Annotated in this window: 65 protein-coding genes (2 of these 65 running past the window's edge); 26 read left to right on the top strand and 39 right to left on the bottom strand. The window is 41.0% G+C overall.

Annotated elements, in window-relative coordinates:
• The 22 genes from BN3282_RS12165 to rsfS form a co-directional block, all read left to right on the top strand.
• Positions 1–976, top strand: partial view of an RluA family pseudouridine synthase gene (locus tag BN3282_RS12165; protein WP_059069550.1) — the 3' portion only. It extends 47 nt beyond the left edge of the window; 976 of the gene's 1,023 nt are visible here — the last part of the coding sequence; the start codon falls outside the window, past its left edge; it ends in the stop codon at positions 974–976.
• Positions 948–1,481 carry a Holliday junction resolvase RecU gene (locus BN3282_RS12160; RefSeq protein ID WP_059069548.1) on the top strand — a complete coding sequence of 178 codons (534 nt, stop codon included), beginning with the start codon at positions 948–950 and terminating at the stop codon, positions 1,479–1,481. The genes BN3282_RS12165 and BN3282_RS12160 overlap by 29 nt, the downstream gene beginning before the upstream one ends.
• A gap of 73 nt (positions 1,482–1,554) precedes the next feature.
• Positions 1,555–2,808 carry an ATP phosphoribosyltransferase regulatory subunit gene (gene hisZ / locus BN3282_RS12155; RefSeq protein ID WP_059069546.1) on the top strand — a complete coding sequence of 418 codons (1,254 nt, stop codon included), beginning with the start codon at positions 1,555–1,557 and terminating at the stop codon, positions 2,806–2,808.
• Between the two features lie 12 nt (positions 2,809–2,820).
• A complete protein-coding gene (hisG, locus tag BN3282_RS12150) occupies positions 2,821–3,483 on the top strand; it encodes an ATP phosphoribosyltransferase (protein ID WP_059069544.1) in 663 nt (220 codons plus the stop codon).
• Positions 3,473–4,777 (top strand): histidinol dehydrogenase, encoded by a 1,305-nt coding sequence (gene hisD, locus BN3282_RS12145; protein WP_059069542.1) that lies wholly within the window; start codon positions 3,473–3,475, stop codon positions 4,775–4,777. Before hisG ends, hisD begins: the two co-directional genes overlap by 11 nt.
• A complete protein-coding gene (gene hisB, locus BN3282_RS12140; RefSeq protein WP_059069540.1) occupies positions 4,774–5,361 on the top strand; it encodes an imidazoleglycerol-phosphate dehydratase HisB in 588 nt (195 codons plus the stop codon). Before hisD ends, hisB begins: the two co-directional genes overlap by 4 nt.
• A gap of 14 nt (positions 5,362–5,375) precedes the next feature.
• Entirely contained in the window at positions 5,376–6,659 is a 1,284-nt protein-coding gene (gene hisIE, locus BN3282_RS12135; RefSeq protein WP_059069538.1) for a bifunctional phosphoribosyl-AMP cyclohydrolase/phosphoribosyl-ATP diphosphatase HisIE, read from the top strand.
• A 137-nt stretch (positions 6,660–6,796) separates the two neighbouring features.
• Positions 6,797–7,111: a hypothetical protein gene (locus tag BN3282_RS12130; protein WP_059069536.1), complete on the top strand. Its 315-nt coding sequence runs from the start codon at positions 6,797–6,799 to the stop codon at positions 7,109–7,111.
• 216 nt (positions 7,112–7,327) lie between these two features.
• Positions 7,328–9,193 (top strand): TIGR03960 family B12-binding radical SAM protein, encoded by a 1,866-nt coding sequence (locus BN3282_RS12125; RefSeq protein ID WP_059069533.1) that lies wholly within the window; start codon positions 7,328–7,330, stop codon positions 9,191–9,193.
• Positions 9,177–9,896 carry a TIGR03936 family radical SAM-associated protein gene (locus BN3282_RS12120; RefSeq protein ID WP_059069531.1) on the top strand — a complete coding sequence of 240 codons (720 nt, stop codon included), beginning with the start codon at positions 9,177–9,179 and terminating at the stop codon, positions 9,894–9,896. Before BN3282_RS12125 ends, BN3282_RS12120 begins: the two co-directional genes overlap by 17 nt.
• Before the next feature lie 15 nt (positions 9,897–9,911).
• On the top strand, positions 9,912–11,141 hold the full coding sequence (locus BN3282_RS12115) for a ribonuclease E/G (RefSeq protein ID WP_059069529.1): 1,230 nt from the start codon (positions 9,912–9,914) through the stop codon (positions 11,139–11,141).
• Positions 11,142–11,224: 83 nt separating this feature from the next.
• Positions 11,225–11,704: a Cys-tRNA(Pro) deacylase gene (ybaK, locus tag BN3282_RS12110; protein WP_059069527.1), complete on the top strand. Its 480-nt coding sequence runs from the start codon at positions 11,225–11,227 to the stop codon at positions 11,702–11,704.
• A 108-nt stretch (positions 11,705–11,812) separates the two neighbouring features.
• Positions 11,813–13,132, top strand: a complete 1,320-nt coding sequence (locus tag BN3282_RS12105) for an aspartate kinase (RefSeq protein WP_059069525.1) — start codon at positions 11,813–11,815, stop codon at positions 13,130–13,132.
• A gap of 35 nt (positions 13,133–13,167) precedes the next feature.
• A complete protein-coding gene (locus tag BN3282_RS12100; RefSeq protein WP_059069523.1) occupies positions 13,168–13,581 on the top strand; it encodes a CBS domain-containing protein in 414 nt (137 codons plus the stop codon).
• Between the two features lie 174 nt (positions 13,582–13,755).
• A complete protein-coding gene (gene rplU / locus BN3282_RS12095) occupies positions 13,756–14,064 on the top strand; it encodes a 50S ribosomal protein L21 (RefSeq protein ID WP_059069521.1) in 309 nt (102 codons plus the stop codon).
• Between the two features lie 12 nt (positions 14,065–14,076).
• Positions 14,077–14,409, top strand: coding sequence for a ribosomal-processing cysteine protease Prp (locus BN3282_RS12090; RefSeq protein ID WP_059069519.1), 333 nt, complete (start codon positions 14,077–14,079; stop codon positions 14,407–14,409).
• A 5-nt stretch (positions 14,410–14,414) separates the two neighbouring features.
• Positions 14,415–14,699, top strand: coding sequence for a 50S ribosomal protein L27 (rpmA, locus tag BN3282_RS12085; RefSeq protein ID WP_059069518.1), 285 nt, complete (start codon positions 14,415–14,417; stop codon positions 14,697–14,699).
• Between the two features lie 99 nt (positions 14,700–14,798).
• Entirely contained in the window at positions 14,799–16,082 is a 1,284-nt protein-coding gene (gene obgE, locus BN3282_RS12080) for a GTPase ObgE (RefSeq protein ID WP_059069516.1), read from the top strand.
• 18 nt (positions 16,083–16,100) lie between these two features.
• Complete coding sequence (gene yhbY, locus BN3282_RS12075) at positions 16,101–16,391, top strand: ribosome assembly RNA-binding protein YhbY (protein ID WP_059069514.1); 291 nt, start codon at positions 16,101–16,103, stop codon at positions 16,389–16,391.
• A 24-nt stretch (positions 16,392–16,415) separates the two neighbouring features.
• On the top strand, positions 16,416–17,039 hold the full coding sequence (nadD, locus tag BN3282_RS12070) for a nicotinate-nucleotide adenylyltransferase (RefSeq protein WP_059069512.1): 624 nt from the start codon (positions 16,416–16,418) through the stop codon (positions 17,037–17,039).
• 13 nt (positions 17,040–17,052) lie between these two features.
• Positions 17,053–17,634 carry a bis(5'-nucleosyl)-tetraphosphatase (symmetrical) YqeK gene (yqeK, locus tag BN3282_RS12065; RefSeq protein WP_059069510.1) on the top strand — a complete coding sequence of 194 codons (582 nt, stop codon included), beginning with the start codon at positions 17,053–17,055 and terminating at the stop codon, positions 17,632–17,634.
• A gap of 27 nt (positions 17,635–17,661) precedes the next feature.
• The gene (gene rsfS / locus BN3282_RS12060; protein WP_059069509.1) at positions 17,662–18,012 is read left to right on the top strand and encodes a ribosome silencing factor; all 351 of its coding nucleotides are present in this window, start codon (positions 17,662–17,664) and stop codon (positions 18,010–18,012) included.
• Positions 18,013–18,058: 46 nt separating this feature from the next.
• Here the strand turns inward: rsfS and lexA are convergent, their stop codons facing one another.
• Complete coding sequence (gene lexA / locus BN3282_RS12055; protein WP_059069507.1) at positions 18,059–18,673, bottom strand: transcriptional repressor LexA; 615 nt, start codon at positions 18,671–18,673, stop codon at positions 18,059–18,061.
• Positions 18,674–18,872: 199 nt separating this feature from the next.
• On the opposite strand from lexA, the gene BN3282_RS12050 reads away from it, so the two are divergent.
• From BN3282_RS12050 to BN3282_RS12040, 3 genes are all read left to right on the top strand, one after another.
• Positions 18,873–19,190 carry a LysM peptidoglycan-binding domain-containing protein gene (locus tag BN3282_RS12050; RefSeq protein WP_059069505.1) on the top strand — a complete coding sequence of 106 codons (318 nt, stop codon included), beginning with the start codon at positions 18,873–18,875 and terminating at the stop codon, positions 19,188–19,190.
• Between the two features lie 249 nt (positions 19,191–19,439).
• Positions 19,440–20,516, top strand: coding sequence for a tyrosine-type recombinase/integrase (locus tag BN3282_RS12045; RefSeq protein ID WP_059069503.1), 1,077 nt, complete (start codon positions 19,440–19,442; stop codon positions 20,514–20,516).
• A gap of 91 nt (positions 20,517–20,607) precedes the next feature.
• Positions 20,608–21,351 carry a tRNA 2-thiocytidine biosynthesis TtcA family protein gene (locus BN3282_RS12040; protein ID WP_059069501.1) on the top strand — a complete coding sequence of 248 codons (744 nt, stop codon included), beginning with the start codon at positions 20,608–20,610 and terminating at the stop codon, positions 21,349–21,351.
• 89 nt (positions 21,352–21,440) lie between these two features.
• Here BN3282_RS12040 and BN3282_RS12035 read toward each other — a convergent pair whose 3' ends face one another.
• The 7 genes from BN3282_RS12035 to BN3282_RS12005 all read right to left on the bottom strand — a co-directional run bounded on the left by BN3282_RS12035 (position 21,441) and on the right by BN3282_RS12005 (position 27,236).
• The gene (locus BN3282_RS12035) at positions 21,441–22,088 is read right to left on the bottom strand and encodes a cytidylate kinase-like family protein (protein ID WP_059069499.1); all 648 of its coding nucleotides are present in this window, start codon (positions 22,086–22,088) and stop codon (positions 21,441–21,443) included.
• A 117-nt stretch (positions 22,089–22,205) separates the two neighbouring features.
• On the bottom strand, positions 22,206–23,120 hold the full coding sequence (locus BN3282_RS12030) for an RluA family pseudouridine synthase (RefSeq protein WP_059069497.1): 915 nt from the start codon (positions 23,118–23,120) through the stop codon (positions 22,206–22,208).
• A 3-nt stretch (positions 23,121–23,123) separates the two neighbouring features.
• On the bottom strand, positions 23,124–23,666 hold the full coding sequence (gene lspA / locus BN3282_RS12025; RefSeq protein WP_082667584.1) for a signal peptidase II: 543 nt from the start codon (positions 23,664–23,666) through the stop codon (positions 23,124–23,126).
• A 29-nt stretch (positions 23,667–23,695) separates the two neighbouring features.
• Entirely contained in the window at positions 23,696–24,493 is a 798-nt protein-coding gene (locus tag BN3282_RS12020) for a YlmH/Sll1252 family protein (protein WP_059069496.1), read from the bottom strand.
• A 27-nt stretch (positions 24,494–24,520) separates the two neighbouring features.
• Positions 24,521–25,066, bottom strand: a complete 546-nt coding sequence (locus BN3282_RS12015) for a cell division protein SepF (protein ID WP_059069494.1) — start codon at positions 25,064–25,066, stop codon at positions 24,521–24,523.
• A 70-nt stretch (positions 25,067–25,136) separates the two neighbouring features.
• Positions 25,137–25,832, bottom strand: a complete 696-nt coding sequence (locus BN3282_RS12010) for a YggS family pyridoxal phosphate-dependent enzyme (RefSeq protein ID WP_059069492.1) — start codon at positions 25,830–25,832, stop codon at positions 25,137–25,139.
• Positions 25,833–25,850: 18 nt separating this feature from the next.
• Entirely contained in the window at positions 25,851–27,236 is a 1,386-nt protein-coding gene (locus BN3282_RS12005; protein ID WP_059069490.1) for a biotin/lipoyl attachment domain-containing protein, read from the bottom strand.
• Between the two features lie 150 nt (positions 27,237–27,386).
• Between BN3282_RS12005 and BN3282_RS12000 the strand changes: the two genes are divergently transcribed.
• Positions 27,387–27,593 carry a DUF378 domain-containing protein gene (locus BN3282_RS12000; protein ID WP_059069488.1) on the top strand — a complete coding sequence of 69 codons (207 nt, stop codon included), beginning with the start codon at positions 27,387–27,389 and terminating at the stop codon, positions 27,591–27,593.
• 121 nt (positions 27,594–27,714) lie between these two features.
• On the opposite strand, the gene BN3282_RS11995 is transcribed toward BN3282_RS12000, so the two are convergent.
• The 31 genes from BN3282_RS11995 to rlmH all read right to left on the bottom strand — a co-directional run.
• Positions 27,715–28,692, bottom strand: a complete 978-nt coding sequence (locus tag BN3282_RS11995) for a D-alanyl-D-alanine carboxypeptidase family protein (protein WP_242866634.1) — start codon at positions 28,690–28,692, stop codon at positions 27,715–27,717.
• Between the two features lie 52 nt (positions 28,693–28,744).
• The gene (locus tag BN3282_RS11990) at positions 28,745–29,140 is read right to left on the bottom strand and encodes a methylglyoxal synthase (RefSeq protein ID WP_059070455.1); all 396 of its coding nucleotides are present in this window, start codon (positions 29,138–29,140) and stop codon (positions 28,745–28,747) included.
• A gap of 16 nt (positions 29,141–29,156) precedes the next feature.
• Complete coding sequence (locus BN3282_RS11985; protein WP_059069484.1) at positions 29,157–30,293, bottom strand: FtsW/RodA/SpoVE family cell cycle protein; 1,137 nt, start codon at positions 30,291–30,293, stop codon at positions 29,157–29,159.
• Entirely contained in the window at positions 30,290–30,502 is a 213-nt protein-coding gene (locus tag BN3282_RS11980; RefSeq protein ID WP_059069483.1) for a cell division topological specificity factor MinE, read from the bottom strand. Before BN3282_RS11980 ends, BN3282_RS11985 begins: the two co-directional genes overlap by 4 nt.
• Before the next feature lie 10 nt (positions 30,503–30,512).
• Positions 30,513–31,304 (bottom strand): septum site-determining protein MinD, encoded by a 792-nt coding sequence (minD, locus tag BN3282_RS11975; RefSeq protein WP_059069481.1) that lies wholly within the window; start codon positions 31,302–31,304, stop codon positions 30,513–30,515.
• 34 nt (positions 31,305–31,338) lie between these two features.
• The gene (locus BN3282_RS11970; RefSeq protein WP_059070453.1) at positions 31,339–31,983 is read right to left on the bottom strand and encodes a septum site-determining protein MinC; all 645 of its coding nucleotides are present in this window, start codon (positions 31,981–31,983) and stop codon (positions 31,339–31,341) included.
• 20 nt (positions 31,984–32,003) lie between these two features.
• On the bottom strand, positions 32,004–34,835 hold the full coding sequence (locus BN3282_RS11965; RefSeq protein ID WP_059070451.1) for a penicillin-binding transpeptidase domain-containing protein: 2,832 nt from the start codon (positions 34,833–34,835) through the stop codon (positions 32,004–32,006).
• Positions 34,836–34,872: 37 nt separating this feature from the next.
• On the bottom strand, positions 34,873–35,406 hold the full coding sequence (gene mreD, locus BN3282_RS11960; protein WP_059069479.1) for a rod shape-determining protein MreD: 534 nt from the start codon (positions 35,404–35,406) through the stop codon (positions 34,873–34,875).
• A gap of 14 nt (positions 35,407–35,420) precedes the next feature.
• Positions 35,421–36,284, bottom strand: coding sequence for a rod shape-determining protein MreC (mreC, locus tag BN3282_RS11955; protein ID WP_059069477.1), 864 nt, complete (start codon positions 36,282–36,284; stop codon positions 35,421–35,423).
• A gap of 1 nt (position 36,285) precedes the next feature.
• Positions 36,286–37,305, bottom strand: coding sequence for a rod shape-determining protein (locus tag BN3282_RS11950; RefSeq protein WP_059069475.1), 1,020 nt, complete (start codon positions 37,303–37,305; stop codon positions 36,286–36,288).
• A 22-nt stretch (positions 37,306–37,327) separates the two neighbouring features.
• Positions 37,328–38,023, bottom strand: coding sequence for a RadC family protein (radC, locus tag BN3282_RS11945; protein WP_059069473.1), 696 nt, complete (start codon positions 38,021–38,023; stop codon positions 37,328–37,330).
• Positions 38,024–38,128: 105 nt separating this feature from the next.
• Positions 38,129–39,706 (bottom strand): NAD(P)/FAD-dependent oxidoreductase, encoded by a 1,578-nt coding sequence (locus BN3282_RS11940; protein WP_059069471.1) that lies wholly within the window; start codon positions 39,704–39,706, stop codon positions 38,129–38,131.
• The gene (locus tag BN3282_RS11935; protein ID WP_059069469.1) at positions 39,699–40,919 is read right to left on the bottom strand and encodes a BaiN/RdsA family NAD(P)/FAD-dependent oxidoreductase; all 1,221 of its coding nucleotides are present in this window, start codon (positions 40,917–40,919) and stop codon (positions 39,699–39,701) included. The genes BN3282_RS11940 and BN3282_RS11935 overlap by 8 nt, the downstream gene beginning before the upstream one ends.
• Positions 40,916–42,211, bottom strand: coding sequence for a methionine gamma-lyase family protein (locus BN3282_RS11930; protein ID WP_059069467.1), 1,296 nt, complete (start codon positions 42,209–42,211; stop codon positions 40,916–40,918). Before BN3282_RS11930 ends, BN3282_RS11935 begins: the two co-directional genes overlap by 4 nt.
• Positions 42,212–42,217: 6 nt before the next feature.
• Positions 42,218–43,183 carry a tRNA (adenosine(37)-N6)-dimethylallyltransferase MiaA gene (gene miaA, locus BN3282_RS11925; protein WP_059069465.1) on the bottom strand — a complete coding sequence of 322 codons (966 nt, stop codon included), beginning with the start codon at positions 43,181–43,183 and terminating at the stop codon, positions 42,218–42,220.
• Between the two features lie 12 nt (positions 43,184–43,195).
• A complete protein-coding gene (gene mutL, locus BN3282_RS11920; protein WP_059069463.1) occupies positions 43,196–45,193 on the bottom strand; it encodes a DNA mismatch repair endonuclease MutL in 1,998 nt (665 codons plus the stop codon).
• Between the two features lie 30 nt (positions 45,194–45,223).
• Positions 45,224–47,875, bottom strand: a complete 2,652-nt coding sequence (gene mutS, locus BN3282_RS11915) for a DNA mismatch repair protein MutS (protein WP_330382207.1) — start codon at positions 47,873–47,875, stop codon at positions 45,224–45,226.
• A 148-nt stretch (positions 47,876–48,023) separates the two neighbouring features.
• A complete protein-coding gene (locus tag BN3282_RS11910) occupies positions 48,024–48,440 on the bottom strand; it encodes a putative ABC transporter permease (protein WP_059069462.1) in 417 nt (138 codons plus the stop codon).
• Between the two features lie 77 nt (positions 48,441–48,517).
• Positions 48,518–49,963, bottom strand: coding sequence for a tRNA (N6-isopentenyl adenosine(37)-C2)-methylthiotransferase MiaB (gene miaB, locus BN3282_RS11905; protein ID WP_059069460.1), 1,446 nt, complete (start codon positions 49,961–49,963; stop codon positions 48,518–48,520).
• An 18-nt stretch (positions 49,964–49,981) separates the two neighbouring features.
• Entirely contained in the window at positions 49,982–50,164 is a 183-nt protein-coding gene (locus tag BN3282_RS11900) for a DUF4250 domain-containing protein (protein ID WP_059069458.1), read from the bottom strand.
• Positions 50,134–50,724, bottom strand: coding sequence for a 5-formyltetrahydrofolate cyclo-ligase (locus tag BN3282_RS11895; protein WP_082667539.1), 591 nt, complete (start codon positions 50,722–50,724; stop codon positions 50,134–50,136). The genes BN3282_RS11900 and BN3282_RS11895 overlap by 31 nt, the downstream gene beginning before the upstream one ends.
• Positions 50,693–50,914: a DUF896 domain-containing protein gene (locus BN3282_RS11890; RefSeq protein ID WP_059069454.1), complete on the bottom strand. Its 222-nt coding sequence runs from the start codon at positions 50,912–50,914 to the stop codon at positions 50,693–50,695. The genes BN3282_RS11895 and BN3282_RS11890 overlap by 32 nt, the downstream gene beginning before the upstream one ends.
• A gap of 74 nt (positions 50,915–50,988) precedes the next feature.
• On the bottom strand, positions 50,989–51,348 hold the full coding sequence (locus tag BN3282_RS11885) for a hypothetical protein (protein WP_059069451.1): 360 nt from the start codon (positions 51,346–51,348) through the stop codon (positions 50,989–50,991).
• Between the two features lie 48 nt (positions 51,349–51,396).
• Positions 51,397–53,070 (bottom strand): putative polysaccharide biosynthesis protein, encoded by a 1,674-nt coding sequence (locus tag BN3282_RS11880; protein WP_059069450.1) that lies wholly within the window; start codon positions 53,068–53,070, stop codon positions 51,397–51,399.
• A 16-nt stretch (positions 53,071–53,086) separates the two neighbouring features.
• Positions 53,087–53,584, bottom strand: a complete 498-nt coding sequence (gene ybeY / locus BN3282_RS11875) for an rRNA maturation RNase YbeY (protein ID WP_059069448.1) — start codon at positions 53,582–53,584, stop codon at positions 53,087–53,089.
• Positions 53,581–54,573, bottom strand: coding sequence for a PhoH family protein (locus BN3282_RS11870; protein ID WP_059069446.1), 993 nt, complete (start codon positions 54,571–54,573; stop codon positions 53,581–53,583). Before BN3282_RS11870 ends, ybeY begins: the two co-directional genes overlap by 4 nt.
• Positions 54,536–55,801 carry a sporulation protein YqfD gene (locus BN3282_RS11865; RefSeq protein ID WP_118977230.1) on the bottom strand — a complete coding sequence of 422 codons (1,266 nt, stop codon included), beginning with the start codon at positions 55,799–55,801 and terminating at the stop codon, positions 54,536–54,538. The genes BN3282_RS11870 and BN3282_RS11865 overlap by 38 nt, the downstream gene beginning before the upstream one ends.
• Positions 55,798–56,112 (bottom strand): YabP/YqfC family sporulation protein, encoded by a 315-nt coding sequence (locus tag BN3282_RS11860; RefSeq protein ID WP_059069444.1) that lies wholly within the window; start codon positions 56,110–56,112, stop codon positions 55,798–55,800. Before BN3282_RS11860 ends, BN3282_RS11865 begins: the two co-directional genes overlap by 4 nt.
• A gap of 72 nt (positions 56,113–56,184) precedes the next feature.
• The gene (locus BN3282_RS11855) at positions 56,185–56,661 is read right to left on the bottom strand and encodes an NADH-quinone oxidoreductase subunit NuoE family protein (RefSeq protein WP_162858244.1); all 477 of its coding nucleotides are present in this window, start codon (positions 56,659–56,661) and stop codon (positions 56,185–56,187) included.
• A 34-nt stretch (positions 56,662–56,695) separates the two neighbouring features.
• Positions 56,696–57,400 carry a 3'-5' exonuclease gene (locus tag BN3282_RS11850; protein WP_059069441.1) on the bottom strand — a complete coding sequence of 235 codons (705 nt, stop codon included), beginning with the start codon at positions 57,398–57,400 and terminating at the stop codon, positions 56,696–56,698.
• Positions 57,401–57,517: 117 nt separating this feature from the next.
• Positions 57,518–57,671: the 3' end of a 23S rRNA (pseudouridine(1915)-N(3))-methyltransferase RlmH gene (gene rlmH, locus BN3282_RS11845; protein ID WP_059069439.1), read on the bottom strand. Its footprint extends 326 nt past the window's final position; the window shows 154 of its 480 coding nt (coding positions 327–480); its start codon lies beyond the right edge, outside the window; the stop codon is at positions 57,518–57,520.

Genomic DNA, 57,671 nt, shown 5'->3' with positions numbered 1-57,671 from the left:
TAAACTACTTGGAAAGTATCTGAATACTGCTCCGAAGAGTTTCCTGTATAAAATGCTGCGCAAAAAGAACATCACACTGAACGGAAAAAAGGCCGCAGGAAACGAGAAGCTGTGTACGGGGGACAGAATAAAGTTTTTCCTGTCAGAGGAAACCCTTTCGAAATTTTCCAATACACAGATACAATATACGGAGGGGAAATTGAATATCTTATATGAAGACAAAGACGTGCTTTTTATTAATAAGCCAGTCGGCATGCTGTCCCAGAAGGCGAAACCACAGGATGAGTCTCTCGTGGAACATATAGTCACCTATCTGTTGAAGAGTGGACAGCTAAAAGAAGAAGAACTTCTTACTTTTCGCCCCTCCATCTGCAATCGTCTGGACAGAAATACAAGTGGGATCATAGCAGCAGGAAAGACACTTGCTGCTTTGCAGCAGTTAAATGCTGGATTTAAGAAGAGGACTATACAGAAGCAGTATCTTTGTCTTGTAAAGGGACAGATCACTGCATCTGCGCATATACGAGGAGTACTTGTAAAGGACAGGACACATAATAAAGTAACAATCCTGCCTTTTAAAATAGACGAAGCACAGACGGATGTGTACAGAAAAGAAGAAGCTTATATTGAGACAGAATACCAGCCTATTGCTACAGCAGATGATTCTACACTTTTAAAGGTGCATCTGATCACTGGAAAAACTCACCAGATACGTGCGCATCTTGCGAGTATTGGACATCCGTTGATCGGCGATTATAAATACGGAGAATACAGGCTCAATGAACAGTATAAAAAAGAGTTTGGCTGTCAGTCACAGTTACTTCATGCTTATCAGCTTATCATGCCGGAATGTAAAGGAGAACTGCGGCATTTATCGGGAATGAAAATTACAGCGCCTCTTCCCTCTCTTTTTGAGAAGGTGCTGCGTGCAAAAGGAGTGAACACAGATGGCGACATGGAATTCAAGAGGCCTTAGAGGTTCTGCGCTGGAAGACTTTGTCAATAGGACGAATGACCGATATGGGGAACTGGGACTAGCTCTGATACAGAAGATCCCTACGCCGATCACGCCTGTGAAGATAGATAAAGAGCAACGTCATATCACATTGGCATATTTTGATAAGATCAGTACGGTAGACTACATCGGTGCTGTGCAGGGTCTTCCTGTCTGTTTTGATGCAAAAGAATGTCATGCAGATACGTTCCCGCTTCAGAATATACATGAGCATCAGGTTTCTTTTATGGAGAAATTTGAAAGACAAGGCGGCATCTCTTTTCTTCTTCTCTATTTCAGTCATAGAAATGAACTATACTATATGCAGTTCAAAGAGATTTTGAAGTTTTGGAAGCGGGCAAAAGAAGGCGGTCGGAAAAGTTTTCGATATGAAGAATTAGATCCATCCTTTTTTATGGCGTTTAAAAATGGGTATTTCGTACCTTATCTGGATTATATCCAAAAAGATTTGGACAGCAGGGATTGACAGACAGAAAGAAAATTCGTATAATGACAGAAGCAATTTAATGTATTAGCACAGTAAAGTGAGGAGGCGGAACATGGAAGAAAAACTCCATACACCGGAAGGCGTCCGGGATATTTATAATAAAGAATGTAGGATAAAGCTTGCCTTGCAGGAAAAATTACAGGATACACTACACTTATACGGATATCAGGATATACAGACGCCGACATTTGAATATTTCGATGTATTTCGAAAAGAAATCGGTACGATTTCCGTGCAGGAACTTTATAAATTTTTTGATCGGGACGGCAATATCCTGGCGCTTCGTCCGGACATCACACCTTCTGTAGCACGCGTTGCGGCAACGTTGTTTGAGCCGGAGGACTTTCCGATCCGCCTGTGCTACACAGGAAATACATTTATCAATCATTCCAGCTACCAGGGAAGATTAAAGGAAAATACACAACTTGGAGCGGAATTGATCGGATTAGATTCAACTGCCGCAGATGCAGAGATGATCGCTATGGTGATCGATGGCCTGGAAAAGGTTGGTTTAAAAGAATTTCAAGTCAGCGTAGGGCATGTGGATTTTATCCAGAGTCTAATGGAAGCGACAGGTCTTACAAAAGAAAAGAAAGAAGAACTCCATTCCCTGATCGTAAACAGGAACTATTTCGGAGTGGAAGAAGTTTTGGATACATCGCATGTGAAAGGGAGCGTAAAAGAAGCATTCCGCATTCTGCCGGAACTGACAGGAGGACCGGAAATCATGGAGAAAGCGGCAAAGATCGCGCCTTCTGTCAACGCGCGACGGGCAATTGTAAGACTTCTCAAAATCTATAAGCTGCTTGTACTGTACGGAGTCGAAAAGCATATTACCTTTGATCTGAGCATGAGCGGAAGCTATGGATATTATACAGGGATCATATTCCGCGCTTATACGTATGGAACAGGGGATGCTGTCGTAAGGGGAGGGCGCTATGATCATCTTTTAGAAAAATTTGGAAAGAATACACCTTCTATTGGTTTTGCTATTATCATCGATGAATTGATGAGTGCTTTGAACCGACAGAAAATCCCGGTTGAAACAGGACATGTAAATCTGATCGTTTACACGGAAAATACGGAAAAATGGGCGCTTTCTCTGGCTAAGAGTTTCCGCGCAAAAGGAAAATGTATCAGTATGTATAAAAGAGAAGGCGCAGAAGAAAAAGAACATTTTATCCGGTACGGCAGAAGAATGAATGCGGTCAGTATACTATATTTGAGAGAAGATTTAAAGATTGAGATGATCAATTTAAAAACCGGCGAAGAAAAGATAGCAGACGCAGCCAAAAAAGCAGACTAAAAGGAGCGAAAGATGAGATATTTGACATTTGCCCTTACGAAAGGGCGCCTGGCGAGCAAAACGCTGGAAATGCTGGAAAAGCTGGGAATCACTTGTGAAGAGATGAAAGATAAAAATTCCAGGAAGCTGATTTTTGTGAATGAAGAGTTAAAATTAAAATTTTTTCTGGCAAAAGGTCCGGATGTACCTACCTATGTAGAATATGGCGCGGCGGATATCGGAGTTGTGGGAAGAGATACGATCGTGGAGGAAGGAAGGAAAGTCCATGAGGTCTTGGATCTTGGTTTTGGAAAATGCCGTATGTGTGTATGCGGCCACGAAACGGCAAGAGAGCTTTTAAATCGGCATGAGCTGATCCGGGTCGCTACCAAGTATCCGAAAATTGCCAAAGAGTATTTTTACAATAAGAAACACCAGACGGTCGAGATCATCAAAATGCACGGTTCGATCGAGCTTGCGCCTATCGTAGGTTTATCAGAAGTTATTGTCGATATTGTAGAAACGGGATCTACTTTAAGGGAAAACGGACTTGTTGTATTAGAGGAGGTATGTCCTTTATCCGCCCGGATGATCGTGAATCCAGTCAGTATGAGGATGGAAAATGAAAGGATCAAAGAATTGATCCAGAATCTTAGAAAGTTGCTGCAAGAAGGGAATGAGAAAGATGCGCATTGAAAAATTAAATGAAGGTTCTAAGCAGAATCTTTTGGAAGCATTATTAAAAAGAAGCCCCAATAGTTATGGAATGTATGAGGCGAGTGTACAGGAAATCATTCGCGCGGTCAAGGATAAGAAAGACGAGGCGCTTTTTTCCTATACGGAAAGATTCGACGGTTTTTCTTTAAACAAGAACAATATTCTCGTGACAAAGGAAGAAATTGATCAGGCGTATCAGAAAGTAGACGGACAGTTGCTTGAGATCATCCGCAGAGCGATGAAAAACATCAGGGAGTATCATGCAAAACAGATGCAGTACAGCTGGTTTGACAGCAAACCGGATGGCACTATACTCGGTCAGAAGGTAACGGCGATCCAAAAAGCAGGCGTTTATGTTCCGGGGGGAAAGGCAGCTTATCCTTCTTCAGTGTTAATGAACATTCTTCCGGCAAAGGTAGCTGGGGTAGAAAAAATTATCATGGTAACGCCGCCGGATAAAGAAGGGAAGATCGCTCCGACTACCTTAGTAGCGGCAAATGAGGCAGGAGCAGATGAAATTTATAAAGTCGGAGGAGCACAGGCAATCGCAGCTCTTGCTTACGGTACACAGAGTGTGCCGAAAGTAGACAAGATCGTAGGGCCTGGGAATATCTATGTTGCTCTGGCTAAAAAAGCTGTCTACGGACATGTGAGTATCGATTCTATTGCAGGTCCCAGTGAAATTTTAGTACTGGCAGATGAGACAGCGAATCCACGATATGTGGCGGCAGATCTGCTCTCACAGGCAGAACATGACGAACTTGCTTCTGCTATTTTGGTGACTACAAGCCAGGAACTCGCAAAAGAGGTTTCCAGCCAGATAGATCAGTTTATCGCAGAACTATCCAGAGGAGAGATCATAGCAAAGTCTTTAGAAAATTATGGACATATATTGGTAGCGGATACACTGGAGGAGGCAATTGATGCGGCCAATGAAATCGCCTCTGAACATTTGGAGATCATGACTGCGAATCCGTTTGAGGTGATGACAAAGATCCGAAATGCGGGTGCGATTTTTATCGGAGAATATGCAAGCGAGCCGTTGGGAGACTATTTTGCGGGCCCTAATCATGTCCTGCCGACCAATGGAACGGCAAAATTTTTCTCCCCTCTTTCAGTAGATGATTTTTTGAAGAAGTCAAGTATCATCTCTTATTCAAAAGAGGCATTAAGAACCGTACATAAGGATATTGAACAGTTCGCGCAGGCAGAGAGACTGACGGCACACGCAAATTCAGTCAGAGTCCGTTTTGAAAAGGAGGACTGCCAATGAAACGTATCGGAAGATGTACACGGAAGACAAAGGAGACAGATATAACACTTAGTATTTGCCTGGATGGACAGGGTAATACGCGTATCAATACGGGAATCCCGTTCTTTGACCATATGCTGGACGGTTTTGCAAGACACGGTCTGTTTGATCTGGACGTATGCGCACAGGGAGATCTGGATGTAGACAGTCATCATACGATCGAAGATACAGGAATCGTACTTGGGCAGGCGATCGCAGAAGCGCTGGGCGATAAGACAGGTATCAAAAGGTATGGATTTTATATCCTCCCCATGGATGAAACACTTGCCTTAAGTGCGGTAGATCTGTCTGGCCGTCCGTATTTGAAGTATGATGCAAAATTTAATGTTCCGCTTCTTGGAACTATGGATACAGCGATGGTGCGGGAATTTTTCTATGCAGTATCCTACAGTGCGGCAATGAATCTGCACTTGAAAATCCTGGAGAAGGGAAATGATCATCATATGGCAGAAGCATTGTTCAAAGCATTCGGAAAAGCTTTGGATGCTGCTACAATGCCTGAACCCAGGATAAAAGAAGTCTGGTCTACAAAGGGCAGCTTATAAAGGAGAAATGAGAAATGAGCTATAAAAGATTGACTCCCTGCATATTTATAGATGGAGGGAAAGCAGTAACCTGGTTTGACAACAGAACAGTTGTGGCAGCTGATGTCGTTGCCCTGGCAAAGTATTACAGTGAGATGGGGGCAGATGAACTGATCATTTTTGATCTGTCAAATTCAGATGAAGAACATGACGAAGCGATCGATCTGATGAAGAAGATCCACCGTGTTATCAGTATTCCTATGATCGCAGGCGGAAATATCCGCAGGCAGGAGGATGTGAAAAAGATTCTCTATGCAGGCGCAAAACGGGCGATGCTTAATTTTTCAAAGCCGGTTTCTTTAGAGTTGATCGAGGATGTGGCAAAGCGATTTGGCAAAGAACGGATTGCAGTCTCTCTCAATGATTTTGATGCCTTGTTTAAACAGCAGCATCTGATTGAAGAATACAGTACAGAAATCGTATTCATGCATCGACTGGATCTGAATTCTGTTATGAATATAACAGAAATTCCATGTGTTGTAGTGACTGATACAATGGAACAGAGCGAAATCCTCAAGATTTTAAAATGTGATGGTGTAAAAGGCGTGTCGGGGATGTTTATCAGCCAGCGTGAAATGGATTTTAATGCATTCAAGGGAATCTGCGCAAAAGAAGGAATCAAGATGACATCTTTTGAAAGTTTGATGGATTTTTCTGAGTTTAAATTAAATTCCGACGGACTACTTCCTGTTGTTGTACAGGACTTTAAGACGAATGAAGTATTGATGATGGCATATATGGACGAAGAGGCCTTTGAAAATACTGTTAAAACTGGGAGGATGACTTATTACAGCAGAAGCAGGAAATCTCAGTGGGTAAAAGGGGAGACCTCCGGACATTTCCAGTATGTGCGGACTCTTACGATCGATTGTGACAAAGACACCCTTTTGGCGAAAGTGGAACAGATAGGCGCCGCATGTCACACAGGAAACCGTACTTGTTTCTACCAGCCGATTGTAGGAAATGATTATGATGCAAAAAATCCTCTGCAGATATTTGAAAATGTCTATCAAACAATCATGGACAGAAAGGAACATCCAAAAGAAGGTTCTTACACAAATTATCTGTTTGAAAAAGGGCTTGATAAAATATTAAAGAAAGTCGGAGAAGAAGCGACAGAGATCGTTATTGCTGCGAAAAATCCGAATCCTGAAGAAATCAAATATGAGATCTCAGATTTTCTGTACCATGTAATGGTCCTTATGGCAGAAAAAAATGTGACATGGGAAGATATTACGAAAGAACTGGCAGAAAGATAGACGAACATGATTGCTGTCGGCAGGAAACAGCTCTTATCAAGCAAATAGCGGGAAGTTCTAAAGATTTATAAACATACATAAATATTAGAAAGAACATCATTTGAAACAGGCAGTTATAGTCGAAAGGAGTACTGTTTATGAATGAATCTGAAAGACGGCGCCGAGAACTGCTGCGTCAGACCCGCAAGCTGTATGATGAGAATATATCTCTGCCGGCAGTTCATCCTCGATATGGGAATATTATCCATGAATTGTATGAAACGGACGAACAGGCAGAACCGAAGAACAGCTTTTTTTTTCGTGCCGCAATCGGGCTTCTCTGTTTTGTCTGTTATGTGTGTGTAGATGCAAATCAAATCAAAGTGGCAGAAGTAGGAAGTGAACAGATTGTAAACCAGATCGAGAAACAGATGGATGTAGAAGTACTGGAAGAAGTATGGAAACAATTATAAATATTTATCGGGGGCTCACAGCAGGTGCTGAATGTCTGACAGTGATTTATAGGTAAGTAGGTTTGAGCTTGAATAAAGCACGAAAGTAAAAACAGGTTTGGTTTTCTTTCGTGCTTTTTCTCGCCTCTTGAACTTCTTTTCTAAAATGTATATAATACAATAGATTAATTGTAATTTTCCGCTATTTCTTTTTATGCGGATTTTGAAAGGATAAGTATGAGAAAACTGGCTTTAAATGATGAAATATTATTAAATATCGAAAAACCGGCCCGCTATATTGGCGGAGAACTGAACGCTGTTATGAAAGAGGCGGAAAGTGTGGACATACACTTTGCGCTATGCTTCCCGGACGTGTATGAGGTTGGGATGTCCCATCTGGGGATACAGATTCTCTATGATATGTTTAATAAAAGAGAGGATGTATGGTGTGAGCGAGTGTATTCACCGTGGCTAGATCTGGATAAGATCCTGCGTGAACACGATATACCTCTTTTTGCTTTAGAATCGCAAAGCCCTGTTAAAAATTTTGATTTTTTAGGGATTACGCTTCAGTTTGAGATGTGCTATACAAATATTTTGCAGATTCTCGATCTGAGTAAGATCCCACTTCATGCTGACAATCGTACAGAAAGCGATCCGATCGTGATAGGCGGAGGTCCATGTGCCTATAATCCAGAGCCTTTGGCAGAATTTTTTGATCTGTTTTATATTGGAGAAGGGGAAACCGTATATGATGCATTGTTTGATACATATAAAAAATGCAGAAAGGAAGGAAAAAGCAGACAAGAATTTTTAGAATATGCCGCGCAGATCGAAGGAATTTATGTGCCGCAGTTTTATGAAGCCACCTATAAAGAAGACGGAACGCTTGCTTCTTTTGCGCCTGTCAATGCACATGCTCCGGCTGTCGTAAAAAAGCAGGTTCTCATGGATATGACAGGCGCTCCTTATCCGGAAGCACCGGTTGTTCCCTTTATCAAAGCAGTGCAGGACAGAGCAGTACTGGAAATTCAGAGAGGGTGTATACGTGGATGCAGATTCTGCCAAGCGGGTATGATATACCGTCCTACCAGAGAACGCGATATAGAATCTTTAAAAAAGCTGGCAAAAAAAATGTTGGAAAATACAGGGCATGAAGAAATTTCTTTGAGTTCCTTAAGCTCCAGTGACTATTCAAAATTGGAAGAACTAGTTACATTTCTGATAGATGAATTCCATGGAAGAGGAATTAATATCTCTTTGCCGTCGCTTAGGATCGACGCGTTTTCGTTGGATGTGATGGGAAAAGTGCAGGACATCCGTAAAAGCAGCCTCACATTTGCTCCGGAAGCCGGATCGCAAAGGATGCGTGACGTTATCAATAAAGGTCTGACGGAAGAAATGATATTAGAAGGCGCAGGGGAAGCATTTGAAGGCGGCTGGTCTAAAGTAAAATTATACTTTATGCTGGGGCTTCCGACAGAGACTGAGGAGGACATAAAGGAGATTGCCCGTCTATCTGATAAAGTGGCGCGCAGATATTATGAGATTCCAAAAGAAAAACGTAATGGAAAATGTCAGATCACAGCAAGTTCCTCCTTTTTTGTGCCAAAACCTTTTACTCCATTTCAGTGGGCTCCTATGCTGACAAGCAGGGAATATATGGATAGGGCAGCTATTGTAAATCAGGAATTTAAAGAACAGCTGAACCGGAAAAGTCTGCGATATAATTGGCATGACGCACAAGTAACCGTCTTAGAGGGGGTTATGGCACGCGGAGACAGGCGTATCGGAAAAGTGATAGAAGAGGCATATCGTCTGGGATGCCTGTACGATTCCTGGACAGAGTCTTTTCAAAATGATCTTTGGATGCAGGCTTTTGAAAATATGCATGTGGATATAGATTTCTATACACTCCGTGAAAGAGCGGAAGATGAATTGTTCCCTTGGGATTTTATTGATATCGGTGTGACGCGCAAATTCCTTAGAGCGGAATGGGAGCGGGCCATGAGATGTGAAGTCACTTTAAATTGTAAGTCTCGGTGTTCAGGATGCGGGGCATCTATTTTTGGAGGGGGTGTCTGCTATGAAAGTAAGAATTAAATTCAGAAAATATGGCGCTATGCGTTTTATCGGGCATCTGGATGTGATGCGTTTTTTTCAAAAAGTTATGAGAAGGGCGCAGATTCCAATCGCATTTACCGGAGGCTTTAGCCCGCACATGATCATGTCTTTTGCCAGCCCGCTGGGGATAGGACTTTCCAGCGATGGTGAATATTTTGATATAGAATTACAAGAACCGATTAATGGGGAAGAAGCAGTTCGACGTATGAATGCAGCGTGTGTAGAGGGAATCGAAGTTGTAAGTTTCAGACAGATCGCAGAAGAAAAGAAGATGACAGGAATGACGATACTCTCAGCGGCAGAGTATTTGACAACCGTTTCAAAAGGAACATTTCCGCCAGATTGGAAAGAACAGCTGAACCGGTTTTATGAACAGCCTCAGATACGAATTGTAAAACAGACAAAACGTAGTGAACAGAAAGTGGATATACGGCCTATGATCTACAAACTGTCTGTCAAAGGAGAGGCAATCTATATGCAAAACGCAGCCGGGAGTGCAGAGAATTTGAAACCTGGGCTTGTCATGGAAGCATTTTTACATTTTTTGCAGCTTCCCGCTGAAGAATTTCGCTTTTCCCATCATCGCCTGGAAATGTATGCAAATGTAGGAACAGAGGGACAGCGCAGGCTGGTGACACTGGAATCACTTGGGAAAGAAATCACGGATGTTTCTGCTCATTGATCGGGAGGCAAATTCATGTATAAAAAAAGAAAAGTACTACTGATTATAGAAGGAAAATATGTCTGGACATACTTTGTGGAAGATGGAGAAATTGCAGAGATCCATTGCTCTGCGCTTATAGAGGAAAAGCAGCAGACAGAACCTGCACTTGGAAATATCTACATAGGAAAAGTAAAAACTATCGTAGAAAACATAGGTGCTGCTTTTGTTGAAATTCAAAAAGGGGTGAACTGCTATTATGACATCAGTCAGGCTGAACACGCAATTTTTGCGCATAAACAAGGGAAAAAAACAATCAACATAGACGATGAACTTATTGTACAGATCAATAAAGAAGCGGTGAAGACAAAAGCGGCGACTGTTACGAGTAATTTGAGTTTGACAGGCAGATATGCCGTTCTGACACATGGTAATACGAGGATCGGTGTCTCAGGGAAACTGCCAAAAGATATAAAAGAGACATATAAGACACAGCTTTCCGCATTAAAAAATGATAGATTTGGATTGATCATCCGTACAAATGCTGTAACCGTACCATTTGAAACAGTTGCAGCAGAGATAGAAAGATTGCGGGAAGAATACAAAAAAATTTTGGATACGGCACAGACAAGGACTTGTTATTCTTGTCTTAGATCTGCTCCGCCTGCCTATATTACAGATTTAAAAAATGTATATACAGAAGGTCTGGAAGAAATCATCATTGATAACAAAGAATTGTATACAGATATACAAAAATATTTTCTTCAGGAACAGCCAGAGCTTCTTGCTTTGCTGAAGCTATATGACGATAAACAGCTTTCTCTTGCAAACTTATATAGTACGCAAAGTGTACTGGAAAAAGTGAGTAAAGAGCGTGTGTGGCTGAAGAATGGAGGATATCTGGTCATCCAGCCTACAGAAGCTTTGACAGTGATCGATGTAAACACAGGAAAATATACAGCTAAGAAGAAACGTAAGGATGCGGGGTTTCAAGTCAACATGGAAGCGGCAAAAGAGGCGGCTCGCCAAATCCGCCTGCGAAATCTTTCCGGAATTATCATCATAGATTTTATAAACATGGAAACGGAAGATGAAAAAAAGACTTTGGTTAAAGAACTGCGCTGTTATCTGGAAAAGGATCCGATACAGACCACGTTTGTAGATGTCACGCCACTTCAGCTGGTGGAGATCACACGAAAAAAAGTGCGTAAACCACTCCATGAATTGCTTTCTTCTATAGATTGTATACAATTATACAATAATTAATACGAGAATATTATGCCTTACCTGTGTAATAATATTGCGAAAATTAAACTGTATTTTTGTATACAATTTAAAATGGAGGAGAAATGAGTAAAAAAGAATTAAAAACAAATGCAATGCGTATTTTAGACAGAAAGAAGATACAATATACCTTCCAGACATATGCGTGTGATGTCTTTGTTGATGGAGTCACAGCAGCAGATACGGCAGGTCTTCCGCATGAACAGGTATATAAGACCCTTGTAACGGTTGGGAAAAGCGGCGAATACTATGTATTTGTTATTCCGGTCGCGGCAGAATTAGATCTGAAAAAAGCTGCCCGCAGTGTCAAAGAAAAATCTATAGAAATGCTTCCCGTAAAAGAATTAAATAAGATAACAGGATATATACGCGGGGGATGCACGGCAATCGGTATGAAAAAGAAATATACAACACTGATCGACCGTACCGCCTGTATTTTGGACTGCTTATATGTAAGCGGGGGCAAGCCGGGCATGCAGTTAAAATTGCGTCCGGATGATCTTAAGAATGTGACAGACGCCCAATATGCGGATGTCATAAAATAAAGATTTACAAGTTTTTAAAGAAGCGGTATAATATGGTACTAGAATGCGGAGAATACAGGATTTTCCCACTGAATTATAGAGAAAAACCGTTTGGAGGAAATTAAAAAAATGAAGAAAGTAGTAAAATTCGGAGGAAGCTCTCTTGCAAGCGCTGAACAATTTAAGAAAGTAGGAGAGATCATCCGCCAGGATCCGGCAAGACGGTATGTAGTTCCATCAGCTCCCGGAAAACGCTTTGCTGGAGATACAAAAGTCACTGATATGCTGTATAACTGTTATGAAGCAGCAGAAAAAGATGAGGAATTTATAAATTTACTCGAACAGATTCATGCACGCTATCAAGAGATTATAGATGGATTAAATCTAGATCTTTCATTAGATGAGGAATTCGGAATCATAGAGGAAAACTTTGAAAAGAAGGCGGGAAGAGATTATGCCGCCTCACGCGGAGAATATTTAAATGGGATCATTATGGCTGCTTATCTGGATTTTGATTTTATCGATGCAGCGGAAGTCATCCGTTTTAACGAAGATGGGACTTTTAATGACGAAAAGACAAACCGTTTATTGTCTGACCGTCTGTTAAATGTAGAAAATGCAGTTATTCCTGGTTTTTACGGTGCAAAAGAGGACAGTACGGTCGTGACGTTTTCCAGAGGCGGTTCTGACGTGAGCGGTTCGCTGGTGGCTTTGGCTGTGACAGCTGATCTATATGAAAACTGGACAGATGTATCCGGCTTTTTGATCGCAGATCCAAGGATTGTCAAAAATCCAAAATCCATTGAGACAATCACCTACAAAGAACTTAGGGAGCTTTCCTATATGGGCGCCAGTGTTTTGCACGAGGATGCGATTTTCCCTGTGAGAAAAGCGGGAATCCCGATTAATATCCGTAATACCAATGCACCCCAGGATAAGGGAACACTTATTGTAGAAGGAACTTGCAGACAACCTAAATATACGATTACAGGTATTGCAGGGACAGATGGGTTTGTTTCGATCACGATTGAAAAGGCAATGATGAATTCAGAAATCGGATTTTGCCGCAAGGTACTACAGGTATTCGAAGAAAATGAAATTTCAATCGAACACATGCCGTCAGGGATCGATACGATGACGATCTTTGTCCATAAAAATGAGTTTGAGGAGAAAGAACAGCAGATATTGGCCGGGATTCATAAAGCGGTAGATCCGGATCATATCGAATTGGAATCCGATCTTGCTCTGATTGCTGTCGTAGGACGAGGCATGAGATCGACCCGCGGGACAGCGGGCAGAATTTTCTCTGCCTTGGCTCACGCGCATATCAATGTAAAAATGATCGACCAAGGCTCCAGTGAGCTGAATATTATTGTCGGCGTCAGACATGATGAGTTTAAAAATGCGATCCGTGCATTGTATGAAATTTTTGTTCTGACACAGATTTAGGATACAGAATAGGAAAGAAAAAGGCGGAAAGACAAATGAACATTTTGTTCTTTTTAAAACCCAAAAGTGAAGTGGCATACATTTATGATCACAGTACGCTACGTCAGGCACTGGAAACAATGGAATATCATAAGTATGCCTCTATCCCTATGCTGAATAAAGCAGGCGAATACGTAGGCACGATCACAGAAGGGGATATCCTTTGGGGAATCAAGGACTATACAAATTTAAATCTGAAGGAAGCAGAATCTATTTTTATTCAGGACTTCCCGCGAAAAGCAGATTATGATGTCGTCTCTGCAGATTCCAATATGGAGGATCTTGTGAAAAGGGCGATGAATCAAAACTATGTGCCTGTTGTGGATGATCAGAAGAAGTTTATTGGCATCATTACGCGTAGGAGCATCATCGAATACTGCTATGAACGTCTAGGGGACTGCGACAAATAAATTTTTACATAGAATGAATTCATTGCTATATTTTCTAAAAAAGTTGTCAATATCTATTGACGAAACAAAAAGCGATATGCTATACTACAACAGTATGCCGCACAATGAGGTTTATAAAGTTCTGTTTTAGGACAGACACCGTAATTGGCGAGTAATGATAATAGGAGGTGCCATATGTACGCAATTATAGCAACAGGTGGTAAACAGTACAAAGTAGCTGAGGGCGATATCATTAAAGTAGAAAAACTTGGTGTAGAAGCTGGCGAAACTTATACATTCGATCAGGTACTTGCAGTAAACAATGACAAAATGGTTGTTGGAAATCCGACAGTTGCAGGTGCAACAGTAACAGCTTCTGTAGTTGGAAATGGAAAAGCAAAAAAAGTAGTTGTTTACAAGTATAAAAGAAAAACTGGATACCATAAGAAAAATGGTCATAGACAGCAGTATACGGCTGTTAAGATTGAAAAAATAAACGCTTAATCAGGTGTTTTGATGATCCAGATTACAGTATACAAAAATAAGAAGCATGAATATGTGGGGTTTGATACAGAAGGACACGCAGATTTTAGTGAAAGCGGACAGGATATTGTCTGTGCTGCAGTGTCAGCGCTAGTCATTAATCTGGTAAATTCAATTGAAAGGCTGACTTCTGACAGAACGTGTTTTGTGTCAGATGAAAAAGAAGGAAAAATTGAATTTCGTTTTTTAGATGTTCCCTCACATGACGCACAGCTTTTGCTGGACTCGATGATTCTCGGCATAGAAGAGATAGAGGACAGCGATGAGTATCATTCATATATTGACATAATTTTCAAGGAGGTGTAAATACTATGATGAAAATGAACCTTCAGTTTTTTGCTCATAAAAAAGGAGTTGGTTCTTCCAAGAACGGACGTGATTCCGAGTCAAAAAGATTAGGAGCGAAGAGAGCAGACGGACAGTTTGTAAAAGCTGGAAATATCCTTTACAGACAGCGCGGAACAAGAATCCACCCAGGTGTGAATGTGGGACGCGGCGGCGACGATACTTTATTTGCATTAGTAGACGGTGTCGTAAGATATGAAAGAAAAGGAAGAGATAAGAAACAGGTTTCTATCTATCCAGTGGCTGAATAATAGTATAGCAGTGAAGCCTCAGACTTTCGGTCTGGGGCTTTTGTGATATTTTTTAGACAGAGGAAACTAACGAAAAACAGCGATAAAAAAGGAGTATATATGTTTGCAGACAGAGCAAAAATATTTATCAGATCCGGAAACGGCGGCAATGGTCACTGCAGTTTCAGAAGAGAGTTATATGTTCCAAATGGAGGCCCAGACGGCGGTGACGGCGGTGACGGCGGTGATTTGATTTTTGAGATAGATAAAGGTCTGAACACATTGGTAGACTTTAGACATAAAAGGAAATATGCAGCTGGGGATGGAGAAGAAGGCGGAAAAAGAAAATGTCACGGAAAAAATGGAAAAGATCTGATCCTGTATGTTCCGGAAGGGACTGTTATCAAAGAGGCAAAGACTGGAAAAGTCATAGCCGATATGTCCGGCGATAATAAGAGACAGATCGTGTTGAAAGGCGGAAAAGGCGGATTGGGAAATCAACATTTTGCCACGGCAACCATGCAAGTTCCCAAATATGCCCAACCGGGGCAGCCTGCCATGGAATTGGAAGTTCTGTTAGAATTGAAAGTGATCGCCGATGTAGGATTGGTTGGCTTTCCCAATGTTGGAAAATCTACGCTGCTTTCTCGTGTTACAAATGCAGAACCTAAAATTGCCAACTATCATTTTACGACTTTGAATCCGAACTTAGGAGTCGTGGATCTAGAAGGAGCAAAAGGGTTTGTGATGGCGGATATTCCCGGACTGATAGAAGGAGCCTCAGAAGGAGTGGGATTAGGGCACCAATTCCTGCGTCATATCGAACGGACAAAATTAATCATACATGTTGTAGATGCTGCCGGTACTGAAGGGCGTGATCCAGTAGAAGATATTTATAAGATCAATGCAGAATTAAAAGCATATAATCCCGATATTGCAATGCGTCCGCAGGTGATTGCTGCAAATAAGACCGATTTGATCTATGATATTGAAGAAAGTCCGATTGAACGTCTGAAAAAACAATTTGAACCGAAGGGAATCCCGGTATTTCCTATCTCCGGAGTTTCTGGGCAGGGTATTTCAGATCTGCTCTACTATGTAAGTAAGCAGCTGGAATCTATGGACAGTACCCCCATTATATTTGCGCAAGAATATTTCCCAGAGGATGAACTGATTTATGAAGATCTCCCCTATACAGTAGAAAAGGAAGACGGCATGTATGTAGTGGAAGGGCCTAAGATTGAAAAAATGCTCGGATATACGAATTTAGATTCTGAAAAAGGCTTTGCATTTTTTCAAAAATTTTTAAAGGATACGGGCATTTTGGAAGAACTTGAACAGGCAGGTATACAAGAGGGCGACACGGTAAAAATGTATGGCCTGCAATTTGATTATTATAAGTAGAACACAGGAGAAGAAAAAATGACGACAAAACAAAGAGCCTATCTTAAAAGTCTTGCAATGACAATGGAGCCCGTGTTTCAGATTGGAAAGGCCAGTATGACCCCAGGGCTCACGCAGGCGGTTGCTGAGGCTTTGGAGGCAAGAGAACTGATAAAATTAAGTGTATTGCAAAATTGTGGGGATGACCCTAAAGAACTGGCACAGATACTGGCAGAGCGTACACATGCGCAGGTTGTACAGGTGATCGGAAAGAAAATCGTTCTGTATAAAGAAGGGAAAGAGAATAAGAAAAGAATCATTTTGCCATAAGCAAGAATAAGAAAAGGTGAAAATATGAAAATAGGAATAATGGGAGGAACCTTTGACCCTATCCATATAGGGCATCTTTTGCTTGGAGAATTTGCCTATGAAGATTTTGGATTAGATGAGATCTGGTTTATGCCAAATGGAAATCCACCTCATAAGGATACGACTGTGCACAAGGATAAAGCAGACGATGAAAAAGCCCTGCGGCAGCGAGTAGAAATGGTACGCCGTGCTATCTGCGGTGTACCGCATTTTAAATTATGTCTGCACGAAGCATCTGCCGTAAAACATTCTTATACGTATCAGACTATGCGGGAATTGAACATAGAATATCCGGAAGATAGCTTTTATTTTATTTTAGGGGCAGATTCTCTTTTTGCCATAGAACAATGGAGATATTTTAAAGAAATCTTTCCTACGTGTACGATCCTGGCAGCAATGCGCGATGATAAGGATGTAAAGGATATGGAACAGCAGATTGCGTATCTTTCTGAAAAGTATGGCGCAAGGATCGAGCTTTTGCGAGCTCCTCTTTTAGAAATTTCTTCTACGACGATACGTGAGAGAGCTGCAAAGAACTTAAGCATCCACTATATGGTGCCGGATCCTGTAGTAGAGTACATTGGTCAGAATCAGCTATACAGAGAATAAGGCAGGAAACAAAATGAAAGAGGAATATCAGACTATACAAAACCGTCTAAAAAATCAATTAAAGAAAGAACGTTATGAACATACGGTAGGAGTGATGTATACCGCCGCTTCTTTAGCCATGTGTCATGATGCAGATATACATCAGGCAATGCTTGCAGGACTTTTGCATGACTGTGCTAAATATGGCTCTTTAGACGAACAGATAAAGCGCTGCCATGAGAAACATATCGTGCTTTCCGAGGCAGAAATACAGATGCCTTCCTTGGCACATGCAAAACTAGGCGCCTATCTGGCAAAACATGAGTATGGGATAACAGATGGGGCAGTTTTATCTGCAATTCGTTATCATACAACCGGGCAGCCAGGCATGTCGCTTTTAGAAAAAATCATCTATATTGCAGATTATATTGAGCCAGGCAGAAAAGAAATACCGGGCTTGTCAAAAATTAGAAGAGCGGCATTTACCGATCTTGATAGGGCAGTAGCATTGGCGGCTAAAGGAACGATCAAATATTTGAAGATGGCAGGAAAACCTATCGATAAGCTGACGATAAAAACCTATGAATATTACAACGATGAAAAAATATTTACATAAAATAAATAGGAGGCAGAAGAACAAACTATGGAATATGGAAAAGAAATGGCGCGTCTTGCGTGGCAGGCGCTGGATGAAAAAAAAGGCGAAGATATACAGATCATCGATATTCGAGAAATCTCTATTATGGCAGACTATTTTTTGATCGCTACCGGAAGCAGTGACAATCAGGTACGTGCCCTTGTTGAAAATGTAGAGGAAACCCTTTACAAAGCAGGCTATTCGGTGAAACAGAGGGAAGGATATCAGGCAGGAAACTGGGTGCTGTTGGATTTCGGTGATATCATTGTTCATATTTTTGATAAAGAAAACCGTCTTTTCTATAATCTGGAAAGAATATGGCGTGACGGAAAAATAATAAACGCGGAAGAATTATAAAGCTCTTCCGCGTTTATTATTTTATAGCTGCTTATGCAGAATATATTTAGAAAAAACGGAATACACCGATTACTTTTCCTAATATCATTAATTCTTTGACAATAATAGGATCCATCGTATCATTTTCCGGTTGAAGACGAAATACGCCTTCTTCCTTATAAAATGTCTTTACAGTCGCACCATCCTCGATCAGTGCAACGACCATATCGCCGTTGGAAGCAGTATGTGCTTCTTCAACTAGAACCATATCACCATCTAAAATTCCGGCATTGATCATACTTTCCCCTTTTACTTTAAGCAGAAAAGTTTGCTTGTTCGGCATGATCTCCGCGGGAATCGGAAAATAATTTTCAATATTTTCCTGGGCAAGAATGGGCTCTCCCGCAGCAACCTGTCCTATAATAGGAACATTGACCAACTCACGACGGGTCAGATTGAAAGTGTCGTCTAAAATCTCAATGGCTCTTGGCTTTGTGGGATCACGTCGGATATATCCATTTTTCTCCAAAGTCTCCAGATGGGAGTGTACAGATGAGGTGGATTTCAGATGGACTGCCTCGCATATTTCCCGGACAGCAGGCGGAAAACCGCGCTCTAATATCTGCGCTTTGATATATTCTAAAATTTCTAACTGCTTTTTACTGATTTTCCCCTGTGACATGAAATTCCTCCTCATAAATCAATCTAATCTTTTTAATATAATAGCATAGCTTAAATAAAAAAGCAAACACTTGTTGCGAAAATATGTTCGATTTTTTTAAGAATATTATTGACAAACATCTGTTCGCATACTATAATAAAAATACACAACAGAACAGTTGTTCGCATATTTGATCATGTATTACGGGGGGATAAATTGTATGAACAGACAAGTAAGAAATTATGTATTAGTAGGAGTGATGCTGATTGTAGCAAGCTGTTTATTGTTCAATACCTTTTTTGTTTCTGCACACGGAAACCAGATAGAAGAACCTGTGGAATACACATATTATAAAAGTATTGTTATTGAACAAGGCGATACACTTTGGGATATCGCTGAGGAAAATATGACTTCAGACTGTCATTCTGTTGAAGAATATATAGATCTGTTAAAAGAATTGAATTCCTTAACTTCAGATGAAATTCATGCAGGTGAGAATTTGATGATCGCCTATAACGATACAACCTTTGTCCAATAGAGGTAATTTTATTTACGATATCAATATACATCCCTATGTATTGATATATAAAACTCACCCTGCGGCAGTCAGAAAGGATTCTGACTGCCGCATTTACGCAGATAGACCTTGAATTCCTATGTACTCGTGAAAAAGATGAGAATATAAATAATATATATCTATACGACAAATACTGATTTTTCAAATAGATATAGACATTAAAACCAATACATGGTATGATACATACTATATTAAAAGGAGGTTCATAATGTGGAAGAAAAAAATCTAAAAAAAAGAAAAACATATCATGAACAGAATTATATAGATAATACACTAAAACTGCGTGAAATATTAAAAACGCTTCCGCCTTTTGCAAAAGATTATTTTCGCGCAGTGGAACCGACAACATCGGCAAGAACGAGAATTTCGTATGCTTATGACATACGAGTATTTTTTCACTTCTTGATAGAAAATAATCCCCTCTATAAAAATTACACAGCAGATATGTTTATAGTACAGGATCTTGAAAAATTAAAACCGGTTGATATAGAGGAATATCAGGAATATTTAAAAGTATATCAAAATGACTCGGATAAACAGATCACGAATACAGAAAAGGGTCTTGCCCGGAAAATGTCTGCTTTGCGCAGTTTTTATGGATATTATTTCAAACACCAGATTATTTCGAATAATCCTACGCTGCTTGTGGATATGCCAAAGTTGCATGAAAAGGCGATCATCCGTTTGGATACGGATGAGGTTGCCTCACTGCTGGATTATATCGAGCATGGCGGGGATGAATTGACAGGACAAAAAAAGGTCTATTATGAAAAAAATAAAAATCGTGATTTGGCTATTATTACACTTCTGCTTGGCACAGGTATTCGTGTTTCAGAATGCGTAGGATTGGACCTGCAAGATGTAGATTTTAAAAACAATGGAATAAAAGTTACTCGAAAAGGCGGAAATGAAATGGTTGTTTATTTTGGTACAGAAGTCGAACAGGCATTAAAGATGTATCTTTATACAACAAGAAAAGCGGTCACGCCCCTCTCCGGCCACGAGAACGCTTTGTTCCTTTCTACACAAAGGCGCAGGATCGGTGTACAGGCAGTCGAAAATCTAGTGAAAAAATATGCCCGCCAAGTAACGCCGAACAAAAAGATTACGCCACATAAACTACGCAGTACGTATGGGACATCCCTTTATAAAGAGACCGGCGATATTTATCTTGTAGCAGATGTGCTTGGACACAAAGATGTCAATACAACGAAGAAACATTATGCCGCAATCGATGAGGAACGCAGAAAACAGGCGGCGGGCGCTGTAAAATTGCGGGAGCTCTAAGATATTTTTTCTTGTATTTCTTCTATATTCTCAGTATAATATAAAAATGACGGTACAAGACAGGATAAGGCAAAGAAAGGATAAAAGTACTATGCAGCTGCAGAGATTATTAAGTTTTACAAGAAAAGCGGTGGATGAATATGGTCTGATACAAGAAGGGGATCATATTGCTGTGGGTATCTCCGGGGGAAAGGACAGCCTGACACTTTTATACGCACTTCATGGACTGAAGCGATTTTATCCGAAAAAATTTGAATTAAGCGCGGTTTCAGTAGATCTGGGGTTTAAAGACTTTGATTTAAGTCCCGTTCGGGTACTCTGCAATGAGATGCAGATTCCGTATAAGATCGTCAGCTCTGATATTTATCATATACTGTTTGACATAAGAAAGGAATCTAACCCCTGCTCTCTCTGTGCCAAAATGAGGAAGGGAGCCTTAAATCAGGCTGTTAAAGAAATGGGATGCAATAAAGTTGCCTATGCACATCACAAGGATGATATAGTAGAAACAATGCTGCTCTCTCTCATATTTGAAGGCAGATTTTATTCCTTTTCACCCAAAACCTATCTGGATCGAATGGATCTGACAGTCATCCGTCCGATTTTGTTTGTGGAAGAAAAAGATGTCATCGGCTTTAAAAATAAATATCATCTTCCAGTAGTAAAAAGTAAATGTCCGGTGGATGGTTATACAAAAAGACAGTATGCCAAAGAGCTTTTACACAATCTTGAAAAGGAACATCCGGGTGCTAAAGAAAGAATGTTCCATGCAATTCTAAATGGAAATATAAAAGGCTGGCCTGAGCGTATACTTCTGAATCAAAGGAAGTCTTAAAGACGAAGTATTATATAGAAGGCATAGGAAACCGGCCGGTTTCCTATGCCTTCTACACTTATATATAAGAAAAAAGCAAATCTATTTTATCATACTTTACGTTCTGCTGTTGGGATTGACTCCTTCAACGCAATATATTGTTCGAGCACTTTTGCTGTTCCCTCTATTCCAAGTTCCGAACTGTTTAGGCAGAGCTCATAACTGTCTGCATTGGACCATTTTTTATTTGTGTAATAATTATAATAGCTTGCACGCTTTTTATCCGTCTTTATGATCATTTCTTTCGCTTTTGCATCTGTCAGATCATAGATACGTGCAATCCGCCGTATCCGCGCGTCCATATCGGCGTGGATAAATACGCTTACGACATTCTTATAAGATTCCAACGCATAATCCGCACATCTGCCTACCAGAATACATGGCCCCTCATCTGCGATCTTCTTGATTGCATCAAACTGTGCTAAAAAAACTTTGTGATTGATCGGCATGTCGGTGTACGTATTGCCGGAATAACCCATGGAATATGTATCCATCACAAGAGAATATAAAAAACTATTTGTAGGTCTTTCATCATGTGTCTCAAAAATTTCTTCGCAGATACCGCTCTCCTTTGCGGCACGTGCCAACATCTCTTTATCATAAAGTTTGATTCCGAAATAATCAGCAACTTTATAGCCAATCTCTCTTCCGGCACTTCCATATTCACGTCCTATGGTAATAATCGTGTTTGTCTTCATACCAGTCATCTCCTTTACCGAACAATGCCGTATTAGCCAGACGGCAAAACAACATGTTTCTATATGACTTATTATAACGAAAAATATCCTGTATGACAACGAAAACTTATATTGTTTTCATCTGCTGCGCAGACGTTCTAATACTACTGTAAAATATTCCGGAAGTGGCGCGTCAAATTCCATGTATTCACCAGTGGAAGGATGTATAATACCAAGCAGTCTTGCATGGAGTGTCTGTCCTTGTAAATGAAAAGGACATTTTGCAGGACCATAGACTGCGTCTCCTAAAATAGGATGTCCTATACTGGACATATGGACACGTATCTGATGTGTACGCCCTGTTTCCAGTTCACATTCAATATAAGTAAATTGTCCGAAACGTTCTAATACACGATAGTGTGTGACAGCTTCCCGACCATTTGAGGCGTGAGTACTCATTTTTTTTCTGTCTGTCGGATGCCTGCCGATCGGCGCTCGGACTGTGCCGGTGTCTTCTCTTATATTTCCGTGTACGACAGCAACATATTTTCTTGTGATCGTGTGTTCCTTCAATTGCTCCGCCAGTATTTGATGTGCCCTGTCATTCTTGCAGATCAAAAGCGAGCCAGTTGTATCCATATCAATGCGATGTACAATACCCGGACGGGCTACTCCGTTAATGCCGGACAAATGCTCTTTGCAGTGGTACAAAACAGCATTGACCAGAGTATGGCTGTAATGTCCCGGAGCAGGATGTACGACCATCTGTTTAGGTTTATTGATAACAAGAATATCTTCATCCTCATATAAGATGTCCAGTGGGATATTTTCCGGCAAAATCTCCGGACTTTCTATTTCAGGAAAATGTACTTCTATCTCATCCTGAAAACTCAATTTATAATTTGACTTTACACATTTTTTGTTTACTGTGATATTTCCGTTCTTTAATAATTTCTGTAAATAAGAACGAGAAATATCTGGAATTTGTTCAGAAAGAAATTTATCGATCCGTATTTTTTCGTCTGTATCTGATTTTAAAAAAAGATCTTTCATACTTTATTTAGTCCTATCACACTTTTTTCTCCGTATACAAAGGCTTAGATCATGCAGTTCTTCATCTTTGTAGAAAAACAGGATCAGTATAACAAAAAGGAGACCGGCTGCTACTACGTAGCAGTCAGCTACATTAAAAATAGGAAAATCGATCCATTCAAAATACAAAAAATCAATCACATAATTTAAACAGATTCTATCTATCATATTTCCAACAGCTCCTGCACAGAGAAAGACAAAACAGATACGCAAAGGAATATATCTTTGCCTGTGAGGAAGACGTACATACATAAAAGAGACCACGAGCACAATGCATACTGCGCCTGCGACGAAAAGCAGCTGTTTATCCTGAAAGATCCCGAACGCAGCGCCTCTGTTTTCCAGATAATGCAGTTGGAATACACCATCGATCAAAGTAAATGGTTCCTTATTTTTTAGATGTGTAACGGCAAGCTGTTTTGTATACTGATCCAAAAAGAGCAAAGCCGTGAACCCGACACATGCCAGTATGATACTTTTCAAGTCTGTAGTTTTTTCTTTTTCCATATTTGCCTCCATGGATCTCCTATATTTGGTTATATATATTTATGGATTACTACATAAATCCTATTTTTCCTAGTTTTAGAAAGTTCTCCTGCGTATAAAAATTTTCCCATCCCTCTGACTGAAACAATATCTCCTTCATTGAGCTGATATCCGTTGCTTGTGACGAGTCTTCCGTTTACAAACACTTTCGCATCCTCGATCAGTGTACGCAGACGTGTACGAGAGGAGGAAAACGCAAGAGATAACAGGCTGTCCAACCGTACAGAAGCTACCGTTCCCTTGATTTCATCATACTTAGGTACATAAGAAAATTCTTGTTCTGCTTTTTCCTGCACATGAACGGCAGTATGTTTGACTCTTGTTAATTCTTCTTCCAAAAATGTTTTCATGCTTTCGTGTATAAAGAGGACTGCGCTCCCATCCTCAATAAGGATATCGCCAATCTTAGAACGTTCGATGCCAAGATTCAAGATTGCCCCCAGATAATCTCTGTGCGTCAAAACTTCAGCATATTTCTGATGAAGCGGGGTTACTGAAAGAACATAAAAAGGAAACGGGAGTTGATTGCGTACTTCTGGATCCTTCCAACGCAAATAAAGAGCATCAGGGAGAAATGCCGCCATCTGACGCTCTGCTGCATCATAGCCGCCAAAGACAATATACTTTGTATATAATTCCTCCTTGGACAGGCTATGCAGTATATGTATTTCATTTAGATTTAAAAAATTTGAATACGTTATAAACTCTCTCTGATAAGCGAGTCTGGAAAGTTCAATAAGCCTTTTCTTTAAAAGCTGTTCTTCCTTATGCTGATTGTCGTTTTGCATCTTTTCTTCATTTACGCCTAATCTGTTTTAATATCTTCCTCTGACACTCGGTGTTTCCATGGAACCTCCAAGCAAATCCTGAAGATCTCCTGAAATATCTACATTCGTCGGTGTGACAAGAAATATGTAATTAGAAATTTTTTGAAGATTTCCGTTGATCGCAAAAGTAGCACCGGAAATGAAGTCGATAATCCTCTGTGCAATCTCCAGATCCATACCTTCCAGATTCAAAATCACTGTACGTCCAGAAAGAAGAGTCTCTGTGATCTCACGGGAATCATCTACAGAAGTTGGCTTTACAACACATACTTCCATATTACCGCTGTTGTTTTTTCTTGATGCCGGCTGACGCATCGGAGTCACCTTGTTTCCTGATGCCGGCTGGAATTTTTCTTCTTCCATATCAAAATCATCATATTGATCTTTGCTGTTTTTCTTTCCGAACAGAGAACGACGAGGCTGCTTTTCTTCGTAATCATCTTCATAGAATTCATCATCATCATAAAAATCATCGTCATCATAGTCGTCTTCGTTTAATTTCATGATGTCCAGAAATTTATCAAACACACCCATATTTACACTCCTATCTCATGTCGGTTTATTGACATACTTTTTTGTTTTATACTTTCATCCCAGTATTTTGTCATTTTATGTCATAATCCCTGGCACCAAAGATTCCTGTTCCGACACGGACCATCGTAGCGCCCTCTTCAATCGCAACTTCATAATCATTGGTCATCCCCATTGAAAGTATACTCACATTACTATTATCAACGTTTTTATGTCTAATGTCAACAGATAATTTCCTCAAAGCCGCGAAAATAGGACGATTTTTTTCTGGATTTTCTACAAATGGAGCAATCGTCATCAGACCTCGTACATTTATATGAGAATATTTAGAAATTTCATCCATGAATGGAATTACTTCACTCATCTTTAAGCCGAATTTACTTTCTTCCTCTGCCACATTTACCTCTACTAATATATTCGCCGTACAGTTTTTCTTTTCTGCTTCTTTTTCTATTGTCTCTGCAAGACGCAGAGAATCAACAGAATGTATCAATTCTACTTTATCTATGATATACTTCACTTTATTCGTCTGTAAATGTCCGATCATATGCCAGCGGATATCTGAAGGAAGCTGCACATATTTATCCGTCAGTTCCTGCACTTTATTTTCTCCGAAAACACGTACTCCCAGATTATAGACTTCCTTAAGCATCTGCACAGGTTTCGTCTTGCTCACAGCGATCAATGTAACATCTTCTCGTTTGCGTCCTGCCCGCCTGCATGCAGCCTGGATATTTGCCTCAACTTGTGCGAGATTTGTTTCTAACATAATTTTTTCCTGCCTTTCTTATTGAAATACTATTTCATCTTCTTTCATACTGTCTCCATTTTGTACAATATGATCGTAATTATTCAAGCCATAAGTATCACCTTCCCGGACAATATAATATTCATCACTCTCACACAGAATATCCACTTCTTTAAATACAGCATATCCTTGGTTGATATTATATACTCCTTTTAAAGGTTTTGTTTCTCTTAGTGTGTAAGTTTCAGCAGATTCTGGTTTGATAAAAGTAGTTCCTTTTGTAAAATCAGCGGTACTTACATATACTTCTCCCGATTCAGAAATGTCATAAATCTCAATCGGCGTAAATTGGGCAGAATTCCCCTCGGTCTGTACCAATACGCCTGGAGAAGAACTGTTCCCTCCGGTCGTGATATATTCCTTGGGAATTGTAAAAAATTCTTTTTCTACAACCGCTGTACGCGGAATCTTTAATCCTGTCTCATCCTCAAAGATCAGTTCCATATTCAGATAACGTTCTTGCGCATAACGTATCATGGAATTGTCAAAATCCAGACATCCATAGTATGCACCATCCTTCTCGATAATAGAAAAATCCGCCCACATTGTCTCACTGTCTTTATCAATACGGGTCTTCATGCTTGTTACATCCTGCAGAGACTTGGCAGTAGTTTCATCCAACTGTACCAATACGGACCACTTTTCACTTGTAACCAATTTGTATACAGGGTCTCCAGCTTCTATTTTCATCTGGTCGTTCAGTTGTATACTCTCATAGCTGCTGCGGTCAAAATCTTTTTCTGTAAAAGAGTCTTTCGTAAGCCCTTCATATCCATCTATTGTCAGCACAAGTATTCCGTCCTGAGATGTCTGAAAGGAAGTCACTTCGAGTCCGCTTGCTTCGATCACTGCCGAGAGCTGACTTGTCTTTGTCTTACTGCCTGAAGTCTGCATTAAAGCGGTAATCTCATTTTTCAAAGAATACACAGAAGAATACTTCTGCGGATCATAATTTTCATTAAACTGCTGCATCTGCAAGATCAGATTATTCTGGAGATCTTCGCTTAAAGCAGCCGTTTCTTCCGATGTATCTTTTGCTGGGAACTTAAGCTTCTGATCAGAAACAGTATAGACAGATGCGCCTGCCTTTACTTTACTGTTTTCATTCTGATAATAATTAATATACCCGCCGGTTTCTGTTTTAATGACACTCTCCTGCCGTATTGCCAGTCCGATATAGGAATTGTCTTTTACGATACTTCCTTTGCGTACCTCATAGGCATAAACCTTTTTGCTTGTAGCGTAGGTAAAAATTGTTACGACCAGATAAATGAATATGATCATAAAAATAACAATACCTACATTCCATTCACGGCGGTTTTTATATTTTTTTATATTAATGGAATTATCTTTCCTAAACTTCAAATGCCCTGTCTCCTTCTTGATACATGCTTTATATTCCTCTATCCATGCATTTCTTTCGCACTTTGCATGTTCAAGTATACCATTTTTATATGTATATTTCCAGTTTTTGTGGAAATAATGAAAGTATGGCTATGAAAAGGAGGAAATAACATGAAGTGGTTTGATAATACGGCTCTTACAATTGTCATTATCGGAGCAGTCAACTGGCTTTTAGTAGGTGTTTTCCGCTTTGATCTGGTGGCGTTTCTATTAGGAAATTTAAGCTGGGCTTCCAGGATCGTGTATACGGTCGTAGGGCTTTGTGGATTATATCTTATCAGTCTGTATGGCAGGATACACAGCATGTCAGAATCATAAAAGCAGCGGAATTTGACCTATTTTGCTCCATCGTTTATAAAAATAAAGCCTGTATTCGACAGAAAAGCATGTATAATATGCTTTTCTGTCGGATACAGGCTTTTTATACTTTCCCAAAACTTTATCGATCTGCAATACCTCTTGCAAGCAAAGCGGTCATTTCATCATAGAGGATACTTTTATCGTCCGCTCCCATAACAATGGAAATATACGGTTGTTTTTCTATGTCCTGACTATAGAGAATTAGGCAGGAGCCTGCCTCGTCAGTCGTTCCTGTTTTTCCTCCGAGTATATTTACACCTTCCGGAACTTCGGCTTCACCCAGCGCATAATAATTTGTCGGCTTCCAATCTTCTGTTCGAACGATACCGTCCGCTCCTGTAATAGAAGCAGAATAAGAAGTCTTTTCAATGATTTCTACATACTGTTCGTTTTGTACTGCCGCATTAAACATCAGATACAGATCATAGGCAGTCGTATAATGATCGTCGTCCTGAAGACCATGCGGATTGACAAAATGGGTCTGCGTGGCACCTAACTTTTTTGCTTCTTCATTCATCAAAGCTACGAATTCTTCTTCACTGCCGGATATATGTTCGGCGATCGCAATCCCCGCATCATTTCCCGACTGCAGCAAAAGTCCACAGATAAGATCATACAGTGTAAGTGTATCTCCTGTCCGTAAGCCACAGACAGAGGAATCCCATTCCAGATCCGTTGCATGCTCACTCACTGTGACCATATCGTCTAAATTTCCATACTTTAACGCCACATAAGCAACCATGACTTTTGTTGTGCTGGCTGGAAATAATCGGTCATATAAATGATATCCATAGAGAACATTTTTGTTGTATATATCGAATAATCCCGCCGCATGAAGACTGGTATTATCTACGAAGCCAGATAATGCCACATCATTTTCTTCAGAAACACAAAGATTCTGCGCAAACAGGTCTCCTTCAAAGAGTTTCTGATCATACGTGATCTTCTCATATTCTGCGGTATAATTCCTTTTGCTGTCTTTGTAAACAGATACACCGATGCATCCGAAAATTACCAGGATGACCGTAAGAAACACATACAGAAAAATCCGGCGCATACGCCGGCGTCTCCGCCTCCTCATCACCTGTCTTTTTCTTAAATTCCTGCTGTTATCTGTACATTTCACGCCAGTCTAAATCTCCTCTGTCCAATGCTAGAATCAAAGCCTCTGCCGTTGCAATATTCGTTGCGATCGGAATATTATACATATCGCATAATTTTACGATATCATTGACATCTGGTTCGTGGGAACGTGAAGTCAGCGGATCACGGAAAAAGATAAGCAGATCCATCTCATTATGTTCGATCTGTGCCCCAAGCTGCTGCTTCCCGCCTAAGTGTCCTGCAAGATACTTATGGATGCTTAAATTCGTTACGCTTTCTACCAGAACGCCGGTTGTCTCTGTGGCAAACAAAGAATGTTTGCTCAATATCCCACGGTATGCGATACAAAAATTCTGCATCAGTTTCTTCTTCGCATCATGTGCTACTAATCCTATGTTCATATGCATCTTCTCTCCTCTATTGATATTTATTAGGCTGTAAGCCAACATTTAAAACAAAACCTATTCCCATGAAAAAACAAACGACAGAAGTCAGACCATAACTTACAAACGGAAGAGATATCCCTGTATTGGGGAAGATCATAGTAGCCACACTGATATTGATAAAACTCTGGATCCCTATCAGTGCGGCAACGCCGGCGCAGATGATGCGCCCTGCCGTATCCTTTGCCTTTAATCCTATCAAAATGCAATCTATCACTATTAATAATAGCAAAATTATGACTATACAACAACCCACAAATCCCAATTCTTCTCCGATGATGGCAAAAATAAAGTCTGTCTGAGGCTCTGAAACAAAATTTCCATTTTTTACGGACACGCTGGAATCGTTATTATATCCTTTTCCAGAAAGTTGTCCAGAACCGATCGCCCGGATAGAATTTAGCTGTTGATACGCTTCTTCTGATTCATATTTTTCCGGCTCCAGCCAAGCAAGGATACGATTCTGCTGATACCCTTTTAGAAACGGCTGATTTGGCTGAATGACTGCCGCAAAAAGAATAGCCCCTGTGGGGATTACGATCGCAAGGACAGTTCCTATAAATTTGTAGCTGAGCCCTGCCATATACATCAGGACACAAAACAACGCTCCTATACAGATCGTAGTGGACAGATTTGGCTGCTTAAAGATCAGAAGCAGGGAAGGAAAAATCAAAGCAATCCCCTGCAGGATCGTTTTTTTGTCATTTATAGCAGCTTCTCTGTCAGACAAAAATCTTGCAAAAAACAGGATCATCAGTATTTTTGTCAGATCAGAGGGCTGAAATTGTGTAATACCGATATCCAGCCAACGCTTGGCACCATTTGCAGAGATTCCGAATATAGGTACCGCGATAAGAAAGAGAAGATTTATGACATATAAGAGCCAATAAAAGTTCAAGATCCATTTATAATCGATCAAAGAAATAACTACCATAGCGCCAATCCCGATAAATACGCCCACGATCTGCCTTGTCTGCAGATCCGGTCTTGCGCTTCCCACCATAAAAATACCTATAATAGATAGGATAAGCACAAGGATGACCAGGCTAAACTTATATTCTTTTATATGATACCGCTGTTTGATATTCTGAAGGTAAAACTTTAATTTCAATGATTTTCTCCTGTATATTTTATATGTATATCTGTACGTGTTATCTCTATATCAAAATTTTCAGGTTTTATTTCTATGTATTTTGAAATTGTGTGATAAAGATCCGACGATAAGCGTTCACACGCGTCGGGCATTGTACAGTGTATCCTGTCTGCATTCAGCAGATTTTTCAGTCTCTCTTTTGCAACAAAAACAGATGGCGCATTCATGTAAGACCTCCTAATTTTTCCTGAAAAGATTAGAAAATCTGGCAAGCAGTCCCTCTGCATGAGAGAAATCTGTGATCGGGAGCGCTTCCCCTAAGAGTCTGCGGCATACTTTTTCGTAGGCCTGTCCGGAAGGGCTGTCCTCTCCCACAACAGGCTCGCCCTGATTCGTAGCGATCACGACCTTTTCATCATCAGGGATTACTCCTAATAAATCAATAGCAAGTATTTCTGTGACATCTTCCACAGACATCATATCTCCCTTCTTTACCATATCTACTCGCAGACGGTTTATCAAAAGAGAATTATTTTTGATACCCTTTGCTTCCAGCAGCCCGATAATACGATCTGCATCCCGGATAGCTGATACTTCAGGGGTTGTTACGATAATAGCGCGTCCAGCTCCGGCGATCGCGTTTTGAAATCCTTGTTCGATTCCTGCCGGACAGTCCAAAAGAATATAATCAAACTCACTTTGAAGATCTTCGATCAATTTTTTCATTTGTTCCGGTGAGACGCTTGTTTTATCTTTCGTCTGCGCAGAAGGAAGCAGATACAGCTCCGGGAAGCGTTTATCTTTGATCAAAGCCTGTTTCAAGCGGCAGCTCCCTTCTATGACATCCACCAGATTATATACTATCCTATTTTCTAATCCCATGACAACGTCCAGATTACGCAGTCCTAAATCTGTATCTATCACGATCACCTTTTTGTTAAGCCTCGATAGCCCAATGCCTATATTTGCTGTTGTCGTCGTTTTACCAACGCCGCCTTTTCCTGATGTAATGACAATCACTTCGCCCATGTCTTTTTCCTCCTACAACTTCTTATTCCTTTGATCACTCTACAAGTGGATCGAGATAAATATGGTTTCCATCTATGAATGCGATTTTCGGACCATTTATGGAGAGATTTTCTTTATGGAACCTTTGACAGTTTGCCTCTATTTCTCCTATACAAAGTTGTTTAGGCTGCATAGACAATGCAGCGACAAAAGCATTCCTGTCTCCTGAAGCACCGGCTTTTACAGTGCCGGAAAGTCCGCCAACGACTACGACATTTCCTTTGGCGATCACTCTGGCTCCAGACTCCACATCTCCTAAGATCACAATACTGGAATCGGATTCTAATACTTGCCTTTTACTCAAAGTACCTCTATAGAATTGTCCGTCTTTCTTGTAAATATTAGAAAGCGTTTGTTCTACAATGCTTTTGTACATTTGATCTTTTTGTTTGTCCTGTTCAATGATACATACGATTTCAATTCCTGTTAAGGCAGAAATCTGTTCCAAAACATTTTGTTCTTCTTCTTTTGAAAGAGAACGCCCTACCAGTGAAAGAGCCATATGTGCTCCTTCAAAAAAACGAGTAGAATTCTTTAGTTTCAAAGTAAGTGCTCTCATCAGTTCACCAAAGGGAGCCTTCGGATCTAAATGAATCTCCATTCCGTAACGGCTGCTTTTGATGGATACCAGTCTGTCCATATATACCATCACATCCTTTATTAATCCCCCGCGAGCGCTGTTCCTAATTCTGCTGCTGAACCGGTGATCAGTTCATCAGAACCGGAAAGTCCGTATTTGATCCTAACGATATCTCGCCCAATCTCAGCCGTATATCCAGAGTTGTATCCATTGGCAATCCGGACTGCAATAGCGATCTCTGGATCTTCTGCCGGAGCGAAACCGACAAAAAGAGCATGATCCGGGTGCAGATCACTTTGCTGTGCTGTACCGGTCTTTCCTGCCATTGTCACTTCAAGTCCACTGAAACTTGGAGTACTTGCCACCATGTCGATCATACCTTGATGGACAAGATCCCATGTATTGCTGCTGACTCCATCCATGGTGCCCGCCACATCCGGTTCATACTCTTTGATTATCTTTCCGTCTGAATCTGTCGTTTTCTTCAGCAATGTCAGATCATATACTGTTCCGCGGTTTGCAACAGTGGCTACATAACGATTCAACTGGCTTACAGTGTAGTTATTTGTTCCCTGTCCTATGGCAGAGAGGATAGAGTATTCATCTGATATCTGCGGTTCTGATTCAGGAATTTCCAGTCCGGATTTTTCTCCCAGACCGAATTGTTTTGCATATTTTGCTAGTGTATCTGTTCCCCTGTCACTATCATAATTGCCCTCCGCATCCAGACTCATATCATATCCCAATTCATAGAAAAACACATTACAGGAAACATCCAACGCTCCGACTACATTGAGATCCCCATGTCCGTTTGGATAAGACCAACATCGTGGACTCGGTGTTACTTCGGAGAACTCTCCGTTGCAATAATGCAGCGTGTCTGCGTCAATATAACCTTCCGTCAGACCTGCAACAGCGGAAACCATTTTATATGTGGAGCCGGGTGCTGTGCGTTCCTGTGTCGCATTATTATAGAATGGGCGTGACAGTCCTGTAACCAGTTTATTATAGTATTCCGAGTCCATTGTATTGGCAAGACGGTTATTGTCATATCCCGGATAGGAAACACAGGCGAGTACCTCACCGGTATTTGGATCGCTGACTACAGCAGAGCCTGTACACGGCTCCAGCGCCAGCTGTCCGGGAGTGATCTCCAGATTTTCTATCTTCCCATATAACCAGGAATAGGAATTCACACTGCCGTCCAAAAGTCCGTTATAAGATGCTTCATCCATAGGAAGAACTTCCTGCTCATACACAATGGCACAGATCTGTGCACCACTGATACTACCTGATTTTATAAGATATTTGTAGAGAAGTTTGTCGAAATTCATATCCGAAACTAAATAATCTTGCAAAAAACTTAAAATCCCCTGATAAATTTCCGCAGAATCCGAATATTTTTCTTCTGAAACATAATCACTTAGTTTAGAAGTATCAATCCAATTCTGTGAAATCGCATAATTTAAATACTGATACAAATTGATATTTTCTTCTTTTGTCCATGCCTGATATGTTTCATCATTTGTATCGATCGCATCACTTATCAAGATTCCTTTATCTTTCAGGAGTACGTCAATCGACACATAATCCAGATAAGCCTGCATTTCAGAAGAAAGTTCATTGTAAGGAGCTGCGTCTGCATCCTGCATATATTGGATAATCTCCGGTACAGCAGAAGCTCTTTTTTCCTCAAATACAGCATAGACCGCCTTTTCGGCAGGTTTCGCGTCTTCTGCTCCAAAATGTGTTTCATCGACGATTTCGTTTGCAATAAAGGCATTATAGGCATCTCCTATAGGAATGATGATATCTTTGGCATCTTCAGCCGTACTTGGATCATAATCCAAGATATCATGCAGTTTGGAAAGGATGATACCGGCCAGTTTTTCTTCCAGAAGCTGGTATGTTTTTTTCTGCAGGTCTTTATCGATCGTCAAATATACATCATTTCCGGCGTCAGGCTCTGTAGTACTCACCGTCTCTGTTACCTTGCCCATACTGTCCACATAAAAAATTGTCTTTCCCTTTGTTCCCTGAAGTGTTTCATCCATCGTCTGTTCCAGTCCAGATTTTCCGATTATATCTGAAAGCGAATACTTTTTCTTATCCGACTTATCGAGAGCATCGTATTCTTCTTGTGAGATTTTTCCAGTGTATCCGATAATAGAAGCAAAATATTTACTGTCCGTATAACGCCTCAGAGAGTCTTCTTCTATATCTACACCGTTTAGGGAATCTTTATTTTCCATGATTGCTGCCACAGTCTCTTCACTTACATCTGACGCCAGTGTAGTGGAAATATATTTTTGAAAACTGTTTAGATTGATGGCATAACGCATATTTACCATTTTCAGGATATATTCTTTTTCCAGTTTTTTATCATCCAGTCCATATCCATAAACTTCATCTGTACAAAGATAATGTATAATTTCTTCCGCAGATTGTTTTTTTTGTTTTTCTGTCAGCTTATCGATCGTAGCCAGACCGTATACATCTGCCACAAAACGAAGCCGTAGTGTTTCGTCGGTTTGAGAGAATTCATAATTTCCGGCAGCATCCAACACGATACCAAAATCACTGATAACGGAATCACCGTGGGATTCTACGATGGACAGTACAGAATCTAGTATTCCGTTTAAGATTTCATTTTTTTCGGTTACAGTATTTGCCGTTATATTGTCTTCGATCGTTACAGAGTATGCAAGTTCATTATAGGCCAGCAGATTTCCGTTTCGATCATAAATATTTCCCCGGGTTCCCGGTATCTCTTTTGCCTTGCGGATAGTCAGTTCATAGTTTTCCAGATAGTCTTCTCCCTTTATGATCTGGAGATAAAATAATCTGCCCGCTAAAATGACAGACATGATGGAAAACACAAAAAGCAGCACGAAAAACCGTGATCTAAACATCTGTATGATCCCATCTTTTATACGGTCCAAAGTATCTCTAAACAAATTTACTAGCACTCCTTTTTTCTTCCGCTTCCAGTCTGTGATTGATAAATAAGATCAGCGGATACAATCCAAGTGTTATCACGATAGTATAAATAAGTTCTGGAATAATAATATGGTTCAAATAAAACCAGAAATAGAACTCGCTGCGCAGCATAAACATAAAGAAGTAAACAACCAGTCCAAATACAAATTCACTTGCTGCTATTAAAAAAAGCGGCAGTTTTATATCCTCATCATAGTACATCTGCATAAAAAGTCCGTTGACATATCCGGTCAACAAATAGATCAGCGCATACATTCCGATTATGGATCCAAATTGGATATCGATCAGCAGACCGGAAAAAAAACCGACAAGCATGCCTTCCTTTGAACCTCTCATAAATCCTATCGAAGATGTCAGGATGATCATGAGATTGGGTTTGATGCCTGCGAGCTCCAAAGAAGAAAATACGGTACACTGAAGCAGATAACAGGCGAATATCAGAACAGCTGTTATGACTCCCCGCTTTATCTTTATCTTTTTCATATACACAGTCCCTTCTATTTACTTTCCCCTGTCAGGTCTTTCTTGGTTGTCAGTATGACCAGAACTTCCTGCAGATTTTTGAAATCAACTGCCGGTGTGATATACCCGGAACGGGTCAGATTATTGGAATCTACATTAACTTCACTGATATAGCCGATCAAAATTCCTTGCAAGTATTTGTCACTGATATAGGATGTTACGATCTGATCTCCTACAGCCACTGTATTTTCATTGTTCTCCATTTGTTCAAAACGAAGTTTCCCCTCATTCATAAGTGTCAGGTCTCCGTTTACGATACAGCGGTCAGAGGTAGAAAGAACCATGCCGCTTATATTACTGGAATCATCAATGACAGAACGGACTGTTGCCCAGGTAGGTCCAACTTCGGTCACGATACCGACCAGACCGCTCCCTGCCATAACATTCATATCTTTTTTGATCCCATCAGAACTTCCCTTATCAATAGTAAAGGTGCTGAACCAGTTGCCTGCGTCTTTACCGATCACATGGGCGGCAGTTTTGCTATAATCAGCATAACTTTGATCCAACTGATACAATTCCTGAAGACGTTCTAATTCGTACTTCTCCCCCTGCAGATTATTATTCTCTGTAACAAGTTCATCAACCCTTGCCTGCAGTTTTTCATTTTCTTCACGTACTTGAGAAAGTGTCTCAAAATTTTCACTCATATCGTTTAGCCAGCCGCCGATCTGATTGAAGCCTTGCTGCATAGGAATGACAGTAATATTTGCTAATACTTTAAATGGTCCTTTTGTTTTCTCGGAAAAAACAGAAAGAAGCATAAGCGTAATGCAGAGAAGAGAAAGTCCCAATAACCAATATTTATTTGTTCCGGAAGTCTGATTCTTCTTTTTCATTTTATCTTAACCACCTATAATCTTCATCTAACATGGAATATGTCAGTTTCCTGAATTCTTTATTCAATATGATCGTCTTCAAGCCTCTTACTGCACAAAGCTCCGGGTCTTTTGCTGTTGTAACAGGCAAACCAGTACTCTCTTGCAGATATGTAGAAAGCCCCCTTAAATTTGCCAATCCTCCTGTGAGATAGATCCCATTCTTTTCAATCCCTCTGCGCACATCCGGCGGTGTTCTGTCGTACATGGAACGAATCGCTTCTACACAGACCTCCAGAGGTTCTTTCATCGCTGCTCTTACAAGACCTATAGAAATAGCCTTCTCCTGAGGTACCCCTTGGACAAGATCTCTGCCTGAGACAGTAAGGGAGGCGTTCGTTTCCTGATCGAATACACCGAATTCCCTGCGAAGTCTTTCAGCCGTCATTCTGCCGATCAGAAAATCCCTGTGATGGCGGACCAGGTTTAAGACAGACATATCAAAATGTTCTCCGCCGATTTTTACAAGACGGTTTAAAACGATGCCGCCGCTGGATAATACAGAAATTTCTGTTGTTCCACCTCCAAAATTCGCGATCATCATTCCCTTTTCATTCCATATATCCGCACCATATCCAATGGCGTCCGCTATACCCCGTTCCACAATCTTTACGGATTTTGCTTTTGCCGCCGAGTGAAAAACAAGATCATAAAACGCCCGTTTTTCTACTTCTGTTACATCTGTAGGCACAGCGACAAGATATTCGCAGCGGGAAGAAGCCCGTTCTCCTTTTAAAAGACTCTCTAGTAGATACTGCATATCGTCAAAATGCGCGATCACCCCATTTTTCATAGGAAAAACAACCTGAATGTTTTCTGGCGCTTTCTCGTACATTTCATAGGCACTGTCTCCTGTGGAAAAAACATAATGTTTGTCTTTCATGGCAATGACATCTTTTTCCCTGCGGATCTCATCTTTTTTCTTATCATATATTTTTATTTCATATGTCCCCAAATCTAAACCATAGACATTTCTCGCCATTTATAACCCCTTCTTTAAGTTCCTATATAAACCCCTTTTCTTTTAAACTGGCAAAACAGTTATTTCCAATAATGATGTGATCGAGCAGTTCTATCCCGATCAATTCACCTGCATCTCGGATCCGTCTGGTCACCAGGATATCTTCTTTGCTGGGAGTAGGGTCTCCGCTTGGATGATTATGCAGGAGAATGATAGAAACGGCATTTTTCTGCAGTGCCTCCACAAATAACTCTCTTGGTGATATAAGAGAGGCATTGACGGTTCCTTTCGAAATATTCGTCTCACCGATCAATTTCACCTTTGTATTCAGCAGCAGCAGTTTCATACTCTCCTGCTTTAAATGCCGCATATCTTCCATATAATACTGTGCGATCGAGGAAGGCGTAGAGAAATTTAATCCGGTATGCGCCGATGCTTTTGCCAGACGTTTGGCAAGTTCAGACAGGCATAAGATCTGTATGGCTTTTACCTTGCCGATCCCTTTTACCTGCATGAGCTGTTCCATAGACCACTGATGGATATTTAAAATACCTTCCTGGGCAAAAACAGGATGCAAGAGCTTTTCTGCCAGCTGGATCGAGTTTTCCCCTCTCGTGCCTGTACGCAGCAAAACTGCAAGCAGCTCTACGTTTGTCAGATTGCCTGCTCCAAACTGTTCACACTTTTCATATGGACGTTCTTCACTGTACATTTGTTTGATCGTATTTGTATGTGTCATTTCATTTTGCTGTGATGTCACAATACAATGATTTATTTTAGCATAATTTAAAAATCATGTATAGGTTTCCATTCTTAATTTTTTGTGAAGAATCTCATAAAAAACCTACTGAATTGATAGAACTTTCAGGACAGCTTCTGCTGTTTTCATACCGTCCATGGCAGCGGAAGTAATACCTCCGGCATATCCGGCGCCTTCTCCGCATGGATAGATCCAGGGTATATTGCTTGTAAAGTTTTTATTTCTGACAATCCGCACGGGTGAAGATGTACGGCTTTCCACACCTGATAACAGCGCGTCCCCGTCTGCAAAACCATGCATCCGGTTGTCCATCATCTGTATCCCCTGTTCGATAGACCGAGCAAGTTCACAAGGAAAGATCTGCCGGACATTTGCCAAAGAGTATGCGCCCTTCATATTTGGATGCACAGCATGGAAGGCTGTGCCGGCTTTATTTCCACAGAAATCTTCCAAACGCTGTACGGGTATTTTCCCTCCTCCGACCTGCCATGCATTTTTCTCCAACATTCTTTGAAAATGCATGCCTGCCAATGGATGAGAATTCCCGAAATCTTCAGGTGATACCGTAACGACAATGGCACTGTTGGCATTGTCTCCAGCACGTCCATGATAGCTCATCCCGTTAACTGCCAGATATCCTTCTTCAGAAGAAGCATTGACTACATAACCGCCCGGGCACATACAAAAAGAATACACTCCCCTGCCGTTTTGAAGCTTTTCCGCCAGTTTATAGGAAGCTGCTGAGAGCTCTCTTCTGTCTTCTCTTCCATACTGCCATGTATCGATCCATTTTTGAGGATGCTCGATACGCACGCCTACTGCAAAAGATTTTGCTTCCATAGATAACTTTTGCTCATATAACATTTCAAATGTATCTCTTGCGCTGTGTCCAAGAGCCAGAACCAGTATCTTGGCATCCATCCATTTTTCTCCATTGATCTGGATCTGTTTCTGTTTTGGATCAATTCCTGTCAGCGTATGGTGGAAACGGATTTCCCCACCCAATTCAGTGATGGCATTTCTCATATTTTTTATGACTTGTATCAGTATGTCCGTACCAATATGCGGTTTTTGTTCATAGAGGATATCTTCAGGTGCTCCAAATTTTACAAAGGTTTCCAATACATAACGATTTCTCCCAAAGGTATCTTTTACAAGTGTATTCAGCTTTCCGTCAGAAAAAGTTCCGGCGCCGCCTTCTCCGAACTGGACATTCGACTGCGGATCCAAAACCCCGGTTTGCCAGAATCGTTCTACTGCCTTTTTTCGTTCTTCTACGCAGCCGCCTCTCTCCAGTATAATGGGGCATAAACCGGCCTGCGCCAACAGATATGCACAGAATAATCCTGCAGGTCCACTCCCCGTCACAACCGGACGAAAGTCAAGCTGTCTATCTGCTTTCTTTACGATTGGATAGACAACATCTGTTACTCTGCTGACTTTTCCTTTCATTCTTTTCAGCAGTTTTTCCTCCTGTTTGACAGAAAAGTCGATCGTATATACAAAAAACAATTCTGGTTTTCTGCGTGCGTCCAGTGATTTCTTTCGAATTTCATAATGTAGCAATTCAGAAGAACTGACAGAAAGTATTTTCAGCAATCTTTGCCGTATGTCATCCGGCGTATGGACTTCTTTCATTTTCAATTGATGTATCCTAAGCACTCTTAGCAGCCTCCTTTCCTGCAATTTGTCCGCACGCCCAACAAAACTGCAGGTTATAACCGCCTGTTGCGCCATCTACATCGAGAAGTTCTCCGGTAAAATAAAGTCCTGGAACATACAGAGACTCCAGCGTATCTGCATCGATCTCCCGTGTATCTACGCCGCCCGCGCAAACCTGTGCATGCTCAAAACCATTTGTCTTTGTGACGGTCACTGTGAAATGCAAAATCAAACGGACAAAGACGGCAAGTTCTCTTTTTGTCCAGTCTTTTACCTTTTTCGTACGTGGTACGCCGCTTAATTTTACCCAAAGCTGCGCCAGATTTTTATGAAAAAGCCCGATAAAGAATTCTTCCGTCGTCTTTTCAGGGCGCGCCTGGATACGGGCAGTCAGAAAAGCAGTAAACGTATCCTCTGAAAAAGCAGGCATAAAGTTTAAGACAGCTTTTACTTCCTGTCCATGATAAAGCGCGTTCGATGCATAGCGGCTGACCTGAAATACCGGAATACCGGATATGCCGTAATTTGTCAGCTGGATCTCCCCAGTTTCTTGCGCAATACACACATCTTTCACATAGAGAGATACTTTTCCCTCTGCACGAATACCTGCGAGACTCTTAAAAAACGTTTCCTTGCAATGCAGCTGAACCAGCGCAGGCAGTACCGGAACAATCCGGTGTCCCAGCTGTTTTGCCAGAGTATAACCAGAACCGTCAGAACCGGTAAAAGGCGCTGCTTTCGATCCCGCCGCTAAAATGACCCTATCGGCGTAGAGATTTCCTTTATCTGTCCGTATGCAGAAATTTTTCTTGGACGGCAGAATCTCCAGACATTTCGTCTGTGTCTTAATCTCTACATGTAGCCGTTCTAATTCCATGCGGAAAGCATCCAGCACAGCGCTCGCCTGATTAGAATGTGGATATAAATATCCGTCTTTGTTTCTGGAGTAAACTCCGAGCTGCAGGAAAAAGGAGATTGCATCCTGTGCATGGAATTTTTCTATGATATGCCATGGGAACTGTGTGTTTTCCGAATGGTAAAACACAGGCTCCTGGCGCAGATTTGTAAAATTACATCTGCCGTTTCCTGTAGATAAAAGTTTTTTGCCGATCCGCTCCTTTTGTTCAACAATAAAAACATCTGCCCCTTCTGAGGCTGCGGCGACTGCCGCCATCATTCCGGATGCGCCGCCTCCGATCACAGCGATCTTCATACTACTCTATCCTCCTCTAAAACCCCTGCATCCAGCATTGCCTGCACGGATTTTAGTATTCCAAGTTTTGCGTGATACCAGGTCAGTCCCCCCTGAAAATATACTGCATAAGGCGGTTTGATCGGTCCGTCCGCGCTTAATTCAATGGAGGAACCTTGTACAAATGCGCCTGCCGCCATGATCACATCACTGTCATAGCCCGGCATTGCCCATGGTTCCGGACTGACGTAACTGTCTACCGGTGCAGCCGCCTGGATTCCTTTACAGAAAGCAATAACCCCTTCTGGTGTGCCAAGCTTTACAGCCTGGATGATATCATGACGAGATTCCTTCCCGTCCGGAACCACTGTGTATCCCAGCTGTTCATAAATATTGGCTGCAAATACAGCTCCTTTGAGTGCGCCGCAAGTAACCGTCGGAGCCAGAAAAAACCCCTGATAAAAAGAAGTCATCACACCAAGACTTGCCCCGACTTCTCTGCCAAGTCCCGGTGAAGTAAGGCGGTATGCGCAGGATTCGATCAACTCTTCTTTTCCTGCGATATATCCGCCGATAGGCGCAAGTCCGCCGCCCGGATTTTTTATCAGGGAACCGACGATCATATCTGCACCCACATCGCTTGGCTCTATGCGCTCTACGAATTCTCCGTAGCAATTATCCACCATGCAGATAATGTCCGGGCGGCGCGCCTTGATAAAAGCAATGAGTTCGCCGATCTTTTCCACAGAATAGCTTGGACGGGTCTGGTACCCCTTAGAGCGCTGAATCGTCACCAGTTTGGTACGATCATTTAGTGCTCTTTCAATGGCAGGATAGTCAAAATATCCGTCTTCCAAAAGTTCTACCTGCTTGTAAGTGATCCCATACTCCGCAAGTGATCCCTTGGATTGTCGTATACCGATTACTTCTTCCAATGTATCATATGGTTTTCCTACAGGAGACAAAAGTTCATCCCCTGGACGCAAGATTGCAGATAAAGCCAGGGCAAGAGCATGTGTGCCGCAGGTAATCTGCGGCCGTACCAGCGCAGCCTCTGTATGAAAGGCACTTGCATAGACTGCTTCTAACGTATCTCTTCCCATATCATTGTAGCCATAGCCGCTGACATAGTTAAAGCAAGCTTCATTTACTTTATTCTTCTGCATGGCATGCAGCACTTTCAGCTGGTTATACTCTGCTGTCCTGTCAAATTCCTGAAAGCGTTCTGCCAACTTTTTTTCTACTTTTTCTCCAAACTCCCATACCTTTTTTGAAATCCCAAGTTCCTGGTACATTTTTTCCATATCTGTCATTTTCTTTTATTCCTCTTTATCCTCTATTATTTTTTTGATTCGCAGGACATGGAGTATTTCCTCTAAGATCGCCGTCTGATCACAGGCAAACTTCTGCCTGTTAAGCCAGATAACTTCCTGTTCCCGCTTAAACCATGTAATCTGGCGTTTTGCAAAATGGCGTGTATCCCGCTTGATGATATAGACAGCCTCCTCTAAAGTAAGTTCTCCGTCTAGATAAGCAAGCAGCTCTTTATACCCAAGTCCCTGCATCGACACCATGCTCTTGTCCAGTCCCATTGCCTTTAATCGCTGTACTTCCTCTAAAAGCCCTTCTTCCATCATTTTATCTACACGTTGGTCAATTCGTGTGTAAAGTTTCTCCCTGTCGTCTGTCAACACAAAGTAAGCAGCCATGTATGGCGAGATTTTTTCTCGTTCTCTTTCATTGTGCGCTGATATTTTTTCTCCGGTCAGATGATAGTATTCTAAGGCACGGATGATCCGCTTTGTGTTATTTACATGAATCTGGTCTGCTGCTTTTTCATCTGTTTCTTTTAAGATGGCGTGCAGCCATGCACTTCCTTTTTCTTCTGCCGTCTTCCGGAGTTGTTCTCTGTATAGCTTGTCGCTTTGTTCTTCCGAGAAGTCAATGTCTTTTAAGAGCGCTTGGATATAAAAGCCAGTTCCTCCTACGACAAGTGGTATTTTTCCTTTTTCATAAATAGCGTTTACAGCCTCTTTTGCCATTTTTTGAAATGTTACGACATTAAATTCCTCCTGCGGATTAAGCACATCGATCAAATGATGTATGATCCCCTGCCTCTCCTCAGGCTTGATCTTAGCCGAACCAATATCCATGTGACGATATACCTGCATAGAATCTGCCGAAATGATTTCCGCATTCACTGCTTTGGCAAGACGGATGGAAAGTTCTGTTTTTCCGACAGCCGTAGGCCCGGTTAATATGATCAGTGGTTTTTTTTGGCACATTTTTGCTTACCCTCATACAATCCTTTTAAATTTTTTTTCCAATTCCCGGCGCGACATAGCAATGATCGTTGGTCTTCCATGTGGACAGTGATAAGGATTATCCAGCGTAAGAAGTTCCCCCAGCAAAACATCCATCTCCTGCGCTGAAAGCCGGTTATTTCCTTTTACTGCTGCTTTGCAGGAAAGGGAGGCGATCTTTTCATCTATTAAATCTGGCGTCATCGTTGTTTTAACACCATCTGACAGAGCATCCAGCATTTCCATAAGCAGTTCTTTTTTTGCGATACTGAACAAATTATCCGGCACAGCACGGACAGCGTATTCCTCCCCACCAAAGGGCTCTATCTCGAATCCGATTTTTTGAAAGCGTTCCATATTTTCCTTCAAGGCTTCTTCCTCCTGCATGGACAGACTTAAAATAATAGGAGGGCTTAAATATTGAGAAGTAAATTCTCTGCTTTTCATATTTTTTAAGGTTTTTTCATACAATACTCTTTCATGAGCGGCATGCTGGTCAACAATATAGAGCGTATCCTGAAATTCCACCAGCCAGTATGTATTGAAAACCTGACCGATCAATTTGTATTCGGCTTTTTTTTCTCTTTTTAACAGATTTTCCTCAAACAGGTCAAGCTGTTTGGGATTTTGTGCAGACGATTTGTCTTCTGCTTCTTGCCTACACTCCTTATCAGGCTGACTGGAATATGTACCGTTCTCACGCAATATTTCTTTTGTCTCTTGTTTTTTTGCCTGTCTGACAGATTCTAAGATCCGTTCTTTTTGCACAGAGGGTTTAAATATACTCTCTTTATCCGGCACTTCTGCACTAGACTGACGCTGGTGGTATGCGGTGACACGTTCCCGCATTTTGCGGATAAAGTATTCCTCATCCTTAACTTCAGCAGCTGCGGGTTTAGACTTGGGCCGCAGCAGAAACGGACTTTCTGCATGTGCAACATCCGATCGCTCAGCTGTTTTTTCAGGCACTGCTGCGGGTGGAACTTCTACTGTCTGGATCAGTTCTGGTTCTAAAAGCTGTCTGTGGATCCCTTCAAATACAGCACCATATATTTCTTGCTGCTTTTGAAAGCGCAGTTCCATCTTAGTCGGATGCACATTGACGTCCACCTTTTCTCCCTCTACATGAAAATGGAGAACAACAAAAGGAAATTTATGCTGCATGACGAAATCTTTGTATGCGTCTTCAATGGCTTTAGACAGCATGGCGCTTTTTATATATCTGCTGTTCACAAATATATTTTCAAAATTTCGATTTCCTCTTGTAATAACCGGTTTACCTAGATATCCGGTCATGCGAAAACCATCTTTTTCAAAGTCTATCTCCAGAAGATTAGCAGCAATGTCCCTGCCATAGATCTGATAGATGACATCTTTTAATTTCCCATTTCCCGAGGTCCTTAATTTTTCCTGTCCGTTATTTAAAAATTGAAATCCGATCTCCGGATGAGAAAGTGAAAGATGCATAAGAAGATCCTGGATGTGTCCCGCTTCTGTCATAGGCGTCTTTAAAAACTTTCTTCTTGCCGGCACATTATAAAAGAGCTGACGGACAAGAAATGTGGTACCGTCAGGTGCGCCTGTATCTTCCAGCGTTTTTTCCTGTCCCCCTTCTATGACATAACGGGTTCCCATACTCTCCTGTTTCGTCTTCGTGATCAATTCTGTCTGCGTTACTGCGGCAATACTTGAAAGCGCCTCTCCTCGAAAGCCGAGAGAAGAAATATGTGCCAGATCCTCCACGCTTCGAATCTTACTTGTAGAATGACGCAGAAACGCATTCCTGACATCTTCCCTTTCAATGCCGCTTCCATTGTCTGTTATACGGATAAAAGAGATTCCTCCGTCTTTAATCTCAACTGTGATCAAAGACGCACCGGCATCGATCGCGTTTTCGACCAGTTCTTTTACGATAGAAGCAGGTCTTTCTATAACTTCCCCTGCAGCGATCTTATCGATCGTCAGCTGATTTAATACCTCTATATGCGGCATAGCATTCCTCCTGATCTTTATTTATGAGCATTACCAACGATTCTTCAGTTTATTCTGAAGTCGGTAGATCGTATTCAAAGCGTCAATCGGCGTTAGATTTGTAACATCAATACTCTTTAATTCCTCTATAACATCATCGTCTTTTACTGTATCAAAAAGAGACATCTGTGCAATATCCACTTCGTCGTATTTTTTTGTTTTTACTTTTTTCTTAGAAGTCTGTTCCTTGGAAGCAATCTCACTTACTCTTATCGTTATATCTTCATCGCTTAATTCCTCTACGATCTCTTTTGCCCGCTCTATCACCAGATCCGGAACTCCTGCTAATTTTGCCACTTGTATGCCATAGCTTTTGTCTGCGCCGCCTTTGACGATCTTGCGCAAAAATACAATGTCGTCCCCTTTTTCTTTGACAGCAATGCAGTAGTTATGTACGTTTTCAATCTTTCCTTCCAATTCTGTCAGTTCATGATAATGCGTGGCAAACAGAGTTTTTGCCCCCAACAGCTTCGTATCACTGATATATTCGATCACTGCCCAGGCAATAGAAAGCCCGTCAAAAGTACTCGTCCCTCTGCCAATCTCATCTAGGATCAATAGACTTTTGTTTGTTGCGTTGCGCAGGATATTTGCTACTTCCGTCATCTCTACCATAAAAGTACTCTGTCCGCTTGCCAGATCGTCAGAAGCCCCTACACGAGTAAAGATCCTATCCACTAAACCGATATCGGCTTTTGCAGCAGGGACGAAAGAGCCAATCTGCGCCATCAGAACAATCAGGGCGGTCTGTCTCATATAAGTAGATTTTCCTGCCATATTTGGCCCGGTAATGATGGAGATACGCTGTTTTTTATCATCCAGATAAGTATCATTGGAGATAAACATATCATTGGGGATCATCCTTTCTACGACCGGATGTCTGCCTTCCTGAATATCGATGATCCCTTTCTCATTGACAGAAGGACGTACATATTGATTTCTCTCGGCTACCAGAGCAAGCGAGGAAAATACATCTAATGCGGCGACTGCTTTTGCTGTTCTCTGTATGCGCTCCACTTCCGCTGCGATCGTGTCTCTTACTGTACAGTATAATTCATACTCCAGCGCATATAGTTTATCCTCTGCACCCAGTATCGTATCCTCAAGTTCTTTTAATTCCGGAGTAATATAGCGCTCTGCATTGGCGAGTGTCTGTTTGCGTGTATAGTAATCCGGTACAAGTTCTTTATACGAATTGGTCACTTCCAGATAATATCCAAATACTTTATTGTAGCGTATACGTAAGTTTTTGATTCCTGTCTTTTCGCGTTCGCTGTTCTCCATTTTTGCCAGCCAGTCCTTGCCTTCCGACTTTGCTCGCCTCAGACTATCTACCTCATCGCTGTATCCGTCTCTGATGATGCCTCCTTCTTTCATAGCAAGAGGAGGTTCTTCTGCAATAGCAGATCTGATAAGTATACAGAGATCTTCCAACGTATCCATATCCTCACGGATACTTAAAAGAAGGGGCGATTCCATCTCCTCCAAGATATATTTTATGGAGGGCAGCATTTCCAAAGAACTCCGAAAAGCTGTCAAATCCCTTGGATTGGCAGTGCCATATGTAATTTTTGTGATCAACCGTTCCAGATCGTACACTGCGGACAGATATTCCCGCATTTCCTCTCTGGAAATAGTATGTTCTTTTAATTCTTCTACCGCATCTAGCCGTTTGACGATCTCTTTTTTGTCGATCAGGGGCTGTTCCACATATTTGCGCAGCATGCGTGCCCCCATTGCGGTTTTTGTTTTATCGAGCACCCACAAAAGAGAGCCCCTTTTTTGTTTCTCTCTAAGTGTCTCACAAAGTTCTAAGTTTCTTCTTGTAGAACTGTCCAGCATCATATATTTTCCTGTTGCATATGGGGTAATATGTGTCAGATGAGACAGAGAATTTTTCTGTGTTTCCAATAAATACAAGAGCAATGCTCCTGCACTGATGATGCCGCAGTCGTAATCCATAAGTCCCAGCCCGGCAAAGGAAGAAACTTTAAAATGTTCTAACAGCTTCTTTCTGCATATAGCATCATCAAAATACCAGGCATCCAACGCATAGATAGTGATTCCAAACCGTTCTCTTAAATCCTCCAGATCCATACCGCTCATATAAAATGACTCATTGCAAATGATCTCGGAAGGCATGAACTTGCAGATCTCATCAAACAGTTTTCCGCTGTCCGACAATTCTGTCACAACATAGTCGCCTGTCGTGATATCCGCGATCGACAGGCCATAACGGTCCGCTATATATACGATACACATGATATAATTGTTCTTCGTCTCATCCAGTGCCTGTGTATCTAGATTTGTGCCGGGCGTAACGATGCGTACAACTTCACGCTTTACAATACCTTTAGCCTGTTTGGGATCCTCTACTTGCTCACAGATTGCCACTTTATAGCCTTTGGATACCAGCTTATTTAAATAACCTTCCACAGCATGATAAGGGACACCGCACATGGGTGCCCTTTCTTCTTGTCCACAGTTTTTGCCTGTCAAAGTGATCTCCAGTTCTTTCGATGCAGTCAGAGCATCTTCATAAAACATCTCATAAAAATCACCTAATCTATAAAATAAAATACAGTCTTTATATTGAGATTTGGTCTCCATATACTGTTTCATCATTGGTGTAAGTTCAGCCACTTCTATTCTCCTTTTTGCAAAACTTTCCGGTATTTCATTAAAAAATAACAATCTTTCATGCTGTATAAAGTATCAGCAGTAGATTTCATTATAGCATTTTTATAAAATCAGTTCAATGAAGGGATTGAAAATTTCTATCATTTGCGCCTCACAGTACATGAAAACAAGGCTTTTTCTCTCCATAGAGCCAGTGCAGTAAGTAGCCGCTCAATAAAATCCCAAAAACGCATAGCGCCGAAAAAATAATCAGAAAAGGAAGGCAGATTTGTCCCATGATCTGAAAAGGCTGGTCTGTATAATCCCAAACCTGCCATCTCAGCCATTTATTCACGACAATCCCTGTGATAAATTCACATGCGCCTACAAACACAGCACACCAAAATACCTGCTGCACAAGAGGCGGCTCCCATCCAGTCCACATTCCCTGCTGTGCACAGAATACAAGGCAGACACCGCCAAGGACAAACATAGACCAGTGTGAAAATCCGCGAAACAACATTTCAAATGTATAATAAAGTGTCCCTCCAAGAGCCCACAAAAACAAATATTCGCTTACTTTTTTCACAAAAAACGTCCTCTCTATGTGTATAGTCTATACATAGTTTGGACGTTTTTCTTTAAAATTATAGTTGGAAGTTCTTGTTATACCAGTTCTCCAATATAATAAAATCCTTTGCATTCTGTAAGTTTTACTTCTTTTAATTGTCCGATGACAGAAGATGACGCCGGAAAATGTACAAGCAGATTATTACTTAAACGACCGGTCATCAGAGAAGGATCCTGTTCATTAACAGACTCTACCAGCACCGTCTGTACAGTTCCTTTATGTATAGAACACACTTCCTTTGCGATCTCCTGCACTTCTGTCAGAAGCCGATCAAAACGTTTTTTGACCGTTTCTTCCGGAACCTGTTCCTTCATCACGGCAGCGGGTGTCCCGGTACGCTTTGAATAGATAAATGTAAAGGCACTGTCAAAACGAACCTTTCTGACAATATCTAATGTATCTGCAAAATCCTCTTCTGTTTCCCCCGGAAAACCTACAATGATATCTGTCGTAAGTGAAATATCCGGAATCGCAATCTTTAGTTTTTCTACAAGCGCAAGATACTGCTCCTTTGTATACCGTCGGTTCATCTTTTGCAGTATACGGCTGCTTCCCGACTGCACTGGGAGATGCAGATGACGGCAGATTTTTTTTGAATGTGCCATCACTTCGATCAATTCGTCAGATAGGTCTTTTGGATGAGAAGTCATAAAGCGGATCCTCTGCAAACCTTCGATCTGCTCAATCCTTTTTAATAATTGGGCGAAAGTGATCGGTGTGTCTAAAGTCTTCCCATATGAATTGACATTTTGTCCTAAAAGCATGACTTCTACTACTCCATCCGCCACCAGCTTTTCTATTTCCGCTATGATCGCTTCCGGGGTTCTGCTTCTTTCTCTCCCTCTTACATAAGGGACAATACAATAACTACAGAAATTATTACATCCGAACATAATATTTACGCCTGATTTAAATGGAAATTTCCGTTCACTTGGAAGATTCTCCACGATTTTGTCTGTATCTTTCCAAATATCGATCACCATACGTCCGGATTCTAAGCATACAACAGTAAGTTCGGCAAACTTAAAAATATTATGGGTTCCGAAAATCAGATCTACAAACCGGTAGCTTTGTTTTAATTTCTCTACGACTTCGGGTTCCTGCATCATGCAGCCGCATAAGGCGATCAGCATATGGGGATTCTTTTTCTTGATCCTCTTAAGTTGCCCGAGCCGTCCATAGACTCTCTGATTTGCATTTTCACGCACAGTGCATGTGTTAAAGACAACGAAATCTGCTTTTTCCTCATTCTCTTCCTCCACATATCCTATCTGTTCAAGTATGCCTGTCAGCTTTTCAGAATCTCTTGCATTCATCTGACAGCCAAAAGTAGTCACGCAGAACGTAAGCTTGCGTCCTGCTTCTCGTTCTTTCTCGTGCAGAAGTTCTCTTGCTTTTGCGATAAAATAAAATTGTCTTTCCGGTTCACATTCCGGTGCTTCTTTTGACAGGTCAATCCCTGTTAAATCTAAAATATCCATATATGTAACACCCTATCATTAAATAAACTGGTTTCTTGTAGCATCGTATTCATATGCAATTTCTTTTAATTTTTCTGAAAGTGCTTCTTTTGAGATCTGCATATCTTCACATAAGTCATCCAGACTTTTATAGAAATCCCGCAGTTTTGTATTTATCACACTCAAAAGAATCACAGGGTCATTTGGCAATTCTGACAACATGGCAGACATCCTTTCTCTGTAATGATCATTTGAAGTTGCTTATCCTGTGCCTCTACGGGGAGTTTTTCAGCCTGCTGTATAGAATAAAACAGCCCACAGCAGACGAGTTTAGGATGTGTACTTATATAGGCGTCATAAAAGCCCCCGCCATATCCCAATCGGTTTCCCTGCGGATCAAAGGCAAGCCCCGGAACAAAAAGCAGTCCTTTTTCTCCGTTTGCCAAAGGTGCCTTTTCTTCCGGCTCTAAGATTCCTTTGAATCCCGGCTTTAACATGTCCAAACTGCGAATATAATAAAAATCCATCTTATGGGGTCCGCTTACTTTGGGAACAGCGACCTTTTTTTCGTTTTCTAACGCATGTTGTATAATTCTGTGGGTACACACTTCTGTGCCAAAAGAGACATAGCAGTAAAGTTCTTCAGCCTTTAAAAAGTCTGGACAGGAATATACATATGACTCTATAGCTTTCTCCGCCTTTTTTCTTGAAACGGATGGATAAGAATTTCTACTCTCGGAAAAAGTATTCCTAATTTGCTTCTTTATTTCCAAATTTTTCACCTAGATTGATCACTTTTCCATCTTTTTCTTCTACATCTATGTGATCGAGCTGTGCTTTTAAATTTCTACGTATGGCGGCAATATATTCCATACGAAGAAGTTTCTGTTCTTCAGCCTCAGCAGGGCTTAGTCCTTCTGCTTTTGCTTTTTTGTATAAATCGTTGATCCTTTTTATCTTTTGTTCGTCCATATTTTTCCTTTCTGCTGTAGAGCAGCTTCAAAAATCCTTTCCTATCTTACACTATTTTAAGCTATTGGTCTACCTTAACTGGAATAATTTTCGAGAAATGCGTATAATTCTTTTTCTGTGTCTATGTGTTTTCCGGCACAGATTTCCTGCTGCACTTCCTCAGGCAGATCTGTCAGCCGAATCTCCGTAAACTCATAGATCGTAGAACAGTCGCTTAAATATACAACAACAAATCCCTGCAGTTCACACAGATAATATCCTTCATTTTTCACCGCATCTCCTTTTGTGGATATACTTTTTGTTTCTTTTGTTTCTTCTAACTTTACCTCTCTTTTATCCAGCGTATACCGATAACTCAACTGATACCCAATCCCAAGCAGTGCAGCCAGAACCAGAAATGCCGACAAAAAGCCAATACAGAACTTTGTTTTCATAAGGAAAAGACTCCTTTTTTACATACAGTATTGGCTTTTTTCTTTAATTTATTCAGATGGAAACAGATGAAACTTTCTGCACAGCCTTACTATCTTTCTTCCTTGCGGAAAACTGATGATTTCTTTTGCTGTAAGCACACCTAATTTTAAAATCGCTGCCGCATATACAATCACAGCTATAAAAACGGAGATACAAGTCGGAATAAACCGTCCGCCAATCAAAAGATCCAGACACAGATACACAGCATATGTAACAACGCCCATTATGACCGCTGCAAGCAGCGGCCTGACAAATGTAAACAAAATCTCCTGATGATATCCACAAGCTTTATGGATCGCTCTTTCATTCAGCATGCACATGCAAACGCCAAATACAATGTTGCTGCCTACAAGGGCATAAATCCCCATTTTAAATACGACCAGCATGATCAGCAACGCTACAATGTGAAATAGTAGAGAGATTGCCGCGTTTTTGGCTGGTACAGACATTTTATCCAATCCTTGCAAAATAGAATTGCTTACAGTGGACCAAGAATACAAAATTACGGTAACCGCACCGGACGCAAGCAGTATAGCAGGTGTTTTACTGGAATCATTATAAAGCAAAACCATCAATGGGGAAGCTAACACGATAAAACCGACAAAGCAGGGAATTGCGATCAACATAGTAAAACGCATCGTCTGGCTGATCTTTTCATGTATCAAAGTTCTTTTTCTGCTTGCCAAAGCAACTGTAAGACTGGGAATCACTGAGGCCGCCAGTCCATTTGCCATAGCTAGAGGAACATTGATCAAAGTATTATATTTTCCTGTATAAATTCCCTGCAGTGCCATATATTCCTTCTCTACAAATCCTTGGGCGTCCATAATAAAATTAAAAATCGTCAGATCTAATATCTGGTTGATATTGTAAATCGCTGTACTGAAAACAACCGGCGCGATCGTAATAAGAAGAATTTTCAAAATATGTCCATATGACTCCTGCCTTTTTGCGCGATCAGAGCGAATCTGACGCCGGATGACATGCCGGTATATCCAAAAGACAAACACAAGAAACAGCAAAGCGATCAGCGCACCGGCAACCGTTCCTATCGTGCCTCCTGCTGCTCCGTACGCAGGTCCGAGCAGTTCAATGCCTTTTTCTTTTCCGGCTTTTATACCTATCTTAAATAAAACAGCTGCACCGGCTATGCTGACAACTGCATTAATGATCTGCTCAAATACTTGAGAGAGCGCTGTAGGAACCATTGTCCCTAATCCCTGAAAATATCCTCTTAAAACACCCAAAACAGACACGATCAACAGTCCGGGAGCAAGGACTTTCAATGCATACGCACTTAAAGGCGATTTCATCATATTTGTAGAAATGGCATCGGCTCCTAAAAAAATAGCCAGGGCGGAAATAAAACCTACAATAAGTGAAAAAACAAGCGCACACAAAAAGACACGGAACGCATTTCTCCGCTGTCTCCTAGCCATCCTTGCAGATACCAACTTAGATACTGCGATCGGAAGACTAAAAGATGACAGCATTAGCACCATAGCATAGATCTCATAAGCATATCCGTAAAATCCATTTCCTTCATTTCCCAGTATATTTGTAAGGGGGATTCTGTATACGACCCCTATGATCTTTGTAATGACGGCGGCAATAGCTAAAATTGCGCCTTGAACCAAAAAGTCATCTTTTTTAGGGGGTCTGTTCTTTTGCATATCCGGCATAATGTTCCTCCATCATCTATCGTAAGATCGCGATTTTATCCATAATTTCATGCTGCTTGTGTTCCATAACAAAACGATCTTCTTCCTCTATATGATCATATCCGCATAAGTGCAGCATACTGTGCGCGATCAAAAAAGCATATTCTCTCTTGATGGAATGTCCATATGCTTCTGCCTGCAAGAGTACTTTTTCTTTTGATATAACAATATCCCCTAGGATAAGTTCGCCAGAATCCGGATCGAACAGCTCCGGTTGTTCTTCTGAAATATCAGAAAAATCTCCCGGACAGGAAAATTCCAGCATAGGAAAAGAAAGTACATCCGTCGGTTTGTCGATCTGCCGAAAGTCATGATTTAAATTTCGTATTTCCTCGTCTGTTGTAAGCAACAGATTGACCTCTGCCTCATATGGGCAGTTTACATCCTCCAGCACGGCACAGACAACACACCGCGCAATTTCTTCCGTGTCGACGGGCAATATGATTTCTCCTTCTTCTTCCAAATACAAACTCATGGTCTTCTCCTTTTCGCAGGTTTTGGCTTACTATTTTTATTCTCGTATTCTTCATATGCTTTTACGATTTTCTGTACGAGAGGATGACGCACTACGTCCTTGCTCGTCAGAGTGCATACTGTAATGTCCTCAATATTTTTTACTACTTTGACTGCTACATCCAGTCCAGACACAGTTCCGGCTGGAAGGTCTTTCTGCGTGGAATCTCCCGTAATGACCACTTTGGAACCGAACCCTATCCGTGTCAGGAACATTTTCATCTGTGCAGGAGTAGTATTCTGTGCCTCATCCAATATGATAAATGCGTTATCCAGCGTCCGTCCTCTCATATAAGCCAGTGGCGCTACTTCGATCAATCCTTTTTCAGAATTTTTTATAAAGCTCTCTGCTCCCATGATCTGATACAGCGCATCATACAGAGGTCTTAAATATGGATCAATCTTACTCTGCAGATCTCCTGGAAGAAAGCCGAGCTTTTCTCCTGCTTCGATTGCCGGCCGTGTCAGGATGATCCTGCTCACTTCACTGCTTTTAAACGCTGTGATCGCCATTGCCATTGCCAAATATGTCTTTCCGGTTCCGGCCGGTCCTAAACCGAATGTGATCATCCCCTCTCGGATCGCATCTACATACCGTTTCTGTCCCAGTGTTTTAGGTTTGATCGGCTTTCCCTGCAATGTGTGACAAATCAATTCCTTATCAATTTCTACAATACCTTCCTCCTGATCTTCATATACAAGAGAGATTGCATAATCAACATTTTGTTCTGTAATCGTATTGCCCCGCCTGGAAAGTTCATAAAGCTGGTCAAGAATGCGTTTTACCTTTTCCGCCTGCGTATGTTCCCCTATAATCTTTGTTTTTCCGTCACGCACGATCAAAGTAGTATGGAAGGCTCTCTCTAATTTTTTTGCATATACATCAAACTGACCAAACACATTCTTTTCATGTTCAGCCGGTATCTCCATTATCAACTCTGCCAGACTCATCTTGTTCAACCCTTTCAATTGTTAATATCTCGGTATCTGCTTCTTCCGTAATACGCTGATTTAAATAAACCGTTCCGGAGGCTGCAGCAGTATTTTGGTCTATGTGTATTTTAACACTATTTTCCTTTATTTGAATACCTTTTTCCTCTAATTCCATACAAAACAAGCGAAAATTTTCACTAAGTTCTGCCTGCAGCTCTTTTTCTGTATAGTTTTTTTGTTGATAAGCATATGATTTTGCCTCTTTTCTTCCAAAAATGACAGGCAGATAAAAATTTTCACCCACTTTAATTTGATGTTCCTCCGTAGAAATTTCTGCATTTTCATATGCATTTTGAATCGTTCCTACAGATAAACGCCAACTACCAAATTGGAGATAATACTGTGATCTGTGTTTTTTATCATACATTTTCTCCAAATATATAAGCGGCAGACTATCTGTATATTCCAAAGTAGTATCTGCATATATGTCTGCATCTGCTACCTGGTACTGATAGTCAGTCACCTCTCCATTATCGTTTAGGACATCAACCCTCCCAGATACAAGAATATCGCCCTTTGACACCGTATCTCCTATATGCACTTGTGGTACGCCAGAACGTGTCACTATTTTTGTTATGACGCCATCCTCTGTCGCGATCAGATCTTTCGGCGTCTTCTGTTCGGTTTTCATCTCTGCTTCCGGCAGATGATCTTCATTTTCTTTTATCTGAATATGCAGGCGCGTACCGTCTATAGAGGCAGATACCCATACAATATCCTTATATTCTCTGCGTATTTCTTTCGCAATCTGCGCGCAGTCGGTTTCACTTTTTCGCATAAATGGATATACATTTCTTGCAGCAAGAAATTCTATCAGTGTTTCATCCGTCCATCTTTCATTGCCTTCAAAATGAATATCCCAGATAAAGCCAGAGTATGCATACAGAAGGACCACACAAACAAAAAAACCTATAAAAAATACTTTACGCCTTCTGTATCTATGCATAAAAAAAGGAAAGCCATATCTTCCCGACACATTAACTTTTGTATGCGTCTTTTTTAGAACCGGCTTTAAATGTCGAAAGTCTTGCAGACTGATATACATTTCATACGCATCACCTGAAGGAGTAAGTCCCCATATATAAATTTGATGATGTCTGCACATATTCAGAAATCTTTCTGGAGAATATCCTTTCACACGTATTTTTACATACCCTTTGAAATATCGCAGCAATGTTCGGATCACAACGTTTCCCTCCTGTCTCCAAATTCGATCGTCTGGATCCGCCCTGTGATCTTCATCTCGTCATTTGTATAATATGCTATCTGCAGATGCTTGCCTGACAGTTTTATCCGTCTTTCTTTTGTCTGTACCCGTATCAGATTTTCTGTATATTCAAGGATACCCCGATAGTTTTCAATACATACCTCGCTCGTTCCCAAAACCGTGATCACTGAAGCGCCCAGTACAACATCTTTGGGCATGCCTGCAGCAGATATCAGTTTTTCTCGAATGTGTTCATGTTCTTGTTCTCTTCCCATAAAAATGCCACACATACGCCTTTTATAGATAGTATATGTGCGGCGGCCGTACCATTAGTACTTTCTCATATACGCTTTTTAAGTTTCTTATTTTTTGCCGTACTGACTGAATATAGAATGTATATCCTCTGGCCTGACATTTTTATATATCTTTTTGTCTATCATAAAATTCGGAGAAGTTCTACATTGCTTTAAACAATTCTGTACCTTTAGATAATATTTCCCATCACAAGAAATATTATTTTTTCCTATCTGCAGTTCTTTACGTATCTGCGCGATCAGCTCCGCACCCTTTTTTCTGCCGCAGCGCTCACCTGAACAGACCGTGATCTCGTGGGCACATGCGGACTTTTTCAGGCTCGGATACGTACGTATCAGCAGATCGATGAAGGACAAAGAAACGCCTGTTGCCTGCGCTGCTCTGCTTTTCAATTCTTCTGTCAAAACAGCGTTTACCTCCTTCAACTCCTGCAGCATCTGGACAATGACAGATTGTTCTGCTCTATCTTTTTGTGTACTGTAATAGGATAAAATTTCTTCTGTCTGTCTTTCCTGCTCACTCAACTCCATACCCTCCTATATCTTTTTATTTTCTTTTTTATTTTATACTTCCCGACAATATTTTTTCAATCAACTTTGAGGCTTCTGACTTTGTTATTTTTTCTACATCAAATTCTACTGGCAGTCCTTTTTGCTTTATGAGACGTTTTAAAAAAGAGACTTGCTTTGCTGTAGCCGGCAAGCTGATCGCGGCAGGACTCTTTAGTGGTTCAGGGATGAATACAGACGGCATACTTTCTTCATAATAATGTGCCAGTGTCTGATAGAGTTTTGCGGTTGCAAGAGCATCATAATAAGCACGATGTGCCGCCGGATTCTGTATCTGATAATGTTCACATAAGGCACCTAATTTTTTCGAAGGTAAGGATGGATGAGCGGATTTGGCAATTTTTAAAGTATCTATCCCTTTGTGTTCAAAAGTATAGCCATTTTTTTGTGCGTGATTCCAGACAAAACTGAAATCAAACTGTACATTATGACCGATCAGAATGTCCTCCTGACAGAAGTCTACAAAGTCAGCAAGCACTTCCCGACAGCTTCTGGCAGCCTCCACCATCTTATCACTGATTCCCGTAAGTTCGGTAATCTGAGCCGGAATAGCGTATTCTGGTTTGATAAATTCCATGAATCGCTGCGTCACTTTTCCTTGACGTACTTTTAGGGCTCCTATCTCAATGATCTCATGTTCCTGCGGATTTAATCCGGTTGTTTCTATATCAAAGGCAATGTATGATTTCTGCATGTGTACCTCTTTTGTTCCCCTTTTCTTATAACATTGGTTTACCCCGATTATAGCTTACTTTTTTCTTGTTGTATATCAAAATTTCCGTCAAAAAGAAAAGCAACTGTCCACAATTTTTTACTTATGATAGGGTTCTCTGTTTATGATCCGAAAGCTCCTGTAGATTTGTTCCAACAGAACTACCCGCATAAGTTGATGAGGAAAGGTCATTTTAGAAAAACTAAGCGCAAAATCCGCTCGTTTTAGTACTTCTTTGCTAAGTCCGATAGAG

Origin of the sequence: Mediterraneibacter massiliensis (genome assembly GCF_001487105.1) — a bacterium.
In the GTDB taxonomy this organism is placed as follows: domain Bacteria; phylum Bacillota; class Clostridia; order Lachnospirales; family Lachnospiraceae; genus Mediterraneibacter; species Mediterraneibacter massiliensis.
The sequence above is the reverse complement of the archived record's forward strand: the minus strand, read 5'-3'. Positions and strand labels throughout refer to the sequence as shown.

Coding starts and splice junctions, on each gene's coding strand:
- BN3282_RS12160 (WP_059069548.1), top strand. CDS start 948: ATGGCGACATGGAATTCAAGAGGCCTTAGAGGTTCTGCGCTGGAAGAC.
- hisZ (WP_059069546.1), top strand. CDS start 1,555: ATGGAAGAAAAACTCCATACACCGGAAGGCGTCCGGGATATTTATAAT.
- hisG (WP_059069544.1), top strand. CDS start 2,821: ATGAGATATTTGACATTTGCCCTTACGAAAGGGCGCCTGGCGAGCAAA.
- hisD (WP_059069542.1), top strand. CDS start 3,473: ATGCGCATTGAAAAATTAAATGAAGGTTCTAAGCAGAATCTTTTGGAA.
- hisB (WP_059069540.1), top strand. CDS start 4,774: ATGAAACGTATCGGAAGATGTACACGGAAGACAAAGGAGACAGATATA.
- hisIE (WP_059069538.1), top strand. CDS start 5,376: ATGAGCTATAAAAGATTGACTCCCTGCATATTTATAGATGGAGGGAAA.
- BN3282_RS12130 (WP_059069536.1), top strand. CDS start 6,797: ATGAATGAATCTGAAAGACGGCGCCGAGAACTGCTGCGTCAGACCCGC.
- BN3282_RS12125 (WP_059069533.1), top strand. CDS start 7,328: ATGAGAAAACTGGCTTTAAATGATGAAATATTATTAAATATCGAAAAA.
- BN3282_RS12120 (WP_059069531.1), top strand. CDS start 9,177: ATGAAAGTAAGAATTAAATTCAGAAAATATGGCGCTATGCGTTTTATC.
- BN3282_RS12115 (WP_059069529.1), top strand. CDS start 9,912: ATGTATAAAAAAAGAAAAGTACTACTGATTATAGAAGGAAAATATGTC.
- ybaK (WP_059069527.1), top strand. CDS start 11,225: ATGAGTAAAAAAGAATTAAAAACAAATGCAATGCGTATTTTAGACAGA.
- BN3282_RS12105 (WP_059069525.1), top strand. CDS start 11,813: ATGAAGAAAGTAGTAAAATTCGGAGGAAGCTCTCTTGCAAGCGCTGAA.
- BN3282_RS12100 (WP_059069523.1), top strand. CDS start 13,168: ATGAACATTTTGTTCTTTTTAAAACCCAAAAGTGAAGTGGCATACATT.
- rplU (WP_059069521.1), top strand. CDS start 13,756: ATGTACGCAATTATAGCAACAGGTGGTAAACAGTACAAAGTAGCTGAG.
- BN3282_RS12090 (WP_059069519.1), top strand. CDS start 14,077: ATGATCCAGATTACAGTATACAAAAATAAGAAGCATGAATATGTGGGG.
- rpmA (WP_059069518.1), top strand. CDS start 14,415: ATGATGAAAATGAACCTTCAGTTTTTTGCTCATAAAAAAGGAGTTGGT.
- obgE (WP_059069516.1), top strand. CDS start 14,799: ATGTTTGCAGACAGAGCAAAAATATTTATCAGATCCGGAAACGGCGGC.
- yhbY (WP_059069514.1), top strand. CDS start 16,101: ATGACGACAAAACAAAGAGCCTATCTTAAAAGTCTTGCAATGACAATG.
- nadD (WP_059069512.1), top strand. CDS start 16,416: ATGAAAATAGGAATAATGGGAGGAACCTTTGACCCTATCCATATAGGG.
- yqeK (WP_059069510.1), top strand. CDS start 17,053: ATGAAAGAGGAATATCAGACTATACAAAACCGTCTAAAAAATCAATTA.
- rsfS (WP_059069509.1), top strand. CDS start 17,662: ATGGAATATGGAAAAGAAATGGCGCGTCTTGCGTGGCAGGCGCTGGAT.
- lexA (WP_059069507.1), bottom strand. CDS start 18,673: ATGTCACAGGGGAAAATCAGTAAAAAGCAGTTAGAAATTTTAGAATAT.
- BN3282_RS12050 (WP_059069505.1), top strand. CDS start 18,873: ATGAACAGACAAGTAAGAAATTATGTATTAGTAGGAGTGATGCTGATT.
- BN3282_RS12040 (WP_059069501.1), top strand. CDS start 20,608: ATGCAGCTGCAGAGATTATTAAGTTTTACAAGAAAAGCGGTGGATGAA.
- BN3282_RS12035 (WP_059069499.1), bottom strand. CDS start 22,088: ATGAAGACAAACACGATTATTACCATAGGACGTGAATATGGAAGTGCC.
- BN3282_RS12030 (WP_059069497.1), bottom strand. CDS start 23,120: ATGAAAGATCTTTTTTTAAAATCAGATACAGACGAAAAAATACGGATC.
- lspA (WP_082667584.1), bottom strand. CDS start 23,666: ATGGAAAAAGAAAAAACTACAGACTTGAAAAGTATCATACTGGCATGT.
- BN3282_RS12020 (WP_059069496.1), bottom strand. CDS start 24,493: ATGCAAAACGACAATCAGCATAAGGAAGAACAGCTTTTAAAGAAAAGG.
- BN3282_RS12015 (WP_059069494.1), bottom strand. CDS start 25,066: ATGGGTGTGTTTGATAAATTTCTGGACATCATGAAATTAAACGAAGAC.
- BN3282_RS12010 (WP_059069492.1), bottom strand. CDS start 25,832: ATGTTAGAAACAAATCTCGCACAAGTTGAGGCAAATATCCAGGCTGCA.
- BN3282_RS12000 (WP_059069488.1), top strand. CDS start 27,387: ATGAAGTGGTTTGATAATACGGCTCTTACAATTGTCATTATCGGAGCA.
- BN3282_RS11995 (WP_242866634.1), bottom strand. CDS start 28,692: ATGCGCCGGATTTTTCTGTATGTGTTTCTTACGGTCATCCTGGTAATT.
- BN3282_RS11990 (WP_059070455.1), bottom strand. CDS start 29,140: ATGAACATAGGATTAGTAGCACATGATGCGAAGAAGAAACTGATGCAG.
- BN3282_RS11980 (WP_059069483.1), bottom strand. CDS start 30,502: ATGAATGCGCCATCTGTTTTTGTTGCAAAAGAGAGACTGAAAAATCTG.
- minD (WP_059069481.1), bottom strand. CDS start 31,304: ATGGGCGAAGTGATTGTCATTACATCAGGAAAAGGCGGCGTTGGTAAA.
- BN3282_RS11970 (WP_059070453.1), bottom strand. CDS start 31,983: ATGGACAGACTGGTATCCATCAAAAGCAGCCGTTACGGAATGGAGATT.
- BN3282_RS11965 (WP_059070451.1), bottom strand. CDS start 34,835: ATGTTTAGATCACGGTTTTTCGTGCTGCTTTTTGTGTTTTCCATCATG.
- mreD (WP_059069479.1), bottom strand. CDS start 35,406: ATGAAAAAGATAAAGATAAAGCGGGGAGTCATAACAGCTGTTCTGATA.
- mreC (WP_059069477.1), bottom strand. CDS start 36,284: ATGAAAAAGAAGAATCAGACTTCCGGAACAAATAAATATTGGTTATTG.
- BN3282_RS11950 (WP_059069475.1), bottom strand. CDS start 37,305: ATGGCGAGAAATGTCTATGGTTTAGATTTGGGGACATATGAAATAAAA.
- radC (WP_059069473.1), bottom strand. CDS start 38,023: ATGACACATACAAATACGATCAAACAAATGTACAGTGAAGAACGTCCA.
- BN3282_RS11935 (WP_059069469.1), bottom strand. CDS start 40,919: ATGAAGATCGCTGTGATCGGAGGCGGCGCATCCGGAATGATGGCGGCA.
- BN3282_RS11930 (WP_059069467.1), bottom strand. CDS start 42,211: ATGACAGATATGGAAAAAATGTACCAGGAACTTGGGATTTCAAAAAAG.
- miaA (WP_059069465.1), bottom strand. CDS start 43,183: ATGTGCCAAAAAAAACCACTGATCATATTAACCGGGCCTACGGCTGTC.
- mutL (WP_059069463.1), bottom strand. CDS start 45,193: ATGCCGCATATAGAGGTATTAAATCAGCTGACGATCGATAAGATCGCT.
- miaB (WP_059069460.1), bottom strand. CDS start 49,963: ATGGATATTTTAGATTTAACAGGGATTGACCTGTCAAAAGAAGCACCG.
- BN3282_RS11900 (WP_059069458.1), bottom strand. CDS start 50,164: ATGTTGTCAGAATTGCCAAATGACCCTGTGATTCTTTTGAGTGTGATA.
- BN3282_RS11890 (WP_059069454.1), bottom strand. CDS start 50,914: ATGGACGAACAAAAGATAAAAAGGATCAACGATTTATACAAAAAAGCA.
- BN3282_RS11885 (WP_059069451.1), bottom strand. CDS start 51,348: ATGAAAACAAAGTTCTGTATTGGCTTTTTGTCGGCATTTCTGGTTCTG.
- BN3282_RS11880 (WP_059069450.1), bottom strand. CDS start 53,070: ATGCCGGATATGCAAAAGAACAGACCCCCTAAAAAAGATGACTTTTTG.
- ybeY (WP_059069448.1), bottom strand. CDS start 53,584: ATGAGTTTGTATTTGGAAGAAGAAGGAGAAATCATATTGCCCGTCGAC.
- BN3282_RS11870 (WP_059069446.1), bottom strand. CDS start 54,573: ATGAGTCTGGCAGAGTTGATAATGGAGATACCGGCTGAACATGAAAAG.
- BN3282_RS11860 (WP_059069444.1), bottom strand. CDS start 56,112: ATGTGTGGCATTTTTATGGGAAGAGAACAAGAACATGAACACATTCGA.
- BN3282_RS11850 (WP_059069441.1), bottom strand. CDS start 57,400: ATGCAGAAATCATACATTGCCTTTGATATAGAAACAACCGGATTAAAT.